Genomic DNA, 57,671 nt, shown 5'->3' with positions numbered 1-57,671 from the left:
AGTGAATAAGCAGCAGAGAGTTATTTAAAAACAAATGATTATCTGATTCTACTTAGATGCTCAACGTGATGGGAGTCACTCATGGAAATGGAAAAAGAGTTAAAAAAACTTTCGTACACCGGGGTTGTTATGGCAATCCTGCTAACGATGGCCCCGAATGATGTTTTCGCCATGCACATCATGGAAGGTTTTTTACCGCCGATGTGGGCGCTGGCCTGGTGGGTGCTGTTCCTGCCGTGCTTGTTTATGGGGTTGGTGCGCTTAAAGCAGATTGTCTCCGAAGACAGCAATCAAAAAGTGCTGCTGGCGCTGTGCGGGGCGTTTATTTTCGTGTTATCGGCGCTGAAAATCCCATCAGTGACCGGCAGTTGTTCACATCCGACCGGTGTCGGGCTGGCGGTTATTCTGTTCGGGCCGGTGGTGGTGGCGGTACTGGGGGCCATTGTGCTGCTGTTCCAGGCGTTATTACTGGCGCACGGCGGCTTGACGACTTTAGGCGCTAACGGCATGTCAATGGCGGTTATTGGGCCGGTAGTGGGTTACATGGTATGGAAACTGGCCTGTAAAGCGGGGTTGCGCCGTGATGTCGGGGTGTTCCTTTGCGCCATGCTGGCGGATTTAACCACTTACTTTGTCACCTCGGTGCAGCTTGGTTTGGCCTTCCCTGACCCGCAATTTGGTGTCAGCGGTTCGATTATCAAATTTATGGGTGTGTTCTGCATTACCCAGATCCCGATTGCCATTGCTGAAGGTTTATTGACGGTGATGATTTATGACCAATTAACCAAACGGCAGTTAATTCCCGCAGGGAGTCACTAACATGAAAAAGACACTTATTTTGCTGGCGATGGTTATCGCGCTGGTCATATTGCCATTCTTTATTGACCACGGCGGCGAATTCGGCGGCTCAGACGGTGAAGCTGAAGCCCTGATCCAGGTGACGGCTCCTGATTATCAGCCGTGGTTCACGCCGCTGTATGAACCGGCCAGTGGTGAAATCGAAAGTCTGCTGTTCACCTTACAAGGTTCCATTGGCGCGGCGGTGATCTTTTATATCTTGGGCTATTACCGGGGGAAACGCGGTGAGCATGCTGGGGATTGATAAACTAAGTTATCAAAGCCGCTGGCGACAGGCCGACCCAATGGGAAAACTGGTGCTATATGCCGTTTTCCTCTTGTTGGCAATGCTTAGCCCGCCGATGTATCAGGCGCTGTTATTGGTGTTTATCGCCGGGCTGACATGTTATCTGCTGCGAGTGGGGCCGCGCCGCTATTTGCGCTGGCTGGCAATACCACTTTCTTTCCTGTTGGTGGGATTGGTGACCATTGTGCTATCCCTCTCGCGCCAACCGGAGAGTTTGTGGTGGGGCGTGCAGATCGGTCATTGGTGGTTTGGGCTGGATAGAGTCGGTTTAACCACCGCCAATCAAACCCTGTGGCGCAGTTTGGCGGCATTGGCAGCCACCTTCTGGTTTGTGCTGAATACGCCTTTCCCGCAGCTTATTCAGATACTTAAGCGCTGTCATGTGCCGCGTTTGTTGACCGAGCAAATTCTGCTGACCTGGCGTTTTATCTTTATTCTGATTGAAGAGGCGGCCGCGATTCAACAGGCGCAGTCTTTGCGATTTGGTTATATCTCATTGCGTACCGGCTACCACTCGCTGGCAATGTTGGTTGGTATGCTATTTACCCGCGTGATGATTCGCTATCAGCAGATGGTCATCTCGCTGGATATGAAACTCTATCAGGGCGATTTCCACCTGTAAGGCAGAATGTAATGTTAGCCACCCGGCAGCTAGGTTTCAGCTATCAAGATGAGCAGGTATTGCATGACCTGACACTGGATTTCAGTCAGCATGCGGTCACCGGTGTCTTGGGGGCCAATGGTTGTGGTAAATCCACGTTATTTATGAATCTGACCGGTATTCTGCAACCCCAGCAAGGTGCGGTATTGTGGCAAGGCGAGCCGCTTAATTATAAGAAAGCTAGCTTACGTGAATTGCGCCAGCGAGTGACGACGGTATTTCAAGACCCAGAGCAGCAGATTTTTTATACTGATATTGACAGCGACATCGCGTTCAGCCTGCGTAATTTGGGCATGCCAGAAGATATTATTGCCCAGCGGGTTGACCGGGCATTGACCTTGGTTGATGCACAGGGATTTCGCCATAAATCTATCCAACATTTGAGTCATGGGCAGAAAAAACGGGTAGCCATTGCTGGTGCGTTGGTGATGGAGGCGGAGTATCTGTTGCTGGATGAACCCACCGCAGGGCTAGACCCGGCAGGGCGGCAGCACATGATTACTCTCATTGAGCGTATTGTTGCAGAGGGAAAACGGGTTATTCTCTCCAGCCATGATATTGATTTGATTTATAAGGTTTGTGATTACCTTTATGTCTTATCCCATGGCCACCTGATGATTGCCGGTGAAACCACCGAGGTATTCCTGCAACAAGATAAACTGCAAGCCGCTGGGCTGGTTCAGCCGTGGTTGATCAAAATGCACACTGAGCTGGGTTTGCCGCTGTGTAAAACGGAAGAGCAACTTTTTGCGCTGATGCGTCAGCGGGAAACGGAGGAAGTGCGATGAGTCGCCCAGTGATGAATTTATCGATAATGGTGCAAGGCACCGCCTCTGACGTCGGTAAAAGTGTATTAGTGGCAGGGTTATGCCGCATTTTTATGCAAGATGGCTATCGCTGTGCGCCGTTTAAATCGCAGAATATGGCGCTCAATTCGGGCATTACACCGCAAGGTGAAGAGATGGGGCGGGCGCAGATTTTTCAGGCCGAAGCCGCTGGAATAGCGCCGGATGTCCGCATGAACCCAGTGTTGCTCAAGCCCACCAGTGACCGCAAGGCACAAGTGGTTTTAATGGGTAAAGTGGCCTGCAATATGGATGCGGTGGAATATCATCAATACAAGCCGCAATTACAACAGCAAATCAGCGAGGTTTACCACAGTCTGGCGCGCGAATATGACGTCATGGTGCTGGAAGGGGCGGGCAGCCCGGCGGAAATTAATCTGCGCGACCGTGATATCGTCAATATGGGTATGGCTGAAATGGCCGATGCGCCAGTATTGCTGGTGGCCGATATTGATCGCGGCGGTGTTTTTGCGGCTATTTATGGCACTTTGGCCTTGCTGCATCCACATGAAAAAGCGCGAGTCAAAGGGGTGATAATCAATAAGTTTCGCGGTGATATCGCGCTGCTGACTTCCGGCCTGGAACAGATTGAAGCCCTGACAAATGTCCCGGTGTTGGGGGTGATGCCGTGGTTAGATATTGATTTGGAAGATGAAGATGGTGTCGCGCTACAAAAGGGTAAATATCAGGATACGGCAGAAAAGGCACTGGATATTGCGGTAATCCGCTTGCCACATATCGCCAACTTTACCGATTTTAATGCACTGGCCGCTCAGCCCGATGTGCGCCTGCGCTATGTTTCGCAGCCATCGGCGCTAGGCCAGCCAGACCTGATTATCCTGCCCGGCAGCAAGAATACTCTGGGGGATTTGCAATGGTTGCACCACAGCGGGCTAGCGGCGGCGTTACTGGCGCAACATCAGCATAATGTGCCAGTGATAGGGATTTGCGGCGGTTATCAAATGCTCGGGAAACGCATTATTGACGGCGTGGAATCGGGTCTTGAGCAGATGGATGGCTTGGGGTTATTGGATGTAGAAACTGAGTTCGCGTCAGAGAAAGTGACCACGCGAGTGAGTGGCTATTGCCAAACTAACCTGCCGGGAATACTAGAAAATTGCGCTGATAACTCACTTGAAGGCTATGAAATCCACATGGGTGTTTCCTTGTTGGGCAGCGGCGCGATCCCTTTTGCGCGCTTAACCTTACGCAATGGGCAAGCCGAGCAGTGGGGGGATGGCGCGGTGAATTCTGAGGGCAGCGTCTTGGGCAGCTATATCCACGGGCTGTTTGACAGCCACCATTTTACCCGCGCGTTATTGGATAGCTTGCGCCAACGCAAAGGGCTGACCGCCTTCGACGGCGTAACAGTGAATTATGCTGAACATAAACAACAACAGTTCGATATTCTGGCATCAAGCATGCGGGAAAATATTGATATAGATAGAATTATTAAACTAATGGCAGCACATCAACAGGAGCGCGTGCAGTGATTTTAATTACCGGCGGAGCGCGCAGTGGCAAGAGTTCATTAGCCGAACGTTTGGCAGCGCAAGCTGCCGATCGCGTGTTTTACATTGCCACCTCGGTGGTGACGGATGCGGAAATGGCCGAGCGGGTTGCATTACATCGCGCCAGCCGCCCAGCACACTGGCGAACTTGGGAAGGTTATCAGGATTTGGGTGCGGTACTGGAGCAGCAGGTCGAACCCGGCGAAGCTGTGATGTTGGAATGCATTACCACACTTATCACCAATTTATTGTTTGAGCTGGCGGGCGATACGCCGCCGGAGCAGATGGATTTTGCGGCGCTTGAAGTGAATATTCAGCAGCAAATGACTGAGTTGCTGGCCGCTTGCACCCGTAGCCATGCACCCATTTATTTGGTCACCAATGAATTGGGCATGGGGATAGTGCCGGAAAACCGGCTGGCGCGGCATTTCCGCGACATCGCTGGCAGAGTCAACCAGCGCCTGGCCGCCGCCGCTGATGAGGTGTATTTAGTGGTGTCGGGCATCGAGGTAAAGATTAAATGAGCCTGCGTTTATTTCTCGCAACATTGCAGTTTATGACCCGCATTCCAGTGCCAGAGCGCTGGACTCAAGGGCTGGCGATGGATAACTATGAGCGCGGAATTATTGGTTTCCCCCTCATTGGCCTGATTGTCGGGGTGCTCGGCGCGATAGTTTTTAGCGTGCTGTCACCTTGGTGTGGCATACCACTGGCGGCTTTGGGGTATGTGTTGGCGCTGGCGCTCATTACCGGTGCTTTTCATCTCGACGGGCTGGCCGACACCTGTGATGGGGTGTTTTCTGCCCGCAAACGCGAACAAATGTTGGAGATCATGCGCGATAGCCGCCTCGGCACCAATGGCGGTTTGGCGCTGATATTTATCGTGGTGGCAAAAGTGCTGGTGGTCAGTGAGCTGGCCCTGCGCGATGCGCCTATGCTAATGATGCTCACCGCGGCTTCAGTGGCCGGGCGCACGGTGATTGTGCTGCTGATGTATCGCCAGCGCTATGCCCGTGAAGGCAACGGGTTGGGCAATATTTATATCGGCAAAGTGACGGGGAAACAAACGGCCGTCACATTGGTGGCTGGCGCGATATTAACCCTGTTACTCGGCAAAGGTGCGGCGCTATTAGCGCTGGTGATCAGCATGATGGTGGTGCTGTTATTGGCCGCTTATCTGCACCGCCGTTTAGGTGGGCAAACCGGTGACACGCTGGGCGCAGCGGCTGAAGTAGGCGAGTTGGTATTCTTACTGGCGCTGCTATGACATTGCCGATTTCTGGGAACTCTTAATGAGCCATTCTATGCGACTTTTTCTAGTGCGCCATGGGCAAACTGAAGCTAATTTACGCGGTGTTTTTTGCGGGCTGACCGATGTGCCGTTAACCCCATTGGGGGTAGAGCAGGCCGGTAATGTCGCGGGTTGGTTGGCGGAGGTGGAGTTTGCCCACGCTGCTAGCAGCCAATTGCTGCGCGCCCGCCATACCGCCGATATCGTGCTGGCGGGGCATTCACTCAATGCGGAAGTTGATAATAAATCAGTTGATAACAAATTAGTTGATAACAAATCAGTTGATAACAAATTAGTTGATGACCAATTAAATGAAATGAATTTCGGCGAATGGGAAATGCGCCATCATCATGATTTACAACATGAAGATCCTGATGCGTGGGCGGCATGGGTAGCTGACTGGCAACAGGCCAGCCCCACCGGTGGGGAGTCTTTTCCACAATTTTCAACCCGAATAGAAAGTGTGGTTCAGTCACTGCTTTCAACCAAAGATAACGAAAAAAATCAGTTAGTGGTGGCCCATCAAGGGGTCTTAAGCTTGATGCTGGCGCGCTTATTGGCTATGCCAGCGGTCGCCATGTGGCATTTTCATTTTGAGCAAGGGGCATACAGCGTGTTGGAAATCCATGATGGATTTGTCACTCTGCGTGCGTTCAACAGCCGGGCTGTTTGGCAGCCCGCAACACGAGGTTAAAGGCATGCAAACACTTTCATCCATTCTGCGCAGGATTGGGCCGTTGGATAGTAGGGCGATGAGCCGAGCAAAAGTGCGGCTAGATGGCCTGCTCAAACCCTGCGGCAGCTTAGGCCGTTTGGAGCAATTGGCTATCCAATTGGCAGGAATGCGCGGTTTATACGGCCATCAAGTTGATCGCAAGCAAATCATTGTCATGGCGGCCGACCATGGGGTTTTCGATGAGGGAGTGGCTATCTCACCGCGGGCCGTGACGATGATTCAGGCATTGAATATGGTGAAAGGCGTAACCGGTGTTTGCGTGTTGGCGACTAACGCGGGTGCGGAAGTGAAAATAGTGGATGTGGGCATCGATAGCGATACACTCCCCGGCGTGATCGATATGAAAGTGGCGCGTGGCAGTGGCAATATTGCACGTGAAGCGGCCATGACTCGCCAACAGGCCGAAGAGTTACTGGTTGCCAGCGCCACGTTAGCATTACAGCAGGCGGCGGACGGAGTGAAAGTGTTTGGCGTCGGTGAGCTGGGTATAGCGAATACCACCCCCGCAGCGGCGATGGTTAGTGTGTTTACCGACAGCGACCCACAATTAGTGGTAGGCATCGGCGCGAACTTCCCCAGCGAGCAATTACATCACAAAATCGCCGTAGTGCGGCGCGCGATTGAAACCAATCAACCGGACGCCAATGATGGTATTGATGTACTGGCGAAAGTGGGGGGGTTTGATCTGGTGGGCATGGCCGGGGTGATGTTAGGCGCGGCGGCGGCGGGTTTGCCGGTAGTGCTGGATGGTTTTCTCTCCTATGCTTCCGCATTGGCAGCTTGCCGTATCGAACCCAAAGTGCGTGATTACCTGATTCCGTCTCATTTGTCGGCCGAAAAAGGCGCGGTTATTGCTCTAAATCATTTGCAATTGGAACCTTATTTACAAATGGACATGCGGTTAGGCGAGGGCAGCGGCGCAGCGCTTGCTATGCATTTAGTGGATGCGGCCTGTGCGATGTATAACAATATGGGTTCGTTGGCGGAGAGTAATATCGAATTGCCCGCGCCCCCGTCGCCCTAAACATTGCAGGGGTGTTAGCTATATCTATCTGAAAATCCAATGGCTTTGAATCATTCGGGTGGTTTTTTAGTCATTGGGTAATCAGATAATGTTAGTATCAAAAACATAATGCAGGTTAAGCAGTAAAATAATTGGATATAATGCATGCAGAAGCTTCTTTTTTCCGGCCGTATCAATTTAAAAATGATTCGCTATTTTTTAGTCGTTTCAGAAGAATTGCACTTCGGAAAAGCCGCTGAACGCCTACATATCTCTCAGCCGCCACTCAGTTTACAAATTAAAGAATTAGAAGATGCCTTAGGATTCCCTTTGTTTATACGGGATAGCCGCAATGTTGTATTAACCCTTGCTGGCGAAATGATGCAGGCTGAAATGAAAGAAGTTTTCGAGAATATTGAAAATTCATTAAGCCGTGTCTCTTATATTGCTCGCCATGAACAAAGCCACCTTAATATCGGTATCATTGGTTCAGCTCTTTGGCATCAGCTATTAGAGAAGTTTAAGAACTTCAATACACTTAATCCTAATACCACGTGGTCTTTGCATGAATTCCCGCCGAGTAAGCAGTATGAAGCATTATTAAATAAGAAACTTGATATCGGATTTTGGCGCTGTGCTGATTTGGAACAGAATCCTGCGCTAGTCTATCAGCGGGTCGAAAAGCAACGCGTAGCGGTGGCGGTATCTCATGAGAGTGAACTGGCCGAGAGTGAAATACTTTCTCTAAAAGACTTATCGGGTCAGAACTTAATCTTTCTCACCTTTACTAACTCCGGTTACTCAAAAAAAATATATAATAGCTGCCTTAGTGCTGGCTGTAAGCCGCGGACTATTTACCAATTTGATGAGCCACAAACCCAATTGGCTTTTGTAAACAGCAATCTGGGTATCGCCTTAGTTCCTGAAAGCATGCAGGAAATTCCTTGGCCAAATATTAAATTTATCCCACTGAAAGAAAATCTCTCTGCCGATTTGTTTGCCGTTTATCATCCTGGCGCGATGACTCAGGCATTAGAGCAGCTGCTTGAGTTATTTTAAATGCGGGCTGAGTCAATATCACTTAGCCTTGACCAAAATAGCCATCGCGATAATGACTAAAACGGCTCCAACGGCTATCTCCTGCCAATTTATTACCTGTCCTAACATCACATTTGTCGCAATAACTGACAGCGGAATCAGATACACATAACCGGAGACTTTGGCTGGAGACAGCACAATACAGGCTTTTTGGAACAAAAAGAAACTTAATGCGGTAGCAAAAGTGGCAAGGTAAAAAACGCCACTCCAGGTTATTACGCTGATATTGCGCCATTCAATCTTAGGAAGTTGATAAACAACGATCGCCGTCAATAATAACGTGGCGCAAATTAAACTCCAGCCAGTCAAAACCAGTGCGGGTTCACCTCGATGTAATTTTTTCACCACGATAGGATTCAGTGCCATACCCAGGCAACCAAATAGAAATAGATAATCAGATGGAATTAATGACAATTGCAATAACTGGGACAAGTCGCCTTTAAAAATGATGAGTAATGCCCCCAAAATACCCATTAATAAAGCTGTAAATACTGACCATGTGGATCTTGCTTTCAGTAATACCCCGCTCATTATCATGCTCATTAAGGGCACCGTGGTGTATAACGCACTTGAATTTAATGCACTGGTCGTCTGAAGTGAAAATATCATACAAGCAAAATAGAGCAGCGGTGGCAGGCTAATGAGAGTATAGCGGCCTAAGTCGCGATAGTTAGGTCGCTTTAGTAAACCCTGGCTTACCAGCAAAACAATAAAAAGCAGGCTGGCGATGGCATATCTCAGCCAAGTAATAACCATGGGCGGTAATGCATTACTGATGGTTGCGCTGGCAATAAAGGAACCGCCGAGTAGCGCGGTAAATCCCAGCATTTGTAAATGTGCTTTAAGTATCCTGGTTGTCATGTCTATCCCTATTACCATCTTGTGATCGACGATAATTACGTGGAAACAGACACTGAACCATTACCTTTTAAGTATCGATAAGCAGGTTTTTAGTATTGGTTACGTCATAACCCACTACGATAGATTACCTATGTCTCTACAATATTTATTATTTAACATGCTTATTTGATAGACATTAAATGAAAATAATTAAGGGTTATTATTATGACAACAGTAAATTCAAATATTGATGCTGATTTCAGTGAATTACCATTTCAAGCTGTCGATGTTATTCAGAAAATAAAACCCGGATTTAAGCCCCGAATTGCATTTATTTTAGGTTCAGGACTCGGTGATTTAGTCGCCCAAATTAGCAATGAAACCACCATTAGCTACGCTGATATCCCCGGTTTCCCCGTAAGCTCAGTTCACGGTCATGCCGGTGAATTAGTTTTAGGCACCCTATTTGGTGTTCCTGTGATGTGCATGAAAGGCCGTGGCCACTTTTACGAAGGTAAAGGCATGAGTATCATGATCAACCCAGTGCGCACATTTAAACTCATGGGTTGCGAATTCCTTTTCTGTACTAATGCTGCCGGTTCATTACGGCCAGAAGTATTACCAGGTTCAGTGGTGATGCTGAAAGATCATATTAATACCATGCCGGGCACGCCACTGGTTGGGCCTAATGACGATCGTTTTGGTCCACGTTTCTTTAGTCTGGCGAATGCCTATGATAAAGATTTGCGCGCCGATATGGCTAATATTGCCCAACAACTTGATATTCCTCTGACCGAGGGGGTGTTTGTCTCTTATCCTGGCCCCTGTTTTGAAACGCCAGCTGAAATTCGCATGATGCAAATTATTGGCGGTGACGTAGTGGGCATGTCTGTGGTGCCAGAGGTTTTGTCTGCAGCACACTGTGGTTTGAAAGTGATTGCATTGACCGCGATTACTAACTTGGCTGAAGGCCTTTCCGATGTGGTTCTATCCCATGAACAAACCTTAAAATGTGCAAAATTAGCGTCAGTTAACTTCACCAAACTGATTGAAGCTTTCTTGAAAAGCAAAGCACAAAGCTGATCGACAAACTCTAACCCTTTCGTATTTGGTGTTACCGCTCATAACCGCGCAATTTCAAGTACGAAAGGATATCTCTGAAGAGGGAAGTCCCCTACAAACTCAATAAGCAAAAATAACTCCCTCGACACGTTAGTATCACGGAGAATAAAAATGATAATAAAAAAACGGCTTAAAGTTATGTTCTTTTTGCAGTTTTTCATCTGGGGAGCTTGGTTAGTGACACTGGGCGCTTACATGATGAATACGCTGAATTTTACCGGTTCACAAGTCGGTTTGGTCTATGGGGCCAAGGGAATTGCCTGTATTTTAATGCCGAGTATTATTGGTATCATTGCTGACCGTTGGATAAAAGCCAATATTCTCTATGCTTGTTGCCATCTATTGGGGGCAATTGCATTGCTGATTGCGGCGAATATCACAGACCCTAATTTTATGTTCTTTGTTATGCTGTTCAATGCGATGGTTTATATGCCGACGATTGCATTAGCTAACACCATTTCTTATATTTGTTTAGAAAAAGCCGGGTTGGATACAATTAAAGATTTCCCGCCAGTGCGCGTTTTTGGCACCATTGGTTTTATTTTTGCCATGTGGGCGATCAGTTTATCCGGGTTTGAATTGAGCAATATTCAGCTTTATATTGCTTCAGGTGCTGCATTGATATTAGCGATGTACGCTCTTTCGTTACCCAGCTGTCCAACCTCTAATATTAAAAGAGACCGCACGTGGGTTAATATTTTAGGGCTTGATGCTTTCGTATTATTTAAACAGAAGAAGATGGCCATTTTCTTCCTGTTTGCTATGTTGCTGGGTGCCTCATTACAAATTAGTCATACTTTCAGTAGTCCATTCCTGCATGATTTTGCAAAAAATCCGATTTATCACGACAGTCTGGTAGTTCAATACCCATCAATTTTATTATCGATGGCACAAATCGCCGAAGTATTTTTCATTCTCACCATTCCGTTCTTCTTATCTCGCTTTGGTATTAAGCGCGTGATGATGATCAGTATGATTGCCTGGACTCTACGTTTCACCTTGTTTGCCTATGGTGACCCGTCTGCCACTGGCATCTTTTTATTACTGTTATCCATGGTGGTATATGGTTGTGCCTTTGACTTCTTTAATATTTCTGGTGCAATTTATGTCGAGAAAGAAGTGGATCATAATATCAGAGGCAGCGCACAAGGCTTATTTATGACGATGGTCAATGGCGTCGGAGCTTATGTCGGCGCGATAGCCAGTGGGCATGTGGTTGATTATTTTACTGTCAATGGTGTAAAGGATTGGAATAGTATTTGGTTATCTTTTGCCGCGTATACTGTTGTTCTGGTGATTATTTTTGTTTTTGCTTTCCAATATAAGCATGACCCAGTTGAGTTTAAAGAACGGCAGTTATCACATTGATTATTATGATTTTAAGTGGCGTTCTAAAGTGGAGCGCCATTGCAAAAAAAACCGGATCACTTAAAACTGATCCGGTTGGTATTTAAAAAAGAGTTACTTGTTCTTATCCTGAATCCCGCGCGCGCCCAAATTATTATTATCCACCTGTGGCAAACCTACCTCGGCTGAAGAAGATAATAACCCAGTGGTGGCGTAGCTAAAGAGTTTCTTACGGGTATCAGTGATATCCAGATTACGCATAGTCAACTGACCAATACGGTCATCTGGTGAAAATACAGAATCGCCTTTTTCCATGGTCAAACGCTCTGGCTGATAAGTGAGATTTTCAGACACAGTATTCAAGATGGAATAGTCATTACCACGACGCAGTTCTAGTGTCACTTCACCGGTGATTTCGCTGGCAACCCAACGCTGGGCCGAGTCACGCAGCATCAGCGCTTGTGGATCAAACCAACGGCCTTGATACAGCAAACGGCCCAGAACACGGCCATTAGCATGGTATTGCTCAATGGTATCTTCGTTATGAATACCGGTCAGCAGGCGCTCATAAGCAATGTGCAGCAATGCCATTCCTGGGGCTTCGTAAATACCACGGCTTTTAGCTTCGATAATACGGTTTTCAATCTGATCGCTCATCCCCAAACCATGACGCCCACCAATACGATTGGCTTCCATCATCAGTTCTACACTGTCTTCAAACACCACACCATTTAGCGCAACCGGATACCCGCGCTCAAAACGGACAGACACTTCTTCCGCTTTCACCACGACATTTTCGTCCCAGAATTTTACGCCCATAATCGGATTAACGATTTTGACGCTAGAGTTCAGGTATTCCAGATCTTTGGCTTCGTGAGTCGCCCCCAACATGTTGGAGTCAGTGGAATAGGCTTTCTCGGTCGACATTTTGTAGTCGAAACCGGATTGAATCATAAATTCGGACATCTCATGGCGGCCACCTAATTCATCGATAAAATCGGTATCCAGCCAAGGTTTATAAATTTTTAGTTCAGCATTAGTCAACAGGCCGTAACGATAGAAACGCTCTATATCGTTACCTTTATAAGTGCTGCCATCACCCCAGATATTCACGCCATCTTCTTTCATGGCGGCAACCAGCATGGTGCCAGTGACAGCACGGCCCAGTGGGGTGGTGTTAAAGTAAGTTACACCCGCGGTGGTATTGTGGAAAGCGCCACATTGAATAGCGGCAATCCCTTCAGCAACCAGTTGTTTACGGCAATCAATCAGGCGAGCTTTCTCTGCACCGTACTCCATGGCTTTACGTGGAATAGCTTCGTAATCTTCTTCATCAGGCTGGCCCAGATTGGCAGTATAGGCGTAAGGAATCGCCCCTTTTTTCTGCATCCATAATAGGGCCGCGCTGGTATCCAAACCACCAGAAAAAGCAATACCAACACGCTGATTAATAGGAAGGTGTTTGAGAATAGTTGTCATCAATTAAATCCTGTATAAATTAGGTCTGTCTGGCAAAGGTTTCAATGCCTACATTGATATCGCAAAACTAGGGGTAGAGTCAAAGAGATTTTGCATATTTATGTGTGTTTTATTGCATAACTATTTCATTGGTGTTTTTGTGAAATGATGTTTCATATAAATTAATTTACTGTTCTGTTATAATGTGTATATCGACTTTTATCGAGTATATACCTTAAATAATTCGAGTATATTAAGTTGAAAATCTTTTGCGAAAATGCATGGTATAAAAAGCGGAAATCCTATCGAGTGCTGTTTTGGCGAGAGATAACGCCGCTGGCGATCCCACTGTTTATTGAGGGTCTGTGTGTGCTGCTGATGGGGGTGTTTAGCACTCTGTTAGTCAGTTGGTTGGGCAAAGAAGCCATGGCCGCAGTCGGGTTAGCCGACAGCTTCAATATGCTCATCGCCGCTTTTTTTGCCTCTGTAGCGCTTGGTACGTCGGTGGTGGTGTCATTCAGTTTGGGGCAACGTAAGCGCAAACAGGCACAAACCGCAGCGCGCGAATCCATCTCTCTGCTGGTCTTAATCTCGCTATTATTGGTGCTGCTGGTACATTTTGCCGGAGACACCATTATCAATCTGATGGCCAGTCAGGCTGATCCTGAAGTCAAAAAGATGGCGCTGACCTATCTGCATTTGACGGTGTGGAATTACCCGGCAATGGCGATAACTCTGGTGGGATGCGGCGCATTGCGCGGTGCCGGTAATACGCGGTTGCCGATGTTTATCAATATCGCCATGAATATTCTCAATATTGCTATCAGTAGCGTGCTGATTTATGGCGTGGGGCGTTGGCCGGGACTGGGCTTTGTCGGGGCGGGTATCGGCATCACGCTTTCCCGTTACTTAGGCGCTTTGGTGGTGGTGTTAGTGCTGATTTTCGGGGCAAATAATACGCTGCGGATCCCCTTTAAAGCCTATTTTATGCCCTTTACCTCAGCCATTATGTTTGAGGTTTTAAGTATTGGTATTCCTGCCAGTGTTGAGTCGGTGATGTTTAACATCGGCAAACTAATTACACAGCGTTTTGTCGCTGGAATGGGCACCGAAGTGATAGCGGGTAACTTTATCGCGTTTTCCATCGTCGGGCTGATTAACTTACCGGGTAATGCGCTGGGATATACCTCGACGATCATTATCGGGACTCGCTTGGGGAAAGGGCAGATCTTGCAGCCTATTCGTCAACTCAAACATATCTTTTGGTTATCGACTCTTGGGGTGTGTTTTATTGCCCTGCTGTCGATCCCCAGTGCCGGATTTCTGGCGTCGTTATATACCCATGAACCGGGGGTTATCGCGGTCGTTAAGCACCTAATTTGGATTAATGCGCTATTTATGCCGATTTGGGCGGCGGCTTGGGTGCTGCCCTCAGGGCTGAAAGGGGCGAAAGATGCCAGTTACACCATGTGGGTGGCACTCGCCGGAATGTGGGGATGCCGTATTGTCGCTGGTTATATTCTGGGGGTGACATTAGGGTTTGGTGTTACCGGCGTTTGGATGGGGATGTTCCTTGATTGGATAGTGCGCGGCGTGTTGTTTTATCGCCGCATGTCCACTGGCCGTTGGTTATGGCGTTATCGGCCAAAGGCTTGATTATGATGGCAGTCATGGCGGCTTATTAGCCGCTATCGATTATGTCTGCAATAAACCACTCTGCATTCTTCTGTTTGATTTCCCTCTTTAAGTGACGATCGTCACTAATATTTGAACTTCATCACGAAAACAACAAAACAAAATAAAACAACAAAAAGCAACTTTGTGGCTTTTAATGTTGACCTATCTTAATTTTAAAGAATATTGGTTTAAATTGTTGAGAGTTTTACTTTCTTGATGAAGTTAATAGCTATTAGGTTAATGGGGCTAATAAGTGATGTTATGTTGTTTAATGTTGCTTTGAATTGTTATTTCTGTGATTGTGAATTGCAGTTAAAAACATAATAACACTTTATAACATTTCTTATCTTTTGAGGCCCGACATGAAAAATGTAGCAATACTCGGAAGCAGCGGGGGAAATCTGTTCAATCTCGGTGGTGCATACCCCGAAAGACTTCTACAAGAAATCTATACTCAACTTCACTCTGTGGGGTTAGGTGTCAGTGCGGTGCAATTTATTGCAGCGGAAGAATCAATGGATGTGGCAAAACCGACCACCGCCGCTGCTGTGTATTCAATTACCGCAGAGGACAGCGATAAACCTCAGATTAGCTTTCAGGGAAAATTGTCAGAGGTGAATGACGCGGTAAAATCCTCGGATGCAGCCATTGCGGCCCAAATCCGAGCTGGTGCTATCGACGGCATCATCATTATGAGTGCTGATCCTGATCGCAGTAATAAAGAAGCTATTCTGGCGGCGATAGAAAAGAAAATCCCAATTGTCGGCACTGGCGGCACCTCAATGGCGATTATCACTTCCAAAGGTGCCAATGTGATTGCCACCTCCGGCACCACTGGCACCAATAGCCGTACCCGGGCCATCTCTTTTACTGCCTCTTTGTGCAAATACTGGCAGATAAAATATACCCCAGTATTGGGCAGCGCCGATGCCAATATGCCGGGTAGCGATAAAAGTCTGTTAAAAAGAATCAATATTCGCAGCATCATGATCCCGGCTTTACCCGGTTTTATCGCCATGGCTATTGTGTTGGCGCTCAGCCATATCCCAGGGCTGCAATCACTGAATGCTATCTTTGAATTGTTGCTCAAGGGACTGCCGGTGATTGTCGCGGTTATTGCGGCCAAACAGGTTTCCGAGCTAGATGAAGTGTCGATTGTGGCGGGTGTGGTTGCCGGTGTGCTATCAGTTGAAGGCGGGTTAATTGGCGGTATTCTGGGCGGGATCGGCGCGGGTATTATGGTGCGCTATCTGTTCGGGCTGTGTCTGAAATGGCAATTCCCAATGACCACTACCAACATTGTGGCGGGCGGTTTGTCCGGTTTATTCTCCGGTTTGGTGATGTATTACCTGCTTAGCCCACTGGCCTTAGCTGCGGGCGACTATATTAAATTAGCTATCGAAGCCACCCTGGCTTTCAGCCCAATTTTAGCGGGATTACTGGCAGGTTTGGTTATTTGGCCGGCTATTCTGGGGGGAGTTTATCACGCAGTAATATTGCCACTGGTCTTGCTGGAAATGGAAAAATCCGGTGTCAGTTTCCTTGGTGCCGTGGATATGGTCGGGCTGGTGATGGTTGCGGCCGGTATTAACCTGGCAAACGTCATTGCACCACGAGAAAAAAGTGAAGCTGCGGTTGCCGCCCCAGGATTATTAATTAACTTGGGTTTCGGGACGTTCGTCGAATCAGCTTATCCGTTTATGTTCTCTAATAAAGTCGTCTTCGCTGGCGCGATATTCTCAGCCGGTGTCGGCGGAATGTTACTGGGATTCTTAAATATTAAAGGTGTGGCTTATGTCCCTGCTTTCGCCTCACCATTCTTATCAAATAACGCTTTTTATATGGCGATAGTTATGACGGTAACACTGGTGTTGACCTGCGTTATCACTCTGTTAGCTAATAAATTTGTAGCAATTAAAAAGGCTGTACCCGAATCACCAACACCAGGGATTTCGGCTAAAAGTTAACAATTAAAAAAGCAGTTTTATATAAATCAAGTAGAGGTAAATATGTTCAACGCTGATATGAGTAAAAAACGTTCCGTCGCTATGGATAAAGTACGCAACGCAATTGCGTTACATGGCGGTCAAACTATTCTGAGTACCGGAATAACCGGAGATGATGCTCGCTTAGCGAAAGCAGTATGCGATTCAGGTGTTAAATTATTAGAACCGAATCACCCGGCATTAGCATTGGCGCGTGGCCATAATGGTGTGACGAATATGCATGCTGCCGAGCGTATCCGCCATGAAATAACTATCGGGCAAATGGCGGAAGCGGTGCAGGGGGTGCGCAATGTGGTGGCGGACGATATTTTCATTACTGTCGGAATTGCCGGAGGCTTTACTGAAACAGTGCCCACTCCGGTGACTGAGCAGGATATTTTATTGATAGCTCAATCTGGTGCTGATGGTTTACATACCCATAAATCCAGTTTTGAAGATTTAAAAGAATTGGTCGATTTAGCCCATAAATATGGCCTGACAGTGGATGCTTATATTGGTCACCCGAGTGATTTGCATACCTTCGGTATTGCGGCTGAAACCCCGGCGGATGTTGCTGAAGTGGCGAAAAAGATGGAGGAATTAGGTGTTGATATGATTGGTTTAATGACCGGCATGAGCTATGAAGGTGTTGGCGCTGGCGATATTCCTGATGTTATCAAACAGCGCCTGTTGGCATTGGTCGGCGCGGTTTCTGTCCCGACGTTAGCCGAGGGCGGTATTAACTTGGAAAATGCCAAAGCATTTAAAGATACCGGCGTTAATATTCTGGTGGTGGGTACCGCGATTGATAATGTGGTCTGCAATGCGGCCAAAAATGTGGTAACGCAGTTTATTACTCACTGATGGTAGGATATTAGCCAGGTGGGAGAATGTATTAGCAATAATATTTTCTCCCTTTTTATTGGAGTTAAAATATGTATAGGTTATTGGCTCTTGATCTTGATGGCACTTTACTCAATCAGGAAAACCAAATATCAGCTGAGAATATCCGTGCAATAAAGCATGTTATTCATCATCAGGGCACGGTGGTTTTATGTTCAGCCCGGCCGGTTAAGGCTATCGCAGCTGTTATTCATAATACTGAGTTAGAACCTCTGATTCGCTACTTTATTTCGTTTAATGGCGCATGGATATATGACGCAGTTGAGAGGAAAGATATTTGTTTTACACCGTTGAGCTGCGGGGCGGTGCAAAATGCAATAACCATGCTGGCAGAAAATGAATTCCCACATCATTTTTTTACCCGCGATAATATTATATCCAGCTCAGCGAATGTCAGTGATTACACGCGCTATGAATCTCAACTCTTTGCTATGAAATTGGTGTCTATTGAACCTAAGGATATTACTCAGCGAGATGATATTGTTAAAATCTCTATTGTCGGTTCGGCTGATTTTATTAATAGTGTTGCCGATAAAATAGATGAAGATTTTCACCACCAATATTCACTCAGTAAAACCAGTCACCATTATTATGAAATAATGAAACAGGGCATCACTAAGGGTGAAGCATTGCATTACTTATCTCAGCACTTAAATATTAGCTCAAAATTTGTGGTCAGTATTGGCGATCAGGAGAATGATGTCAGTATGTTTCAGTTTTCTGCTGTCGGCGTGGCCATGGGCAATGCCAGTGATTTTGTCAAATCTTGCGCAGATAGAGTCAGTCAGGATAATAACCAGCACGGGGTTGCTTTTGCCATTAATCAACTCTGGCCACTGTGACTGAATCGCCTTTTTTTTCATGAAATTATTGCGTAGAATGACACGAAATATATTGCACAGCTTCGGGCCTTTATTCTTATGAATCAGATCAAACGTAAACAGTTTATTTTGGAAAAGCTGGATAGTCTTGGTGAGGTTTCTGTTATTGGTTTGTCCGAGGAATTGGGTGTGACGTCTGAAACGATCCGCAGAGATCTTTCCTATTTGGAAAAGAGTGGCGAAGTGACTAAAGTCCACGGCGGTGCGATAAAGGTTCAGAATATACAAGAGGGCAGTTTTGCCCAAAGAATGGATTTAAATCGCCAGGAAAAAATGTTAATTGGCCAATATGCCGCCTCACTGGTGACTGAAAACGATAGCTTATTTATTGATTCGTGTACTACCACACTTATTTTCGCTTCATTCTTACCATTAGTAAAATTCACCGTTTTTACCAATTCATCCTTAATTGCCGATCAAATAAAAAGTAAAAATAATATGGCTGCCGTGCATGTCTTAGGCGGCGAATATAATCATACTTATAAAGCGAATTTAGGTATTCAGACAATTGAACAAATGAATGACATTCATACTGATTTCACCTTTGTTGGGGTGGGCGGAATAGACAGTGACTTTGGTGTGATGGTGAAAAATCTGGATGAAGGGCGTATAGCTAAGAAAATGCTGGCAATGGGCCGACAGAAAGTGATTTTATGTGATACCAGTAAGTTTGGTCAAAGCGGGTTAATGAAAATAAGTGATATCAACGATATTGATATTATTGTCACCGACAAAAAGAAAAATATGCATAAGCAAGCAATTGAAGCACTTTATTCCGATAAAATTATCTACGCCAATTAATTCTATTTAAAACACCCACCGAATAGTGGGTGTTTTATACCCGTTATACTTCAAGCCGCATGTGTGTTAGCTGCTCCCATTCGCTTGCCGCCTTCCTGCAACGCGAATTATTTAGGGTATAGACTTATCACTTCAACATTTTGCAGCGCGCATTGCGCTACGAATGCCCGGCTTGAAGCCGTATTGCTGAGCTTGCCACACAATAATTAACCCCAGGAATAATAACCCTAGCACCGCCCATGGGAAACTGGCTGTACCGGCGCTTTGTAGCAGCAAGCCACCGACTATCCCACCGCCCGCAATCGCCAGATTCCACGCCACCACAATCATTGACTGCGCCACATCAGCATCTTGCCCTGCGGCGTCCGCCGACGCAGTTTGCAATAAGGTGGGTGCGCCGCCAAAACTCAGCCCCCACAACACCATGCTGCCGTAAATAGCGGCGGGCGTTCCTCCTTCAATAGCCAATATCAATGCCGCCAAAACAAAGGTGCCAATGCTCAGTAATACCGCGCCACGCAACCAGCGATCCACCACTAACCCGGTCAGCCAAATTCCCGCCAGCGCACTGATCCCAAAGACTAACAGCACTTTATCGACCTGATTTCCTAACCCTGCGGGAGCGATAAAAGGCGCAATATAGGTATAAAGAATATTGTGAGCCAGCATCCACAGGACGATAACCGACAAAACGGGGCGCACGCCGGGGGTGATGAAGACTTTGCGCACGGGTTGCTGCTGTTTGGCCGATTGCCCCGGATAATCAGGTACTTTCACGATAACCCAGGCAATCAGCAGCAAAGTTAATCCTGACATAATGGCGAATGCGCTGCGCCAACTGAGGACTGTGCCCAACCAGGCTCCCAACGGCACACCCAGCGCCAATGCCAGCGGTGTGCCGGTCATGGCAACCGCCATTGCGCGCCCTTGTTGATGAGGTTGCACCATGCGGCGAGCGTAACCGGCAATCAGTCCCCAGGCCAGTCCTGCCGCGGCACCGGCCATAAACCGGGCCAGCAAGGTTAAGCTGAACCACGGCGAAATAGTCGTCAGTGTATTGAATAAGAAAAACCCGACAATAGCGCTGAGTAAGGCTTTACGCCGCCCCCAACTGCGGGTCAGCGCAATCAATGGGATGGCCGCCACTAACGAACCCAGAGCATAAAGAGTGACCCATTGGCCCGCCAATGCTTGTGAAACGCCCAATTCCTGGCTGATTTGTGGCAATAATCCGGCGGGCAATGTCTCGGTCATGATGGCAATAAAGCCGGTCATCGCCAGTGCCAATAAGGCCGCGAGAGGAAAGGGTGCTGTTTTCATTATTGGCCTCCAACACCATGCTCTCCAACACCATAGACAGCATCACGCAGGTCGTTAACAAACTGTCCGGACATCCCTTCGTAGAGAGTATTGGTCAAAGCGACGACGCTTATTCCTTGAATCTTATCAACAAACCATGAGTGGCCATACGCGCCGCCCCAGCTCCATGTACCGACGGACTCGGGGGAGTTGGCCTCGAGTGGCGAGCGCAGGACGGAAAAACCTAAGCCAAAGCCCAATCCGGGGGAATCCGGTAAGGTCATACCGCGAGTTTGATCCTGGCCCATCTCATCAACCCATTCAGCCGGAAGTAAGGGCGAACCGCCCTGACGCAGGGTTTCCAACAGGCGCAATAGATCGCTGGCACTGCCCACCATCCCGGCACCGCCAGAAGGAAAAGCATCGCGATTGAGCGCGCGAGCAGGGGAAAATTCAATACCTACGGTATCTGGAAACACCACGGCAATTTCCCCTTCCTGCAAGGGGTGGGGCGCAGGAATGTCATTGACATAAGGTGTCGCTAACCAGCTGACATCATGGGCAAAAAAGTCAGTATCATCCATCTGTAGCGGCCCGGTGACCAACGCCCGCACGGCTTTATCTAATGGCTGACCATAAACTTGCTCAATCACTGCGCCTAAAACATCAATTGCCAATGAATAAGCCCATGCGGTTCCCGGCGCATAATACAGCGGCACCTGCGCCAATCGACGTAAATTTTCACTCAGTGTGATGGTTGATTGGTCCATGCCATCGGAGATGCCCGCGCGCGCATAAGGCCCATTTCCATCCGCTTCAACAAAACGATAGCCCAAACCGGCGGTATGGCTGAGTAATTGGCGCACCGTAATTTGGGGTAATTCCCCGTCAGCCAGTCGTGGTTGAAAGTCAGGTAACCAGCGGCGAATATCGCCATCAAGGTCGAGTTTACCTTGTGCGACTAACACCATGGCGGCGGTGGAAACAATCGGTTTGCTGATGGACGCGAATCGAAACAGAGTGTTGGTCGCCATGGGATGTTCGTTTTCGCGGTTCGCCCAACCCGCTGCTCGGTTGAAATGGGTTTCGCCATTAAGCGCCACCATGACCACAGCACCGACCAAGCGCTGTTCGGCGAGCGCCTTGTCAATCACGGCATTAATTCTGATTGCCAGCAGTTCTGGCTGTGTTGGCGCTAACGAATTGGCAAACATAGTAATTCCTTAATCTGAATGAATGATGACTTAACTCTGGATTGCAATCTAACAATAGATAGCTACGCAATCCGGATAAAGTGGGGTAGATTTCCAGTGTTAAAGGACAAGAGTGTCCGCAATAGGAGATGTGATGGATAACTTGAGCAGTCTGGCGGTGTTTGTCCAAGTGGCCGAGACCCGCAGCTTTGTGGTGGCAGGGCGTGTCTTGGGCGTTTCTGCTTCAGCGGTCGGTAAAAGTATTGCCCGGCTTGAAGCTCGGTTGGGGGTAAGGCTGTTTCACCGCAGCACTCGCAGTATTGCACTGACTTCTGAAGGCGCACTTTTTCTTGAGCGCAGTCGGCGAATTTTAGCCGAGGTCGAGGCCGCTGAGCTGGAAATGTCGCAATTAGCTGATAAGCCACGCGGTAAATTGCGGGTCAGTTTTCCCTTGGTAAGCACCTTGCTGTTGCCGGTATTGGCTGATTTTATGTTGGCTTATCCCGATATTGCACTGGATCTGGATTTCAGTGACCGGATTGTTGATGTAGTCGAAGAGGGGTTTGATGCGGTGATCCGCACCGGTGAACTGACAGATTCCCGTCTATCTGCCCGTAAGTTGGGGCAGTCCAACGTGCTGCTAGTGGCTTCACCCGCCTATCTGGAACAGTATGGGGAGCCGATGCACCCGAGTGAGCTGGCTAACCATATCTGCCTGCACTACCGCTATCCCAACAGTGGCAAATTGGAAACCTGGCCGTTGCCCAATGAGCCGGATTTGCAAATCCCCATTTCGATGGTGTGCAATAACATTGAAACCAGAATGTGTTTTGCTCTGCGCGGCTTGGGGATTGCTTGCCTGCCGGACTTTTCTATGGGAAATACACTGGCGGAAGGTAAGTTGCGCACCTTGCTGAACGGCTATATGAAACGCACCGTCAGCTTGCATGTCGTGTGGCCCTCCGGGCGTTATATCACGCCTAAGTTACGGGTATTTATCGATTTTCTTAGTGAAAGAGTGTTTGCGGGTCAGTAGCAGTTTAGCGCGCGGATTGAAAAGTTTTCTCGGTTTCATCAGTCGAATGATTAAGCATTTTCTACCCATTGCCGATAATAATAGAGAGACAAGTTTCTCTATCTTAGAAAAAAGGTACCGGGGAAAGTATGGATAATTTTCAAAAAGAGATTGAAGAGAGAACGAATCTCACCTCCTCTAACAGATTTGAGTTGTTGCTGTTTCGTTTGGGGGAATCTCAGGAGGAACAGCAGTCTGAACTGTACGGTATTAACGTATTCAAATTACGTGAAATAGTCCCGATGCCAAGTTTAACCAAAGCGGCGGGCATGGCTTCACCCATGATGGGCATGGCGAATATTCGTGGGGAAATCATTCCTGTGATTGACCTCCCGGCTATCGTCGGCTGTGTACCCAAAACTGGGTTGAACATTTTACTGGTGACGGAATATGCCCGCAGTACCCAGGCATTTGCGGTGGAATCTGTTGATGATATTGTCCGCTTGGAATGGAGCCAGGTGCTGGCGGCCGACGCGGGGGTCAACAGCCGCAATATCACCAGCATCGCGCGTCTCGACAATGATAAAGCCAGTAACCGGCTGGCGCTGGTATTAGATGTTGAACAGATTTTATATGACATTATTCCGGCCAACCGCAATGTTCAAATTGATAGCGAGAAGACCAAAACTTTCGATTTGAAACCGGGCGCGGTGGCCATAGTTGCTGAAGATTCTAAAGTCGCCCGCTCCATGCTGGAACAGGCGCTAAAAATGATGGATATTCCCGCAGAAATGCATATCACCGGCCTGGAAGCGTGGAATAAAATCAAGAAGATAGCGGAAGAGGCAAGGGCCGAAGGCCGCCCAATTTCGGATAAAATCTCATTTGTGCTAACCGATTTAGAAATGCCGGAGATGGATGGCTTTACACTGACGTTGAATATCAAACGGGATGAGTTCCTGAAGAATATCCCGGTCATTATCCATTCTTCGTTATCGGGCAGCGCGAATGAAGACCATGTCCGCAAAGTAGGGGCCGATGCCTATGTAGCGAAATTCGAAGCTAACGAATTGGAAGCCGCTATCCACAAGGCGTTGGATGCCAAAAAAGCCTTGAATCAGTAATATGAGCATTATCCTCGATGGCCTTTCTCTGCTGGTGAGTTCAGTAGGGCGGGGCTGTTGAGCATTTATTGGTGGCTAACATGCTATTTTTTCACCCCATAAAGCTTTTTTAGCCGCATCAAGAAATTCATCCCCAGCAGTCGCGCGTGCCAGCATGTTGGCAATTTGATCGTGCGGTGTTGTCGTGACGGTATTGAGCGCTGAAATAGAAAACGCCCCGGAATTCAAAAGAATTCCAGGGCGCTAAAATTTGGCTCCTCTGACTGGACTCGAACCAGTGACATACGGATTAACAGTCCGCCGTTCTACCGACTGAACTACAGAGGAATCGTGTGAACGAGGCGAATAATAGCGGGGGTGGTGCCGTTTGTCAAAGTAGAAAAACATTAAAAATGCGCGTTTGCTGAGAGAATGAGCTTATTGGCTTGTTTTTCAGCAAACTTGTGCATTTTCTAGTCTTTTATTGAATTTTGATTCAGATTCATTGGTCAGTGTTACGGTGTCACTTTTACTAACTGACTGTTTTTTACTTGGTTACCAGCATCATCAAAATATATATAGTCCAAGGTGAGTTCACCGCTGAGTGATGTGGGGGGATGCTCAAATTGATATTGCCGCTGGGTGAATGGAGTCATCATCATGTTCATCTCCTGCGCGATGATATGGCTTTTCTGGCGGTCTTTTAGCTGAATCTGACCGAATGAAACGTGATATGGCGTGGGGTTATGAGCAGTGAGAGCATATTTTTGATTTTGTTTTTGCAGGGTAAAACTGACCTTTTTCATTGCTTCATCGGGTTTAGGTGTTAATCCATTGGGACGATAGAAAATCTTCATCTGGGTGTTCATTGCTATCGCCACTTGAGCATAAGCCTCAGCATTGCGGTTTGATTTTGGTGGGATTTCATACAAATTAAGCCAGTACACGGATTCCCGATCCGTGGGCAGATTGTCACCTTTATTAATGAGTCGCAGCCCTTGTGCGGCTCCGGGCTGCATTTTAAATACCGCAGGTAACACCATAAAGGGCGCTTTAGCTTGATCTGGTGTGCTGTCCACATCCCCATCATCTATCCAAGTTTGTACCACGACTGGGTAATCATTGGTATTCGCCAGCATCAGCGTGCGTTCGCGTGACTCTGGCTGATAAATGACTCGGGTTGAGGCTGCAACCAGGCCCGCGATAGCCGGTTGATTAACACTGAATATAAGCAAAAATAGACAAAAGTATCTCATTGTATTTTCACCAAAACATAGGCGGTGGCATCCACTTTACCGGCTGTCGGAGTGCCGTTAGGCAGTTTTTTTAATGTCGCGGTAAAGTGATGTAGATAATTGTTGAATCCCGCAGCGTTACTGCCATTGGCACTGGCTCCTGTGAGAATCGGGTACCAACCGGCACTGGTCGTGGCGGCACAATTGCTGATACACCCGCCCCAGCCGACAAAATTCATGGCATTTCCGTTGCTGTCACTGAGACTGATCCCAACGCCAGTGGCAATACGGCTATCAGTGCCATAATGATCGGAGAGTAAGTAACTGACCCCGCCAGCAGAATTGACCAACCCTAACCCTTGCGCTATCAAATACCCCGGTAATGATGTTTGGATACCCAGCGCTGTTTGTCCACGATTAATACCCGATTCTGTGCCGGATTGGCATTCGATATCGACGGTGATTTCTGTGCTACGTGTTTGATTATCATTGAGTTCATTGACGGTGATAATGGGGAAAACCACATAAGGCGTAACATTGCGCACCACACAGGTATTTTTACGTGTCAGGATAGAAACCGGCGAGGTATTCATACCAAATGCCATATAGCGACCTGTTCCCCAAGTCTGATAATTAGTCGCTGAATCATATCCGGTTTCCGGCACTGGCATGCCGGGGCCTTTGAATACCACATAACCATTAGGCTGATTACAGGTGTAGCTGCCGGAATAGTTGTCTGCCGCAGGTCCAGGGCACCCCCAACTGGAAGGGCCTGGAGTGCGATCCACCGAACCCACCTTTTTCAACTCTGCACGTATTTGACTGAAATGCTTGCCTTTAATCTGAATTTTATTACCCACTACATCGTATTTTTTTAGCGGGACTTGCTGCCAGATTCGGTTGAACTCGATGCCACTCTCGACGTGAATCAGTTTTAATGCGGTATAAGGGAAAAAGGTCTGAAAATAGTTGTCGCCCATATTGGTGTAGCCACCGACATTGCTGTCGCCATTAGTGGCAAACACTTCAAATAAACTGTCTTTATCGGCCACATCACACTCATAGATAACAGCTTCAGGGTCTGACCAGAAGCGGGCAGGGACTAGGCTGATGATGCTGGAAGCCAAAATTGAATCAACGGGTTGAATGTAATTGCTGGTTATATTGACGCTGCCGAGTTGCAATGAAGCGCCGTAGTTATCGCCGCCGATATTGGCACCTTTCCAGACGCATTGAGCATAGCCGGGCATCGCGAAACTCAATAAAACGAGTGAGAAAAATAATCGCAAGCGACGAGAGAAAAGGGGCTTATCTCGGTAGAGATGAGTGCGGTGGCGTATCATAGGATTCATACTGTTTCTCTGCTTCAATGCTGGGTAACGACACACAAGGCATCGAGTTTATACAGCTGTTTATCATTGTTCGGCGTGCCTAAATCGTAATCTAACAGGCAACTTTCATTGACGGCATCTCCCCATACCAATAACAGCGTCCCACTGGCATGTTCAGCGCGTAAATAGGCCTGACTGGCTTGGCCTACCATCCCGATCTCCACATGTTGAGGGGCATCGCCGTCCTTGTTATCAGCGGTGCCTATGGTGCTGTAAACCACCGCCCCCATAGGCACTTGGCTACCATCAGACAATTTGACCGTCACTAAGAGGGGGTATCCGCTGAGGGTACGGAACTTAACTTTCACCGCTGAACCCGCGTAGGGAGCAATTTGCCGCTCGCCATCCTGAAGTTCAGTATTGAAATCCATCCCATCGGGATCGAGGGTGATGGTATTGTAGCGATACGGCGTCAAGGTTGGGACCAAGGCATAACCGAAACGGTCAATTTTCGCCCCTTGTCCATACATCACTTTGGCCCCACTGGCACCTTTGGCCTCTATCAGCGCAAAAGTATCACTCAGATATGGCCCCAACGTGACACCGCCGCTGTGGAAGGCCACCGCACCTCGCGCACTGGTGGAACCTTGCCAATAACCAGGGCTGCGTGATGCACTGCTGCTTAAGCTAGTACTTGGCAAACGTTTTTGTAAACTGCCACTAAAGGTGTTTTCTTTGGTTTGTTCACTGCGCGCGAAGTCCATACTGTAACTGGAAGACTGATCGTCACCCATCACACCGGCGAGGGAGGTTTGATAACTCGCACCACTGACCCGGCTGTTAACCGCTCCAGCGGAGATATAAGGTGCTTGTGGGCTGCCCCCTAATGGGAATGAAATGGACATTTGCACCACAGTCTCATTAGTCGCGAGCTGATTCGCTCCGTTGGCTGCTGGCATACCGCTGCCGGGGTCGACAAAGTAAATTTCATTGTTGCCGCCACCGGTTTTTTGCTGTGAAACCGCAAGGTTAAAGCTGGTATTGCGCCATAGGGTATTGGCATAACCCAGTTGCAACTGGGTATCCCGCTTGCGCGAATTACGATAATCCTGCGAAGAGGCGGTTAAATACAGCGAACCGTAATTGTTGAGATTCTGGTTAAGTGATATCTCAGCCCGGCTGCGCTGTTGGTAAGTCCCTGAGCTCCATGCTTTGCCATGACTTGCCGCCCGTATGCCCAAAACATCACTTAAATCACGATAACCTTCAGTGGAATAGCGGTAGCCTGCGACGGATAATGTGGTGTTGGTCGCTTCAAAGGTACGGCTGAAAGAAGCACGCGCCATCCAGCCATTCTGTTTTGTATTGCGGGATGAATCGCTATTATCGGGTGAATTGATATTACCGGGGAGGTTGGCATGTGAATAGGTCGCATCCAACCCCAAGGCCCCAATATAGTGAGTGAAAACGCCTCCCAGCATAACGGCCTGATATCCAGAGGCTATGCGCACCCCAGTATTGGCCGTAATAGCATTACTGACCCCCTGTTGGTAAGTCAGTTCGCTGAATACCTCATGGCTACCAAGATCACGAACCTGGCCGACTGCAAAGTTGTAGCGGGAATATCCGGGGCGTAATGATTCGGGTACAGAGGAGAAAGGCACTTGGAAGGTACTGATACTGCCATCGGCTTCCTGAATCTCAACAGTGAGGTCGCCACCAAAATTGGTGGCAGATAAGTCATTGAATTCAAAAGGGCCGGGTGAAACGGTGCTTTGGTAAATTGACCGATTATTTTGATATACCGTGACTTTTGCATTAGTCCTGGCAATCCCTCTGACAACAGGAGCATAGCCCCGTTGCGACTCCGGCAACATGCGGTCATCCGTGCTTAGGGCTATGCCGCTAAACCCGAGACTGGAGAAAAATTGGCCTGAGCTGAATGTCTCACCCAAGGTTATTTCACTGCCAATAGTGGGCAGGGCGCGTTGGCTGTACAACCGGTTAGATGTCCAGCCTGCTCCACGAATATCGTCGTAGCGCAAAGAACCTTGCTGACGAAAGCGCCACATCCCAGCATTGATACCACTGTTCAAACTCAAATAGCTTGAATTGGTGCTGCGTTTAATTCCCTCTTTGTTATAGCTCACATGATATTGGTTTAAGTTGTAATTGCTGAAACCAATAGTTTCTCCCGCCGTAAGATTACGGGGGTCAACATAGCCGCGCGGGACATGCTTAACAAACAGTTGCGGAACCGATAAATCAAAACGCAATTTGGCATAATCGAAGTGATAGTCACTGGCTGGCAGCAGGGATTTAAAATCCAGGCAGTTATCTTCCGGATTGGCATTTTCTAGCGCATTTTCATTAACGCCAGCTTGTAGCAGTTGTGACACTGATAAGCAGGGAACAACAGCATCACCTTTGGTGATAAACATCAGCTCGATACGATCAACAAATTTGCTGTTCATATAGATATCAACCTGGTATTTGCCTGCTTCATAACTGTCTTTTTTATTAAAGCGGGAGATGGAACCCAAGCCGAGGGTTGAGCCGCGCAATAGCGCATCTTCAAACACATATTCGTCTTGTTTGCTCTCATCTGCCGCTGACACGGAATGACTGACTAACAGACTCTGTGTGAGCAAATAGGATAGCCAAGGAGCAAACCTCACGGGTTATCTCTGTCGTCAGGCGCGTTCAGGGTCATTATCACAGCAGCATTACAAATGGTAGTCGTAGGAGATGCTGGTGCCATAATCATTAACCATGTTCAGCGTCAACAATTCGCCTTTTTTGGCTTTCACCCCAGAAGGAAAAGCCAGGTCAGTGGTTGAGTTAGGAGCAAACATCTCATTGGTAGCAAATGAAATAGTTTTCCCATCACTGACCAGTTTGGCATCGCGCAGGCTGATATAATAAGCTGTGGGATTATCTATCTTGATTTTGTCGCTGCTGGTACTTTCCACACTGACACGAATCTTTTCACCTAAGGTGTCGACATTTTCTTTTAATGCTGCTGGGCGATAAAAGACTTTCAACCGGTTATTAACGATCAAAACAAGCTTGTTCTCAGATTGTGTATTTTCTTTTTTTAAGGCGGGAATTTGTAAGAAATTCAGATAGAAAACCGATTCGCGATCTTTAGGTAAATTATGCTCGATATATGACAAACGGACTACTTGCCCACTTTGTGCTTCCATACGGAATATTTGTGGCGTCAATGCAAAAGGGACATCACTTTTTGATGGCGAAGACTGATTATTTCCGTCATCCATCCATAATTGGACCAAATTGGGGTGGTTATCTTTATTACTGAGCTGTAACACTTTCTCCCGTGTACCCTCAGGATAAATGATTCGTGTCCCTGTCATGACAACACTGGCTTGCGTCCATAAGGGTACGCCGCTAAGCAGCAACAACGAGCAGGCGATAATTTTGTGGGCAATCAGTGTCATAGTGCTTACTTATCCTTATTTTTTCTAGTTTGTATCGGCTCCGTTACCGGTTGGCCAACATATTCATGAAGTCGTTCGGATTTCACGAATAGTCAGGGGTAGGTGATCGCATATTGAGCTGAAGCGATAACGCTCCCAGCAGTCGCGCGACCTTCTTCCGTAATATATTGAGCAGCTAAATCCTGTGATGCGGATGTCGCGCCAGTGACCAGCGTAATTCCAGGAACTGAAACACTGCCTCCAGACATACGGATTGGTGCGCCATTAGTGTCAAGTAACTGAATAGCGACGTTTTTTGCTGTCCCAACATTGCCCAAATTACCTGCGGGTGTGACATTCATCCCTTGAAAAACGGAACTAATTTTGGTGTCTTGTATGGCGATGTTGCAGCCAGTAAGGTTGATAGTGAAATTAGTTTTACCGGCGATTGAGTTAACTTGATTCAAGTTACTGGTCGAGACGGTTGGTAACAGAACAACGGGGGTGTTGGCTGTGCCATTGATATCAACCATACAAGTTTGTTCGGCAACTTCTCCCTGAAACTTGATAGTGTTATTTGAAGTCGCAGCTAACGCTATGCTCGGTAGGGTGAGTAGCGCCAACGCTATTAGTGTTTTTCCCATGAGATTCCCACTTAAATTTATGATGTTTCTCCCCATCATTCTTCAAGCTGCATGTGTGTTGACGGCAACTCGAATTATTTAGGGTATATTTTTTTGTAAACGGCGATCTTTATCATTCAACAAAATAAGCGATTATTACGTTGAAGATGATCCTCCATTATGTGTATTCACTACCCGGTTTTGGGGCCGGTGGTAGTGTAAGGGGAAAGCCTGAGCGACAGAATGAGAGGCGTCCTTGTTTTATATGTGAAATTTCCCACAAAACCTGTAGGAACTTGTCCTTTTAAAATGAGGTTGAATTATAATTTTCACTTATTACAATGAGTTATGATGGATTCTTATATAAAGTTATATTTTCGTCATTAAATATAAATAATCAGAAATTAAAAAAGCCCGTCAAAATTCTGACGAGCTTTCAGTAATAACATCATTTTAATTTCTATTTTATGGCGACGGGCTGTCTATCTCAGAGTATGAAGCTATCAAATTTACCAATAATTGGTTCATCTCAGCCAATAGCGCCAGATAGCCAGTACCATGAGCCAAAGCAGCATGTCTATCTTGTTCGTGCAGTAAGGATTCGAATTTAATACAACTATCTACCAGTATCTGGGCATCAATTAATTGTACACCACCCTTAATCCGATGAACCAAACTCGCCATTTCTTTATAAATATCAGCAGAAACTGTGTTGTCATCATCAACAGTGAGGCGCGTATACAGTTGTGTCAGCACCCCGGTATCGTGCATATTGCTTTCCAGTAAAAATTGTAATAATTGCAACTCCACTTCAGCATTGCCTCCCGATAGGGATTTTAGTTTATCCTGCGCTGCTACTAGAGGAGATTGTTGTTTAGTAACAACAAGATATTCGCTCTCACCTGAATTTATCTCTTCCTGCTGACCGCGATTCTGCACTGTAACATCATTAATCACAGTGTGATGATGTCCCGTATCCACATAACTGCCAATAATCTCCTGACGCAGCAAAGTGGTGCGCAGCGTATCGATAGTCACGGGTTTAACCATGCAGTCATTCATCCCTGCATCATTGCAACGGGTGGCACTTTCTTCCCGCGCATCAGCGGTGCAACCAATGATGATCATATCTTTCATCGTCGCACTATTACGGATGTGGGTGGCCAGTTCGTAACCATTCATCAGCGGCATATTGTAATCCGTGATGACAGCATCAAAACTATAATGCTGCAATATTTGCCAAGCTTCAGCGCCATTTTCGGCACTCATGACTTGCTCGATACCAATAAAGGCTAATTGTTGCTGTAGCAATTGGCGGTTAGCGGGTAAATCATCCACCACCAAAATACGCAAGTTTTTCAACTGATTAAGTTGATTTTCATCTACGTCAATAATGATTGAATCTGGTGGCAAATCACTGATTGTGGCAATTTCCAGCGGCAATGTAATAAACAGACTGGTTCCTTTGCCAAGCTGACTTTCTAATGTTATTTCCCCACCCATTTTGTGAATCAATTGATGACAGATCCACAGCCCCAGACCGGAGCCACCGAAACGCGGTGATTTACCCTCGTTAGCTTGGCTGAATGGCTGGAATAATGTGGCCTGTGCCGCAGGGGAAATGCCAATACCGGTATCTGTAATATCGATATTCATTACGCCATGTTTCTCGTCAATGGCCTCCCAGGTGATATCCACTGACACACCGCCCTGTTCGGTAAACTTCAGGGCATTACCCAATAGATTGCCCATCACCTGCCGTACCCGCAGCATGTCAACCATCACCAAATCAGGGATATGGTCATCCAGCCAGCCAGAGAATCTTAGATTGCGTTCATCGGCGATAGGCTGATAAATCGTGAACATCCGCTCTATTTCCTGACGGAAATCCACCACAGTAGGGTGAACACTCAACTGCCCGGCTTCGATTTTGGCGGAGTCGATGATGTCATCCAGCAGTAGCATCAGTGATTGAGCTGATTTGGAAACTGTCACCAGCGTGTTTTTATCCACCGGCTGGTCACTGCGTATTTCCAGCTCCAATAACCCCATAATGGCGTACATTGGTGTGCGCAGTTCATGGCTAATCGTCGCCAGGAACGTACTCTTAGTGCGGTTAGCACTTTCGGCTTCGACACGGGCGGCTTCCAGTTCGCGCTCAACAGTTTTGCGTTGGCTGATATCCAGCCAGCCGCCCAGCAGACTGCGTTCCGCATTATCCAGTGGAATAATCCACAGGAAAATATCACGCAATTCATTGTTGATCTCAAGAGACAAATCCACCATTTGGGGCTGTCTGTCTCGTAAGACATAACGACAATATTTATCTATCTCACGATCAAGTGGGCTGGTCATTGGCCAGTGGGCTTGCTCAGTCTTCTGATTGAGCATGTCGTTCAGCTTATCTTGATGTGCAGCGGCAAAGTGACTGTTATAAACCGCTAATTCACCTTTTTTAGTGCGAATAAAAACAGCGAGTGGCAGGGCATTAATAATGGATTCTTGTTGCCGTAAACGAGCCTGTAACAACTTGGCCTGGCGGCGTTTATTGAACACCAGATAACAAAGATACAAGCCGAAGACCAACAGCAGACCGGAGCTTATTTTTAGCGCCAACATTAGCCATTCATTCTCCAATGAATGCTCATCAAAGGAGGTCGGTTTAGGTTTGAATGTACTCCACTCACTGATCAGATTGTCTAACTCTTCCGGAGGAATTGACTCAATGACTTTATCAATGATGGCTTTTAATTCAGGTAATTTCGGGCTGATGGCAAATGCCATCATCAAAGGTTCTTCTCCGGTGACGGCCACCGTTTTAATATTGGGAGTGAAGTTCTGTGCCGACAGGTAGTTAGCGGTCATCATATTCTTGATAATCGCATCGACTTTTCCTTGTTGTAACCAACGCACTAATGTCATGGTATCAGGCGCGTCTACAAAGGTGATTTTTTGGGCTAAAAGAGGGTTGCTAATAATTCCACCGGAAGTGCTGCCCGCTTGTATACCGACCCGTTTGCCCGCTAAATCCGCTACGTTGTTGATATCAATGCGATCTTCTCGCGTCAAGATGCCCCACAAAGATTGGGCGACAGGCAAGGAGTAAAGGTTGTTGCCGTATTGCCCATTACGGACTGCCACAATGGGCAGCATATCTATTTTCCCAGCAATAAAATCACGCATCGACTCACCGGTATCTTTGCTATAAACCGGTTTAAATTTAATCCCGGTTCGGCGTGAAATAATATCAATGAGATCTATAGAAAAACCGGCCATTTCGCCTGTTTGGCGATCACGAAAAATCAGCGGAGCCAGATCCAATGGCGCCACATAACTCACCACCGGATGATGTTGAATCCAGGCAACTTCTTGTTCTGTCAAAAGTAATTTGGCATCAATATTGTAATGATGCTTACTGCCAAACCAGCGCTGTTGAATATCACCCGTGGCCCGGCTGGGCAGTAATTCCAGAATCTGATTAATGTAATCGATCAGTTTTTGATTTTTTTCCAGCGCCAGAAAGGTGTAAGGGGCGGGGTGATAAGGGGCAAAATTACGAATTTGCAATGTCAGCAGTTGCAATTGGTCAATCAAATAGTTGGCTGATGTGGCGTTGGAGACAAACACATCGGCATTACCATAGGCTACAGCCAGTAATCCTTGCAATTGATTCGGATAAGCAACGATTTTATCGGCATGATAATTAAACAAAAACTCCGGTGAGAGTGGCTCATTATTCACGATGGCCACCGTTTCCGGATGGGTGCGTTTGGTGGGATCCCAATTTTTGCTGCGAACCTCCACATGCCGGTTAGTAAAGAAAGCATGGGAAGCAATCAGCCCTGGTTGAGCGGGCATCGGGGTGCCAGCCATTAAATCAACCTGACCATTTTCTAATGCATTCAATACCAAGCCATAATCACAATAACCAATCATCTGAAAAGAGAGTTGGCTGGCATCACTGATGATTTTTAGATAATCCGCAACAATACCTTCAATAGAAGTATCATCGCGATTCACGACAAAGGGTGTATTAGCATCAATAACCACCCCCACTTTCACAGTACGCCGGCTTGATTGGCGCGCGTCAGTGGACGGGGGCAGCAGTAAGTCTTCACTGTAACTGTTCGCGATACTGTGTATTGTCAATGGTTGACCAGTATCACATCCCTGACGGCTTGTCATTGGGGCTGCATAAAGTTGCCCACTTAGTAATAGCAAACAGCACAGTAAAATGCGTAAAGAGAACAAACGATATAAAGATAACGCGGTACGCGGTAAATTAGACCAGTCTGAGCTAGACCAAATTATGGGTATGCGCATAATCCGCCAGTTCAATTACAGAACTTAGTCCTAGTTTAGTTAGGATACGTGTTTTATAGGTACTGACAGTCTTGTTACTGATAAACATCTCATCGGCAATCTGTTTATTAGAGAGACCATTGACCAGGTAACGTAAAACATTAATCTCGCGTTCTGACAACAAGCGAGCCCGATTGACAGGATCATGACTTGAGGGTTGCCCAGCTAATTGGGTCAAAGTCTCAGATGGGAAGAAAGAATACCCACGTAATACGTTCTGTGCAGCAAAAAGAATTTCACTAATATCTTTATTTTTACTAATGAAGCCATTCGCGCCGGCTTGTAATGCTCGCACAGCAAAAACCTGCTCATTTTTAGCGGACAAAAATAATGACTTACCGGTAAAACCACGTTGCTGTAGTTTTTTCAGCAATGAAAAACCATCAAAGTTCGGCAGTTCAATATCGATAATAACCAGATCAACAGGATTATTTTTTAATGTTTCTAGGGCTTCACTGCCGTCAACTGACTCGTAAATAGTTGAAAACTCATTGCTTTGTGACAGTAAAGCACGAATAGCGACACGAATTGCTGGGTGGTCATCAACTATCATTACTGATTTTGTCATGTTATCTCCGTAAACCGTTATATCTTGGGATTCGCAGAGTTAATTCACTGCTGCTCGTTAGCACCGATCGACTTTAAATGATTACCCAAGATGAGATAAACAAGAACTGCTACTGCCGATGCTCAAACTATTATTATACCCGCCATACTACAAACTGTATGTGCGTTAGCTACCTTTAATCACCCAAATCATTGACTCATCAGAGTTCTCTTGCTTGCCGCTTTCCTGCCACACGAATTATTTAGCGTATATGTAAGGTACTATTTCGGTGATTTTAATCTCTAATTATAGATTATCAAGAAAAGATTCTTACTCATGTAGCGGCTGCTTAACCAAATTCATACCATCAGCTTTATTCTGCTTAGTGAATTGATTATAAAAGAGTTGGGATTTTTTTTATTAAAATTCGAATTAATCATTCAAAAAAAGAGAAAAAATAGTCAAATAATCATTCTAACTGTAAAAATATCCGATTTTTCATTACTGCATGTAGGAAACTTCCATGATATGTCGTTTATCCTATTCCAGTATAAATATCAGATAGATAGCAAATTATTTTATAATGGATTAATCAGGGCGAGGGAATGAAAAATTCATAATGGTGCTTTAAGAATCTCGCTATTACGATAAATGGTGAGATCAAAACCAAAGCAAAAAGCCCGCTTAGTTTCCTAAGCGGGCTTCTCTAATATGGCTCCTCTGACTGGACTCGAACCAGTGACATACGGATTAACAGTCCGCCGTTCTACCGACTGAACTACAGAGGAATCGTGTGAACGGGGCGAATAATAGCGGGGTATGAGGTACATGTCAAAGGGGAAACAGTAAATTTGGATTGTTTGCTTACAGTTTGTGCAACTTGTTGAGATTTTTAGCTTTTAGCTCAATGTTTACCCACAAAAAAACGATTTGATAACCAGTAAAATGGCGGGCAGTGGTGTGATCAGACTGCCCGCCGGGGCATTTATTGTGGGGCATCCGTTAAGACAAACATACCATACGGATGAATTTGCAGGTAATAGCTGTCGCCGGGAGCGGGTTGTAATTGTGTGGCATTCACTTGCAACAATAATGATTGGCCTTGCCAATCGACCAGAACTTCATATTGTGGCCCCATATAAGCCACTTTATTGATAGTGCAGAGCTGGCTTGGGTCACCTTGTTGGCTCAACGTAATGGCCTCAGGCCTTACTCCCACGGTAGCTTGCTGATATCCATCAGCAAATCCCTGTGGACGCGGAATGTGATAACCAAAAATTTCGACGCTATCACTGTTGATCCGTGCTGGGAAGACGTTGGCATCCCCCATAAAACTGGCCATAAAGTGAGAAGCTGGGTGGCGGTATAATGTCTGCGGTGCGCCAATTTGCATGATTTTGCCTTTATTCATGACCAATACGGTATCAGAAACGGCAAAAGCCTCGCTTTGGTCGTGTGTGACATACAGCGAAGTAATATTGAACTGCTGCTGTAATTCACGAATTTTATCGCGCATGCTGCGGCGCAGGTTGGCATCCAGGTTACTGAGCGGCTCATCAAACAGCAGCACTTTGGGCTTCAGGATAAGCGCCCTTGCCAGCGCCACGCGCTGTTGTTGCCCCCCCGATATTTGATCAACAAAACGGTCAGCAAACCCCTCTAAATCAACCAGTGCCAGCGCTTCTTTCACCCGGTCGCGAATTTCATTTTTTGGGCGACCCAACATTTTTAGACCATAACCAATGTTTTCGCCGAGCGACATATGCGGAAACAGGGCATAGGACTGAAATACCATACAGATATCGCGTTGCTGGATAGATCTATCCGTTACATCTTCACCGTCGATAAAGATTTGTCCGCCAGTGGGTTTTTCCAGCCCAGCCACCAAGCGTAATACGGTGGTTTTGCCACAACCGGATGGCCCCAATAGGGTGACCATTTCGCCTTTTGGAATAGCCAGATTTAAATCATCGATAACGGTATTGGTGCCAAAACGCTTGGTGATATGTTTGAGTTCGACAAAATGTTTCTTATCAGACCCATGATTTTTATCAGATTCATAGTTTTCGTTAGTCATCATATTAAACCTTATCAGTGCGCCGTTATTCAGCATTACTGGCTTTCGAGCGGGCAATACGCGCTTCGCCAACCAGATAATCAAACAGGAAGATGATGGCGAGCATCACCACAATCAGAATGGAGCCATAAGCAATTGCGATGCCGTATTCACCATCTTCCACCCGATTAAGGATGTAGGAGGTGGCGACTCGCGTGTCCGGCGTCACCAGGAAAACAATGGCACTGACGGTGGTCATCGCCCGCACAAAGCTATAAATCAGCGCTGATAAAATCGCCGGGCGCAGCAATGGCAGCAAAATATAAATCACAGTACGCAGCGAACCCGCTCGTAAGCTGAGCGAAGCTTCATCCAGCGATTTATCCAGTTGTCCAAGACCCGCAATCCCGGCACGTATCCCGACGGGCACATTTCGCATCACCATCGAGATAATGACGATGGCCGCAGTGCCGGTCAGATACACTGGCGCACTGTTAAAGGCCAGAATATAGGAGACCCCAGCAACAGTACCCGGCACGGCGAAACATAGCATCGTGCTGAATTCGATGGTTTTTTTGCCACGGAATTGCTGGCGTACCACGATATAGGCAATGAGCAGCCCCAGAGCGGCGGTGATAGGGGCGGCAATACCGGCATAGAGCAGCGTATCGAGCAACGAAGGCCATGCGCCATCACTGAAACCTTGCCCAAATAGCTGGTTAAAGTTATTCAGTGTCAGGGTGTAATCAACCCCCCAGTTGACGGTGAAACTGCCGTAGAAAATGCTGCCGTACAGCAACACGTTAAAGGCAATCCACACATACAGCATGGCCGTTGTGCCCCATACCAGTGAAACCGGCAAGGGCTGGACATCGCCACGCGAGGACTTACCGGAGATGGTGACGTAGGAGCGCTTGCCTATCCACATATACTGGATACAGAAGATAAACAGCGAGAACATTAGCAGAATGACACCCAGGGTCGAGGCCGCCGGATAATCAAGTTGAGCGCCGGTAATATAGAAGTAAATTTGCGTGGCGAGCACGTCAAAGTTCCCCCCCAAGACCAGCGGGTTACTGAAATCAGCCAGTGATTGCACGATGACTATTAAGAATGAGTTCGCCAATGCCGGTTTTAACAGCGGCAGAAACACTTGCCGAAAAGTCTGCCAGCGACTGGCGCGCAAGGTATAGGAAGCTTCTTCCAGTGACGGGTGAATTGTTTTAATCGCGCCGTCGAGGATCATAAATGACATCGGCGTAAAGGCCAAAACTTGCGCCAACCAAATACCGGTAAAACCATAGAGCCAGTTAGTGTTTGTCAGCCCGAACCAAGTGACCATTAACTCGGTCACGTAACCGGAACGGCCCATCATTAAGGTGACACCCAACCCAACCACAAATGGCGGGGTGACAATCGGCAAAATTGAGAAAATTCGCCCCAACAATGCTGAGCGTTTAGCAATTCTCGTGGTGTATATGGCTAAAACCATGCCAAAGAAAGTACAGCCAATACCCACTGCCACCGACAGCACGAACGAATTCCAGATCACTTGCAGGATATGCGCTTGCCCGAGGATGGCCATAAATTGCCATGGCGCAAAAGCCCCGCTTTCATCGGTAAACATCGGAATGAAGATAGCGATACTGGGATACAGAATAAAAACAGTGATCAACGCGATAATGGTGACCAGCGATCCGAGGACAAAACGATCGCCTCCCAGCCATTCAAGGCGAGCTAGCGCTAACGTAATGACCGCGCCTAATGCGATAAACAACCCGATAGTTGCAAAACCCAGTCCGCGCTCAACCCAGGCTGAGGTGATCACCACGAATAAGGCGCAAAATAGGGCGAATCCAGCATCAAATAGGTGGCGGGCACGATGTTCGCGCCCTTGTGGGGAAAGCGGTCGGAAAAGCAGCACTAATGGCAAGGCAAACCATACAATACTGATATTTAAGCTGGACCAGCCATAGGCGGCAAGTAGCTCAGAACGGCTGGCATCAAGTAGGCCATAATCCAAACTGAACGCAGGTAGTAAGGCAAAAGCAGCCACGGAGAAAGCCAACCAATAGAAAATGGTATCCCGTGTCTGCGGGAGCCGCAGAACATGTGAGTGAGTCATGGTGTTCCCCAGATCTAACCTTCATCCTTGGCGTTGCAGCAGTGTTCGCTACAACGCCAATGGCTCGGTTATAGAAAAAGCGCTAAGTTATTTTATGGTTCGCTGATTTTGTAGGCTGTTACTTGCCCATCTTGACGTCATTGACCCACTTGGTGATCAACTTCTTACGCATTTCGGTAGCACCGTAAGTGTCCATGTCGTAATTAATCAATTTCAAGTCATCGAGCTTGAGTGAGTTAGGGGAGGTCGCTGCGGTGGTGTTGGTCAGAATTTGGTAAGACTGGCCTTTCTGCCATGCCAATTCTTGCGCATCTTTTGACAATACCCAGTCAACGAATAACTTGGCGTTATCCAGGTTACGTGCGCCTTTCAGAATACTGACGCCGCCAATTTCATAGCCAGAACCTTCGCAAGGTGAAATCAGTTTCAGCGGTGCGCCTTTTTCTTTTTCCAGCGAGTAATCGTGCAAGAAGCCAATGCCAATGGTGGTTTCACCACGTGCAGCATTACGGGCAGGGGCGATGCCCGATTTCGTGTATTGCGACACGTTGGCATTGAGTTTTTTCAGGTAATCGAATGCGGCATCTTCACCCCACAATTGTGAGAAAGTGGCCAGCGCGGTGTAGGCGGTACCCGAGCTTTGCGGATCGGCAATCTGGATTTCACCTTTGTAAATTGGGTTGGTCAGGTCTTTCCAGCACTTAGGTTCTGGCAGACCTTTTTCTTTCAGGCGGTCGGTATTCACACCCAACCCTAAAATGCCGATATATACCGCAGAGGAATAGTTACCTTTGCGTTTTGCCGGATCGCGGAATTGCGGCATGATTTGCGCCAGATTAGGGGAGGCGTAGGGATAGAGTAAATCCATTTCACCGGCCTGAGACTGCGGATCCAGAGTGCCGCCATACCAAACATCAGCCTGTGGGTTCTTTTTCTCTGCATCGACTTTGGCCAGTGTGCTGCCGGAACCATTGCGAATAAAGCTGGTTTTGACATCGTATTTTTCGCCGAACGCTTTGGCTTCTTCTTCACACATCGCGTTGGTGGCGCTGCAATAAATCACCAAACGGCCTTCCGCTTTGGCGACAGTGGTAAAAGCACTCAGTGCGAGGCCCGCGGCTATCAGTGCTGAGAGAGAGGTAAGTTTCATAACATTATCCTTTTTATATTCTTATGCGCCCGTTGTGCGGGGCAAGCAGAGTTGTAGTTATAAATATGACAGTTATAAAGATGACAATTGTAGAGGTATGACTTACTTTACTTAACGTACTTTTATTGACTTAACGAACTGTTTTTAATCGATTAATACCGGCCATCAACAGCGGCATCAATAACAACCCAACGCCAGCCGATGCCAGTGTTAGCAGGGCAAAAAAGCCTTGCCAGCCATAATGTTGTAATACTTGCGCCAGCGGCCACCCCGCCAGTGCTGCCCCGAGATAAGCAAATAACCCGAGAAACCCAGTGACCGTACCGGCAGCATCTTTATGGGTATATTCGGTGGCTGCCAGGCCAATGAGCATCTGTGGCCCAAAAACAAAAAAACCGATACTGAAAAATGTCACCGACAGCAGTGGATAGTTATCTACCGGTGCCAGCCACAGGGCCGTCATGGTCAGAAACAGCCCCAGTGCGAATAACAAAATCATTGGTGCGCGCTGACCGCGAAATAACAAATCTGATCCCCAACCAGCGAACCACGCGCCAAATAACCCACCTAACTCAAACAGCGATAAAGTGGCGTTGGCACTGAGTAAATTGACGCCATGGCTCTCCGCCAACCAAATATTGCCCCAATCATTGAGTGCGATGCGGATCAGGTAGACCAGCACATAAGAAACCCCTAATAACCAGATGGTGCGGTTGCGCAAAATAGCATCGCGAAAAATACGTCCCATCGGCATGGGGGGGCTTTGCTGCTCCTGCCACTGATCTTGTGGGTCACGCCGCCATTGGCCGATGGTCGGCAAACCTTGCTGTTGTGGCTTGTCGCACAATTGCCAACACAACCAAATACCTAATACGATGCCGATGGCCCCTGGCACTAACAGTGCGGACTGCCAACCATAGTGCGAGGCCAGAAAGGCCGATAGCAAAGGTACGGCGGCACCGCCAATACTGATTGAGGTATTCCAGCAGCCCCACCAAGTCCCGCGTTCGTTGCGGGAATACCATGTGCTCAGTAATTTGGCACAAGGCGGCCAGCCCCAGCCCTGAAAGAAACCATTTAAAGTCCAGACCACCAACAAGGCGGGCAGGGAGTGGCACAGGGTAAACACCACATTCAGTATCCCGGTCATCATCAAACCGATGCCCATAATCCAGCGCGCTTGGGTGCGGTCACTGACAATGCCGGACACAAATTTTGAGCCGCCATAGGCCAAATAAAACAGGGTGCCCAGCAAGCCGATGTCCCCTTTATCTAACCCCAGCTCCAGTTGCATCACTGGCATGGCGTAATTAACACTTTTGCGGGTCAGATAAAAGGCGGCATAGCCCATCACCATGGCGGCCATCAGGCGCGGTCGCCAGTAGCGGTATCGCGCATTCACCTGTTCCGGCGTCAAAGGCTCAGGGGATATAGTCTTTGACGACAATGACGGTGCTGACATGGACTCCTCCGGTAATTGTGTTGAGTGTAAGGAAGGAAAAAGTAAAAGAGATGAGACAAGGTTGTAGATGGTTAGGAATAATGCTTAGTTATGAGGGTGTTTGATTCAGTTCTGTGGGCAGGTTCACAGAGTCGCTGGTGCGGACATGGGTCGGCAGATTGACCACCACTCGGGTTCCTAAACGGCGTTGCAATAACCAGTCGCCGCCCAGAGCGCGCACGCGCTCTTCAATACCGCGTAAACCTAATCCACCACCTTGCGGTTGCACTGGAATTCCCGTGCCGTCATCACGGACTTCCAGTGTGATGATATTGTCGGACAGGCGCAGGCTAACCTGAATATTGCTGGCATTAGCGTGTTTATTAATGTTGTTGAGCAGTTCTTGCACCAGCCGGTAAAGCGTAAACACCACCACGTCTTCGCCGGGTGTCGCGGGCAGCGCATAATCCAACTGGAAATGAATACCTTGCTCGGCGAAAGCGAATTCTTCTGCCAGATGGTGCAGGGCTTGATCCAGTGGCATTTCATCCAACACCGGTGGGCGCAATTGGCGTAGCAGTTGGCGGGTGGTTTGGTGAATACGTTGCGATAAGCTGCTGATTTGATTAGCCGCAGATTGTGCCGCCGGGGAGGGCGCACTGCGGTTGACCAGCATCGCCTGAATTTGAATGGCGGTGATGTTCTGGCCTATTTCGTCGTGCAGCTCGCGAGCAATTTCTTTGCGCACATCTTCCTCGGTGCGTACTAACCGTTTCATCAGTTTGCGGCGGGTTTGCAGTTCTTGCTCCAACTGATTGCGGTAACGGTGCAGATGTTGCGCCAACTGTTGTTGGCGGCTGATGGCGATCCCCAGCGTCAGCCCTAACAGTGCTTGAGTGGAGAGAAATAATTCCAGTTCCGCCAAATCATGAAATGCTCCACTGGCCTGACGGGTCACGGTTATCATCAGGCTACCTAACACCGCCGCCAACACCCCGCCTTGCCAGCCGAATTTGTAAGCCATAAACACATTGGGCAGAAAGACAAAAATCAGTAGCAATCGCTCCATATTGGGGGCAATAGCAATTTGCACACAAACCCCAATGGCAAAAATTAGCGAGCACCAAATCAGCAGCGAGGTGCGCAGCGGTGGGTCTGGCATCTGTTGCGAAAACAAGTTTCGGATATGCTGCTGCTTTAAATATTCATAGATGAGATAGGTGAATGGCACTAACAGAATGCCGCCAGTAAAGGTGGCGAGCAGCGTCTGGGTTAACGGCAATGGCAGCCAGAAGCCCAGCACCAACCCGTGTAGCAGGCTGTTACCGGTGACGGCGGCAAGCAACAATAACAGCCGCTGCCAATAAAGCGTGTAATGGTGCCAAAAACGTTGGGTCAGCTCAGCGGGCAGCAAACTGAGGAACGGTGACAGCATAATCAACACGGTAGGTTGCAATTGTTCACTGTGCAGCCACCACAATGCGGCGCACTCTGTCAGTAACAAGACTGACCAATAGCGGCGCGGCAGCAATATCATCAAGGCCAGCCGCAGACCTTGCGGCAGTAATAAAACGGCGTGTAAACCATCGTCACTCAGATAAAAACTAATCGTCCACAGCGCCAGCCAACTCAGTGAGAAGAAAATAGCCAGAAACAGCGATAGCCCCACTGAGCGCAATTGCCACATGTCAGTTCCCTGCCAGTAATTGATGTTGCAGCGCAAAGTGCACCAGTTCGACCGTGGTTTCGCAATTCAGTTTGCCCAGAATATTGGCCCGATGAACATGGACGGTTTTGTGGCTGAGTGATAGTTGCTCAGCAATGGATTTGACACTAATTCCATTGATTAATAACTGGAAAATCTCTTTCTCGCGCGGTGTTAACACCGCCAGTTGTTGCGGCTGCTGCGGCATATGACGCAAGGCGCGCAGGGCATCAGCACATAAATAGAGGCCACCGCCATTGACGGTGCGTAGCGCCTGAACCAATTCGTCCGGGCCACAGCGTTTAGTTAAATAGCCGCTGGCACCAGCATCCATGGCACTTTGCACAAAGGCGGTGGTGTCATAAATACTCAAAATAATGGCACGAAAATGTGGCATTTTCTGGCGCAGGCGCTTGAGCAGACTTAACCCGCTTTCGTCCGGCATTGAGATATCCATCACCGCGACCTGTACATCTGTCATGGGCAGATTGCTCCAGGCCTCTGCCGCCGAACCATATTCGCCAATAATGCGTATATCTCTCTCCAGCGATAACAATTGGGCAAAACCAGAGCGGACAACAATATGGTCATCTATCAACGCGACATTAATCATAATTTTTCATTATTGCGGAACATAGACGTGCATGATGCTCATCAATCATTAGGGTGGCAATAATTGTTATCAAAAATGTAAGAGGCTTAACATATGCGGGAAAAATCTGATGGAGAAATAAGCTATTCTCGGTGAAAAGCTCAGCGCCCCACAAGAGGATAAGGAGCGCGAAGAGGGCGTTCGGTAATGATTACACCGATTTTTTACTGCGATAGATACGCTGTGGTCGGCCCACTTTACCGTAAATAATTTCTGCTTGTAGGGCATGATTAGCGGCGCAGAATTCCAGATACCGGCGGGCGGTAGTGCGGCTTAACCCGAGCATTTTCGCGACATTTTCAGCGGTGTATTCATCGACATTATCACTAAATAATGTCTGAATTTTATCCAATGTCATTTGGTCGATACCCAATGGCAAGGTTACTTTTTGCTCGCCACGCGCATAGGTATTGTACATTTCATCAATTTGGCGCTGATTGACTTTGGTGCCATCTTGCAAGACTTGATGGCGATGACTGTAGCGAGCCAGAGATTGTTCGAGCCGCTCGTAGGCCACCGGCTTTATCAGATAATCGAAAACCCCATAGCGGATAGCTTCAGAGACCGTTTCGCTGTCGCTGGCCGCAGTGACAAAAATAATTCCACCAGAAAACCCCTGTAAGGTCAGCTCGCGTAATAAGGCCAAACCGCTGCCATCGGGCAGATAATTGTCTAACAAAATCAAATCAGGATGAAAGCGAGCCACCATGCTGCGGGCTTGCTGTAAATTGCCCGCCAACCAGACTTCATGGCAATGGCTGCTTTGCTTGATAAATTCTGCATGCATTTCTGCCAGTGGTGTTTCGTCTTCTACCACTAAAATATTAAGACATTCCATGGGGTCTCCCCGTCTTTGAAATTAATGTGTCTTCGGAATAAAGACGGTAAATAAGGTGCCGCGTGGCGGATTCTCTTCTATCGTAATGGTGCCGCCACTTTGCTGCACATAGGTGGCGACCAGATACAGGCCAATGCCGTGTTCATCTGAATTTTTAGAGCTGATACCCCGTTCGAACAGACTATCTTGAAATTGTGGGTCGATACCGCACCCGTGATCGGCGACTTCTAAAATCACATCATCACCTTCATCGGACAGATAAATTTCAATTTGTTTATCACCCTCAGCATTTTTGAGGCTAGCCTCAAAAGCATTATCCAGCAGATTCCCCATAATGGCAGCCAATTCATTTTCGCCAATAGTGGCGGGCAAATGATGTAACTGGCAGCCGGGGACAAAATTCAATGTCAGCCCTAACTCTTTGGCCCGGTGGTATTTGCCAAATAATAACGCGGCAATCTGTCGGTTATTAAATGCGGTGCGCAGCATATCAATCAGTGCTTGATGAGAAGAGGATTCGGTTTTTACCATTTCCAACGCCCGGTCAAACTCTTTCATCTGCAACAGCCCGCTCATGGTCGACATCCAATTGAGATGCTCATGGCGCACGGTGCGCAGATTTTCGACATATTGCTTAATCTGACTGAGTTGGGCACTGAGAGTATGAATATCATCCTGACTGCGAAAACTCACCACCCAGCCTTGAAATACCCCCTCTTCTGACCAGATACCCGCTCGGTTGGCAATGGCATTCAAGCCATTTAAGGTACACAGCTCATCCTGGCGATTATCACCACTTTGATCGAGGAAAAAGTGGTCAGGAGAAACCACTTCACTGACTTTGCGACCAATCAATTGCTGTGGCGTGGCGGAAATATGCAACATTTTACGCGCATTTTGATTGATTGCAGTGATCCTGCCCTCAGGATCAACCGCTAACAGTCCTTCAAATACTGCACCAAACAAGGCTTCTTGCTGGCGCAGCACGCGCGCTATTTCTTTCGGTTCCATCCCCATCATTTGGCGGCGGATATGGTGAGCAAACAGCCATGACAGCAGCAGCAATACACCCAACACGAGAATAAAAGAGTGGGTGAGTGGCAATAAATAAATTAATCGCCAGTGGTCTATTTTGCTGATCAGGTAACCCAGAGAAACCACGCCAATGATTTTTCCCTGCTCATCGCGGATGGGGGTTTTAGCCCGCATAGCTTCGCCGATAGATCCTTTACCGAAAATAATGTAGCTCTCGCCCCTTTCCAAGGCACCGGGTTTAGTCCATTGCATTGGGTAGCCAATCATTTGCGGATTAGGGTGATAAAGGCGAATGGACTGAGTATCCCCAATCACCAGATAATCAAGGTCCGAACTATTCCCCAGCCGGTCGACAATGTGGGCTAATTGGGCTTTATCGCGATGCTTAACCGCATTCACTACAGAATCCATTGAGGAGATTATTTTGGCCTGATTCATTGCAGTTTTACTGACTTGATCCAGCAAATATTGCTCAAAATTATGGCTGAGAAAGCGATCCAGCGCCCCGACTAACAGAATAGAGACAGTTAATAGCAGGAGAAATATGCGCAGTGGGAAAGCCATGTTTTGCAACCGGCTCCATATCCGGCTGCGCCATTTTAATTTGCCTGATGTGAAGAGATCGGCAGAGGGGATCGACACATTACTCACCTTAATTAACATATGGGCTATTGCACTGGCATTAACATAAGTTAATTCAGTCAATAATTAAATAGCTAAGAGAAATAAAATAATATATTAATAATTAAGAAAATTAAAACCATTAAATAACTTATATTTACTCTATTATATGTGAAATAGGTCAATTAACCGCGCTATTTTTATGTTTAGCATGTGCTCACAAATTAATTAAAATTAAAAACAAAGCCACATGGTGATATTTTATCTTGTTGTTTTTATGTGAATTTTTATTTAAATGATCAGTAATTGTTTATTTAATTGCTGATTTTTTGACTTGTTTTTTATTTGTTATATAAACGTTATGGCAGAGAGTGAGTTATGGATACGGTATTTAATCGAATTAATCGTTCAGACCATCAACAGATTGCAGAAATAACACGATTCTTGCGTGCGAATGATCTGAATATAGATACCACCGTTGAGGTGTTTATTACCGTAAGTCGTAATGAAACCCTGCTGGCCTGCGGTGGTATTGCAGGCAATATTATCAAATGTGTAGCAATCAGTGAGCAGGTGAGGGGCGAAGGGCTGGCGCTAACATTGGCAACAGAGCTGGTCAATCTGGCCTATGAGCGCCATCACAGCCATTTGTTTATTTATACCAAAACTAAAAATGAGAGCTTATTTAAAGCTTGTGGCTTTTATCCTATAGCCAGTGTCCCGGACATTGTGGTGTTGATGGAAAATAGCGACTGCCGTTTATCGCGCTATGCCAAACAATTAAGTCAACTACGCCAGCCGGGGCAGAAAATTGGCTCAATTGTCATGAATGCCAATCCATTTACGCGCGGGCATCAATATTTGGTGCGGCAAGCCGCCGCCAAGTGCGATTGGTTACATCTATTTTTGGTGAAAGAAGACAATTCGCGTTTTCCGTATGAAGACCGGCTGCAATTAGTGCTCGAGGGCACACAAGATATTGCCAACCTTACCGTACACCCCGGCTCGGAATATATGATTTCCCGCGCGACTTTCCCTTGTTATTTCATTAAAGACCAAGGTGTAGCGGATGATTGTTATACCGAAATCGATCTGAAAATATTCCGCCAATACCTGGCCCCGGCACTGGGTATCACTCATCGCTTTGTCGGCACGGAGCCATTTTGCACAGTCACCGCCAAATATAACCACGACATGAGCCTCTGGCTGGAAACACCGTCCTTGCCTTATCCGCCAATTTTGCTGGTGGAAATTGAGCGCCTTAAATATCACAACACCGCTATTTCCGCCTCATGGGTTCGCAAATTACTGGCGCAGGGAGACGGCGAAACTATTCGCAAATTAGTCCCCATCGCCACCTGCCATTACTTACAACGTCTGCTGGCTCAGCGCGCGCAAAAGGCAACTAGCCCAGAGAAAAGTGCAACGTTAGTAAAGAGTTAAGCCCCGCTTTAACGGATTAAAGATAGCTGACTAAAAGCAGCCGATTAAAGCAGGGCACCAAAATAGGGACTGACGGGTAAGTCAGAGACCACGAATTTGAAGACAAGTTAATCAGGTGAAAAATGAAAATTATTAGAGAGGCCGTCGCCGGAACATTGGAGTCGAGCGACGTTATGGTGCGTATCGCGCCATTAAATCCACCCGAAATAGATCTGCAAATACACAGCAGTGTAGACAAACAGTTTGGCGAAGCCATTCGCTACAGCGTATTGGCGTTGCTGGAACAATATCGGGTAACTGGGGTGCAACTGATCATTGACGACAAAGGCGCGCTGGATTGCGTTTTGCAAGCACGGCTGGAAACCGCGTTGCTGAGAGCCTGCGATGAAAAAATTCTGCCATGGAGAGCGCATTGATGAAACCCGAAATGAAAAACAGAATGCGCCGCAGCATGTTATTTGTGCCCGGTGCCAATGCCGCTATGGTCAGTAACGCCTTTATTTATCAGGCGGATGCTCTGATGTTTGACCTCGAAGACTCGGTTATTCTGCGCGAAAAAGATGCCGCTCGTCGTTTGGTCTATCACGCCTTGCAACATCCGCTTTATCAAGATGTAGAAACCATTGTGCGAGTCAATGCGTTGGATTCTGCTTATGGCCTGGCTGATTTAGACGCCGTGGTGCGCGGGGGCGCGGATATTGTGCGTTTGCCGAAAACGGATAGCGCGAAAGATGTCGAAGATATGGCGCACGAAATCAGCCGTATTGAGGCGGAATGTGGCCGTGAAGTGGGTAGCACCGGCCTGTTGGCGGCGATTGAATCGGCGCAGGGTATCACTCAGGCGCTGGCTATTGCACAGGCGTCGCCGCGCTTAATGGGCATTGCGCTGGGGGCCGAGGATTATGTCCGCAACTTGCGCACCGAGCGCTCTCCCGAAGGCCTTGAGCTGCTGTTTGCCCGCTGTTCAATTTTGCAGGCCGCCCGCGCCGTTGGGATTCAGGCCTTTGACACCGTGTATTCCGATGCCAATAACGAAGCCGGTTTTTTGCAGGAAGCAGCACTTATCAAGCAACTGGGTTTTGATGGCAAGTCCTTGATAAACCCTCGCCAAATCGAACTGTTACATAACCTCTATGCCCCGACTGAGAAAGAAGTCCGCCATGCCCAAGCGGTGGTCAATGCCGCAGCTGCGGCCGAAGCCGAAGGGCGCGGTGTGGTTTCCCTGAACGGCAAGATGGTGGACAGTCCGGTGATTGAACGGGCGCGGTTGGTTTTGCAACGTGCGGTCAGCGGCCTGCGTGAGGAATAAAAAATGAATAGGCAACAACGAGTTGAAAGCTTAAGTCACTGTCAGGATAACAGCCCGGCGTATCACTTATATCAAAACACCTCTAAAGCAAATTTACAGGCGCAGAAGCCGCGCAATATCAAAATTTGTGATTCATTGGAAAATGTCATTCGCCGCAGTGGGTTGCAAGATGGCATGACCATTTCCTTCCACCATGCATTCCGTGCTGGTGATTTGACCTTAAATCTGGTGATGAATGCCATTGCCGCCATGGGGTTCAAAAACTTGCGTTTGGCTTCCAGTTCCCTGAGCGAGTGTCATTCGCCGCTGGTTGAGCATATCCGTAATGGTGTGGTTAGCGAAATCTATACCTCCGGCATGCGCGGGCCGCTGGCGGAGGAAATCTCCCGTGGGTTATTAGCTAAACCGGTGCAAGTTCATTCCCACGGTGGTCGCGTGAATTTGATTGAGTCCGGCGAGCTGAGCATTGATGTCGCCTTTATTGGGGTGCCGGCCTGCGATGAGTTCGGTAATACCAATGGTTTTAGTGGCAATGCCTGTTGTGGTTCCTTGGGTTATGCCCGTGTTGATGCCGAATATGCCGATTGCGTGGTGCTGCTGACTGAAGCGCTGGTGGCTTATCCTCATCACCCGGCGAGTATTACCCAAGATCAAGTAGATTTGATTGTTCAGGTCGAACAAGTGGGGGATGTCGACAAGATTGGCGCAGATAGCACCAGAATGACCTCCAATCCGCGCGAGTTACTGATTGCTCGCCGTGCAGCGGAAGTGATCGCCGGTTCGGGTTATTTTGTTGAGGGTTTCTCTTTGCAGACCGGAACTGGCGGGGCATCACTGGCGGTGACGCGCTTCCTCGAAGACAAAATGTTACGCCGCAATATCACTGCCGGCTTTGCACTCGGCGGCATCACTTCAACTATGGTGGATTTGCACGAAAAAGGGCTGATTACCAAGCTGCTGGATGTGCAAAGTTTTGATAAACAAGCGGCTTCTTCGCTGGCCCGTAACCCACGTCATATCGAAATCAGTGCCAACCAATATGCCAATTTCAGCTCGAAAGGCGCGTCAGTCGACCGACTGGATGTGGTGGTGCTGAGCGCGCTGGAAATTGACACCGGTTTTAATGTCAATGTGCTGACCGGATCCGATGGCGTGTTGCGCGGGGCATCGGGCGGTCACTGTGATACGGCGGTTGCTGCCCGGCTGTCAATCATTGTCGCGCCATTGGTACGCGGGCGTATTCCGACTTTGGTCAAGGCAGTGACGACCTGCGTCACACCCGGCTCTAGTGTGGATATTTTAGTGACCGATCATGGTATTGCGGTGAATCCGGCACGGCCAGAATTGGCGGAGCGTTTGCAGCAAGCGGGGTTACCGGTAGTGACCATCGACTGGCTCTATCAGCGCGCGTTGATTTTGACTGGCGAACCGCAACCAATCAAATTCACTGACCGGGTAGTGGCGGTGGTGCGCTACCGCGACGGTTCGGTGATTGATGTTGTTCATCAGATACAGGAGTAGACGATGAATACACTTTCCCCTGCATTAGCCGCTAATCGGCCTATTAGCTTGCCGGAATTGCTGACCAGCCGTGAGTCCCGCCAGAGCCGACAACAGGCCTGGCTGGCCCGTCACTCAGTCACCTTGATTTCACTGACATTGGTGGCACCGGGAGCGGTCAAAGATAACCCATTGACGCGAAAGCTATTTGCACTAGCGTGGCAGGCGATCACGGCACTCGGCCAACAACAATGTTGGCCGATATTGCAGCAAGAGGTTTTCCCGCTGCCGACCGGTTGTGAGGGCTTGATAGCGGTTGATCTCCCCGCCGAGCAAGTCAAAGACGCCGCGCTATTACTCGAGTTAAAGCATCCGCAGGGCCGGTTATGGGATATCGATGTGCTGGATGTTTCGGGGCGAATTTTGTCGCGCCGTGATGTGGGCTTAGCTCCACGCCGCTGCTTGCTATGCCATCGCCCAGCCAATGTTTGCGCCCGAGCGCAGACACATACGCTTGACGAATTATTGGCCCAGATGGAGTTGATGCTCAATGCCACAACTGCAACGCACTGACAACATGGCGGTTTCGTCGCCGGTTGTTTGGACTGGCGGTGACTTTAGCGAAAAGTATGGCGCTTTGGCTTATCAGGCGATGTTAGCTGAAGTCAATCTGACACCTAAGCCCGGTTTAGTCGATCGTGTTAATTGTGGTGCCCATCAGGACATGACGCTGCAAGATTTTTATCACAGCGCTGATGCTATTGCGCCGTGGCTACCGCGTTTTATTGAGCACGGCATCCGCCACAGCCACTTGCACGGGCAGACGGCCCTGACCAACCTGCGGCCCTTAGGGTTGGCGTGTGAAAACAGCATGTTTTTAGCCACCGGAGGGGTCAATACCCATAAAGGCAGCGTTTTCTCTCTGGGGCTCATTTGCTGTGCGCTGGGGCGGTTGAAAGCGCGTGCGGCCCTGATAAGTGCGGAAACGCTATGTCAGGAGGTCGCCAGCTTATGCTGTGGGCTGACTGAGCGCGAACTGCGCCAATCAAATCCACAACAAACCGCCGGGCAGCGCCTGTTTTATCAACAGGGTTTGACGGGTGCGCGTGGTGAAGCGGAATCCGGCTTTGCAACCGTATTAACCCATGCTTTACCCGCGTACCGGCGCTTACTTGCGGACGGGGCGCAACCTGACCATGCCTTATTGCACACCTTGCTGATTTTGATGTCCGTTAATCGCGATACCAATGTGGTCTCTCGTGGCGGTATGGCGGGGCTGCAATGGCTGCAACAACAGGCGGAAGAGCTACTGGCCTCACTCTCAGCGGCAGGAGTGGGCGACCCGGTTAGCCAATTGAGGCTGCGAATGTTTGACGCCCAATGTATCGCCCGCAACCTTAGCCCTGGCGGCAGTGCTGACCTGCTGATCCTGACCTGGTTTCTGGCGCAATTCCCCCATCATCTCCCTCACAAAAATAATAACGTTGTTATTGAACCACTCACCGCTATTGGATCAGTAACCGCTACAGGAGTCTCTCTATGTTGAAGTCGCAAGAGAAATTATGGAAAGCGCTCGCGCCTTTTGTGGTGTTAGCCGTTCTGCTGTTGATACCTACCCCAGAAGGTATGCCACCTCAAGCCTGGCGCTATTTTGCGATTTTTGTCGCCATGATTGTCGGGATGATTTTAGAGCCGATTCCGGCCACCGCCATCAGCTTTATTGCGGTGACCATTTGCGTGCTGAGTGCTGACTGGGTGCTATTTAGTCCCGCTGAAGTGGCGGATGCCAGCTTTAATGGCGGTAAAGAATCATTGAAGTGGGGGCTGGCAGGGTTCTCCAGTACCACCGTCTGGTTGGTATTCGGGGCATTTATCTTTGCACTGGGCTATGAAGCCACCGGGTTGGGGCGGCGGATTGCCTTGTTCATGGTGAAGTTCATGGGCAAGCGCACACTGACACTAGGTTATGCCATTGTTATCATTGATATTCTATTAGCACCTTTTACCCCTTCGAATACGGCCCGAACCGGCGGTACGGTGTTCCCGGTGGTGAAAAACTTGCCGCCATTGTTTGACTCCTATCCGCATGACCCTTCGTCACGGCGGATCGGCGGCTATCTGATGTGGATGATGGTCATTGGTACCAGCATCAGCTCCTCCATGTTTGTCACTGGCGCAGCACCTAATGTGCTGGGTATTGAGTTTGTGAATAAAATTGCCGGTGTTCATATCGGCTGGATGCAGTGGTTCCTGGCATTCCTGCCCGTCGGCTTAATTTTACTGATCGTCGCACCGTGGCTCTCTTACGTGCTGTATAAGCCCGGTGTGACCAAAAGTGATGAAGTGGCGGCTTGGGCACAAACAGCGCTAAGTGAAATGGGGGCGCTGACCCGCAAAGAGATGACTCTGATTGGTTTGGTGCTGTTGAGTCTGTGTTTGTGGGTATTTGGCGGTAAATTTATTGATGCCACCGCCGTGGGTCTGCTGGCGGTATCTTTGATGCTGGCACTGCATGTGGTGTCGTGGAAGGACATCACCAAATACTCCAGCGCCTGGAATACCTTGGTCAATCTGGCAACATTGGTGGTAATGGCCAACGGCCTGACCCGCTCCGGCTTTATTGATTGGTTTGCCAACACCATGAGCACCCATCTTGATGGCTTCTCACCGAATATGACGGTAGTGGCATTGGTGCTGGTGTTCTATTTCTCTCATTACCTGTTCGCGAGTTTGTCTGCTCATACCGCCACCATGTTGCCGGTGATTCTGGCTGTTGGTAAAGGGTTGAGTGGGGTACCCATGGAGCATTTATCCATGCTGCTGGTGTTGTCTATCGGGATCATGGGGGTTCTGACCCCGTATGCTACTGGCCCTGGAGTCATTATCTACGGCTGCGGCTATGTGAAATCCAAAGATTACTGGCGACTGGGCGGGATCATGGGGGTGTTCTACATTACCATGTTGCTGCTGGTGGGCTGGCCAATTATGAGCTTATGGTATTGATTTAGAAGTATTTCTGTATGTCGGGCCAGTCAGCGGCCCGACATATTTATGATAGATAGCGAGTTGATGTGTTAGCCGGTGTAAACACCAAAGACTCTTGGCAACCACAGCGATATTGCCGGAATATAAGTCACTAGCATCAGCACCAACAGCAGTGCGCCATAGAACGGCAACATCGCTTTTACCACCTGCTCAATTTTCTGTTTACTCACTGCACTGGCAACAAACAGCACCGACCCCACCGGCGGTGTAATCAGGCCAATTCCCAAATTTATCAGCATGATCATCCCGAAGTGCACCGGGTCAATGCCCAATGAATTGGTCACCGGCATCAGCACGGGCGTCAGTATCAAAATCAGCGGGGCCATGTCCATCAAAGTGCCAATCAACAGCAACATGATATTGATACACATTAAAATGACGTATTTATTATCTGAAACCGAGGTAAAGAACTCAGTGATACGTTCGGGTAATTGCATATAGGTCATGATAGCGCCAAAGCTGGCGGCAAAGCCTATCAAAATCATCACTATAGTGACGGTTTTTACTGTGCGATACATCAGCTTGGGTAACTCTGACCATTTGTAATCACGATAGATAAACATGGTGACGAAAAACGACCACAAACAGGCAATAGCGGCGGATTCAGTGGCAGTAAACACGCCAGAAAGGATCCCGCCCATGATGATGACCACCGTCATCAGCCCCCATAATGTGTCGACAAAGATTTTAAGCGCCTGACGGAACGGCACCCGCTCACCTTTGGGGTAACCCCGCTTATAAGCAAAGCCGACACACATTAACATCAGCGTAAAACTGAGTAGCAGACCCGGCAAGATCCCAGCAATAAACAGCGCCGCGATCGAGACAGTACCGCCGGTGGCTAATGAATAAATCACTGAGTTATGGCTAGGCGGTGTCAATATTGCCTGAACCGAACCACTGGCAGTAACCGCCGCCGCAAAGTCACGAGGGTAACCTTTTTTGTCCATTTCCGGGATCATCACCGAGCCAATAGAGGCGGTATCCGCCACTGAAGACCCTGAAATAGCACCGAAAAAAGTCGAGGCGACGATATTCACCAGTGACAGACCGCCACGGATAAACCCGACGAAGATATAGGCGAAATTCACCAGCCGCCGCGCAATTCCTCCCTCAGCCATAATGGCACCGGCCAGAATAAAGAAGGGAATAGCCAATAATGAGAATTTATTGACGCCGCTGGTAATTTGAATCATTACCGCTTCCAGCGGTAAATCAATCCAAAATGCGCCAGCAATGGCACTCAAGCCGACGGCATAAGCCACCGGCACACCAATAGCCAACAAAATTGCCAAGGTAAAAACTAAAATAAATGCGTCCATAAGGCAAAGTTCCCCAAATTATGAATTGCCAATCATGACTACCGGGCGGTGGGTCTGCGAGCCAAAGAACAAGCGCTCGATAATAAACAACAGGGTAATTGCCGAGCCTACCGGCAGAGGAACATAAGTTTGCCCGGCAGTCAGTAATGGGAACTCCGCCACGGGCTGTGACCAAAGTTCGCTACACAAAATAAAGCTGTAAACCAGAATAAACAGGCTGATTAATATCATCAGCAAATCCACCAATATTAGGCAGATTTTTTTACCCGCTTCAGAGAGCCGGTCAGTAACCATGCTGACAGCAATATGTGAACCCGAACGGTAACTGGCCGCCGCGCCCACAAAGGTAAATGTCACCATGCATAAAATAGCCACGGGTTCGGGCCAGGATAAACCATCGTTTAGGACATAACGGGTGAATATCCCAATGGGAATAACTGCAACCATAATAATTAATGCAATACCCGCCACCCAAACTGACAGGCGATATAAAGCATCCATCGTTGATAGATAAGAGCGAGCCATAGCGGAGACCTCAGATTACCCCTCGTCTTTGGCATTGCAGCGGTGTTAGTGGCGCTTGTTCACCCGAATCACAATCTTTGTGTCAGTTCATCAGGAATGATTTACTTGCCGTCTTGCTGCAACACCAATGACTTTAGGTATATATCGATGGTATTAAAATAATTAATACCGCCAAAAGAATATTATTGGACCGCGCTAATTTGCTGGATTAAGTCCTGATAATCTTTACCAAATTCATCACGTACCGGCTGAGTGGCTTGATAATAATAGTCATGATCGATTTCATGATATTTCACACCGCCAGCTTTCATTTTGTCATGAGATTGCTGTACATAGGCTTGCCATAATACCCGCTGTTCTACCTGCGCTTCTTTTGCTAGTTTTAGAATGGTTTGCTGATCTTCAGGAGATAATTTATCCCACTTAACTTTCGAATAAAGGAACAATTCTGGAATAATAAAATGGCCGCTCAAAGTATAGTTTTTAACCACTGGCAGGTAGTTATGCGCGACAAAAGTTGGCTCGTTATTTTCGGTGCCATCAATAACCCCGGTTTGCATCCCGCTGAACACTTCACTGACACCCATACTGAGTGAGTTGGCTCCCATGGCTTTTAGTGTTGCCAGTGCAATAGGGCTGCCCTGCACTCGGATTTTCATGCCTTTGAGATCTTCTGGTTTAATGACCGGCTGTTTGGTTATGAGATTACGGGTGCCCGCATCCATCCAACCGAGGAAGACTAATTTTGAGTTTTTATTGTTAGTGATTTTATCGCCAATTTCCTGGCCAATCTTTCCATCAAGCACTTTATGCAAGTGATCTTCATCGCGGAACATATAGGGCAGAGTAAAGACACTGATCTCCGGTAAAATAGAGGCAACAGGGGTCATGGAAACACGAATAATATCAATGGCCCCCATTTGAGCCTGCTCTATCATTTGCTTTTCATCACCCAATACCCCGCCGGGGAAAGTTTTAATTTCCAATCGCCCGTCAGTCACGGTCTTCAGTTTGTCACCCATATTTTTAACTGCGACTACATTGGGATAATCTTTAGGATGAACATCGGCAGCTTTAATTTGCTGGGCGGCGGCTATTTGGCTAAATAAAATAGCAGCAATAGCCAGACAGAGTGTTGGTAGCGGCTTAGGGAATTTCATTCAGTGGTCTCCAGAAGTCATTAAAAGAGTAGATAAAAAGAGATTATTTCTAATAATTGAATATTTATATAAAAGGGCTATTCCTTTATCCCCAAGGTGATAAACCTAGCGGGTTACATTTGCTTTTAAATTGACCAGTGTCACAGAAAAAGAAACGTAAGGAACTGCGTTTCAATAATTGTGAAGTGTCATTTCATATGATCTTGTAATCAACCGACCGTGTGGTGATAGACATGAATTATCGGGTTATAAATGAGGTGCAACTTGAAGTAGAGAACGTTTTAGTTTAAATA

50 protein-coding genes and 2 tRNA genes (1 of these 52 only partly in view) are annotated in these 57,671 nt (G+C 47.7%); 27 read left to right on the top strand and 25 right to left on the bottom strand.

From position 1 onward, the window contains the following. From OVO64_RS10600 to OVO64_RS10550, 11 genes are all read left to right on the top strand, one after another. Window positions 1-28, top strand: the 3' portion of a protein-coding gene (locus tag OVO64_RS10600; protein WP_038634083.1) for a cobalt-factor II C(20)-methyltransferase. Its footprint begins 683 nt before the window's first position; only the last 28 of its 711 coding nucleotides appear in the window; its start codon lies beyond the left edge, outside the window; the stop codon is at window positions 26-28. A 53-nt stretch (window positions 29-81) separates the two neighbouring features. Further along, on the top strand, window positions 82-819 hold the full coding sequence (gene cbiM / locus OVO64_RS10595) for a cobalt ECF transporter S component CbiM (protein ID WP_038634080.1): 738 nt from the start codon (window positions 82-84) through the stop codon (window positions 817-819). Window position 820: 1 nt separating this feature from the next. Further along, window positions 821-1,102 carry an energy-coupling factor ABC transporter substrate-binding protein gene (locus tag OVO64_RS10590; RefSeq protein ID WP_038634077.1) on the top strand — a complete coding sequence of 94 codons (282 nt, stop codon included), beginning with the start codon at window positions 821-823 and terminating at the stop codon, window positions 1,100-1,102. Continuing rightward, window positions 1,089-1,766 carry an energy-coupling factor ABC transporter transmembrane protein gene (locus OVO64_RS10585; protein ID WP_050291655.1) on the top strand — a complete coding sequence of 226 codons (678 nt, stop codon included), beginning with the start codon at window positions 1,089-1,091 and terminating at the stop codon, window positions 1,764-1,766. Before OVO64_RS10590 ends, OVO64_RS10585 begins: the two co-directional genes overlap by 14 nt. A gap of 11 nt (window positions 1,767-1,777) precedes the next feature. Then, entirely contained in the window at window positions 1,778-2,593 is an 816-nt protein-coding gene (locus OVO64_RS10580) for an ATP-binding cassette domain-containing protein (RefSeq protein ID WP_038634072.1), read from the top strand. Between the two features lie 11 nt (window positions 2,594-2,604). Next, complete coding sequence (locus OVO64_RS10575) at window positions 2,605-4,143, top strand: cobyric acid synthase (RefSeq protein ID WP_038639613.1); 1,539 nt, start codon at window positions 2,605-2,607, stop codon at window positions 4,141-4,143. Further along, on the top strand, window positions 4,140-4,685 hold the full coding sequence (gene cobU / locus OVO64_RS10570) for a bifunctional adenosylcobinamide kinase/adenosylcobinamide-phosphate guanylyltransferase (RefSeq protein ID WP_038634069.1): 546 nt from the start codon (window positions 4,140-4,142) through the stop codon (window positions 4,683-4,685). Before OVO64_RS10575 ends, cobU begins: the two co-directional genes overlap by 4 nt. After that, on the top strand, window positions 4,682-5,428 hold the full coding sequence (gene cobS, locus OVO64_RS10565) for an adenosylcobinamide-GDP ribazoletransferase (protein WP_038634066.1): 747 nt from the start codon (window positions 4,682-4,684) through the stop codon (window positions 5,426-5,428). The genes cobU and cobS overlap by 4 nt, the downstream gene beginning before the upstream one ends. A 37-nt stretch (window positions 5,429-5,465) precedes the next feature. After that, complete coding sequence (locus OVO64_RS10560; RefSeq protein WP_267248759.1) at window positions 5,466-6,146, top strand: adenosylcobalamin/alpha-ribazole phosphatase; 681 nt, start codon at window positions 5,466-5,468, stop codon at window positions 6,144-6,146. Between the two features lie 4 nt (window positions 6,147-6,150). Continuing rightward, entirely contained in the window at window positions 6,151-7,212 is a 1,062-nt protein-coding gene (gene cobT, locus OVO64_RS10555) for a nicotinate-nucleotide--dimethylbenzimidazole phosphoribosyltransferase (protein WP_038634060.1), read from the top strand. A 144-nt stretch (window positions 7,213-7,356) separates the two neighbouring features. Next, complete coding sequence (locus OVO64_RS10550) at window positions 7,357-8,250, top strand: LysR family transcriptional regulator (RefSeq protein ID WP_145509770.1); 894 nt, start codon at window positions 7,357-7,359, stop codon at window positions 8,248-8,250. A gap of 18 nt (window positions 8,251-8,268) precedes the next feature. Here OVO64_RS10550 and OVO64_RS10545 read toward each other — a convergent pair whose 3' ends face one another. Further along, on the bottom strand, window positions 8,269-9,117 hold the full coding sequence (locus OVO64_RS10545; protein WP_038634053.1) for a DMT family transporter: 849 nt from the start codon (window positions 9,115-9,117) through the stop codon (window positions 8,269-8,271). A 237-nt stretch (window positions 9,118-9,354) separates the two neighbouring features. On the opposite strand from OVO64_RS10545, the gene xapA reads away from it, so the two are divergent. Together xapA and OVO64_RS10535 are read left to right on the top strand one after the other, a co-directional pair. Continuing rightward, window positions 9,355-10,212 carry a xanthosine phosphorylase gene (gene xapA / locus OVO64_RS10540; RefSeq protein ID WP_038634050.1) on the top strand — a complete coding sequence of 286 codons (858 nt, stop codon included), beginning with the start codon at window positions 9,355-9,357 and terminating at the stop codon, window positions 10,210-10,212. 150 nt (window positions 10,213-10,362) lie between these two features. After that, complete coding sequence (locus OVO64_RS10535) at window positions 10,363-11,619, top strand: nucleoside permease (protein ID WP_050291661.1); 1,257 nt, start codon at window positions 10,363-10,365, stop codon at window positions 11,617-11,619. Window positions 11,620-11,712: 93 nt separating this feature from the next. Here the strand turns inward: OVO64_RS10535 and argG are convergent, their stop codons facing one another. After that, the gene (argG, locus tag OVO64_RS10530; protein WP_038634044.1) at window positions 11,713-13,077 is read right to left on the bottom strand and encodes an argininosuccinate synthase; all 1,365 of its coding nucleotides are present in this window, start codon (window positions 13,075-13,077) and stop codon (window positions 11,713-11,715) included. Between the two features lie 237 nt (window positions 13,078-13,314). Here argG and OVO64_RS10525 point away from each other — a divergent pair, with 237 nt between their 5' ends. The 5 genes from OVO64_RS10525 (at window position 13,315) to OVO64_RS10505 (ending at window position 19,303) form a co-directional block, all read left to right on the top strand. Then, entirely contained in the window at window positions 13,315-14,712 is a 1,398-nt protein-coding gene (locus tag OVO64_RS10525) for an EmmdR/YeeO family multidrug/toxin efflux MATE transporter (RefSeq protein ID WP_050291662.1), read from the top strand. 383 nt (window positions 14,713-15,095) lie between these two features. Next, the gene (locus OVO64_RS10520) at window positions 15,096-16,700 is read left to right on the top strand and encodes a PTS sugar transporter (protein ID WP_038634034.1); all 1,605 of its coding nucleotides are present in this window, start codon (window positions 15,096-15,098) and stop codon (window positions 16,698-16,700) included. Window positions 16,701-16,742: 42 nt separating this feature from the next. Beyond that, window positions 16,743-17,582, top strand: a complete 840-nt coding sequence (locus tag OVO64_RS10515) for a histidine biosynthesis protein (protein WP_038634032.1) — start codon at window positions 16,743-16,745, stop codon at window positions 17,580-17,582. A gap of 71 nt (window positions 17,583-17,653) precedes the next feature. Continuing rightward, window positions 17,654-18,463: a Cof-type HAD-IIB family hydrolase gene (locus tag OVO64_RS10510; protein WP_038634029.1), complete on the top strand. Its 810-nt coding sequence runs from the start codon at window positions 17,654-17,656 to the stop codon at window positions 18,461-18,463. Between the two features lie 78 nt (window positions 18,464-18,541). Then, on the top strand, window positions 18,542-19,303 hold the full coding sequence (locus OVO64_RS10505) for a DeoR/GlpR family DNA-binding transcription regulator (protein WP_038634026.1): 762 nt from the start codon (window positions 18,542-18,544) through the stop codon (window positions 19,301-19,303). Between the two features lie 132 nt (window positions 19,304-19,435). On the opposite strand, the gene OVO64_RS10500 is transcribed toward OVO64_RS10505, so the two are convergent. Continuing rightward, a complete protein-coding gene (locus OVO64_RS10500; RefSeq protein ID WP_145585883.1) occupies window positions 19,436-20,623 on the bottom strand; it encodes an MFS transporter in 1,188 nt (395 codons plus the stop codon). Further along, complete coding sequence (locus OVO64_RS10495; protein ID WP_267248758.1) at window positions 20,623-21,816, bottom strand: serine hydrolase domain-containing protein; 1,194 nt, start codon at window positions 21,814-21,816, stop codon at window positions 20,623-20,625. The genes OVO64_RS10500 and OVO64_RS10495 overlap by 1 nt, the downstream gene beginning before the upstream one ends. 133 nt (window positions 21,817-21,949) lie before the next feature. On the opposite strand from OVO64_RS10495, the gene OVO64_RS10490 reads away from it, so the two are divergent. Both OVO64_RS10490 and OVO64_RS10485 read left to right on the top strand, forming a co-directional pair. Further along, on the top strand, window positions 21,950-22,831 hold the full coding sequence (locus tag OVO64_RS10490) for a LysR family transcriptional regulator (protein ID WP_038634018.1): 882 nt from the start codon (window positions 21,950-21,952) through the stop codon (window positions 22,829-22,831). A gap of 128 nt (window positions 22,832-22,959) precedes the next feature. Beyond that, window positions 22,960-23,934 carry a chemotaxis protein gene (locus OVO64_RS10485; RefSeq protein ID WP_038634015.1) on the top strand — a complete coding sequence of 325 codons (975 nt, stop codon included), beginning with the start codon at window positions 22,960-22,962 and terminating at the stop codon, window positions 23,932-23,934. 75 nt (window positions 23,935-24,009) lie between these two features. Here the strand turns inward: OVO64_RS10485 and OVO64_RS10480 are convergent, their stop codons facing one another. From OVO64_RS10480 to dpiB, 18 genes are all read right to left on the bottom strand, one after another. Then, window positions 24,010-24,162 (bottom strand): hypothetical protein, encoded by a 153-nt coding sequence (locus tag OVO64_RS10480; RefSeq protein ID WP_155409525.1) that lies wholly within the window; start codon window positions 24,160-24,162, stop codon window positions 24,010-24,012. Window positions 24,163-24,185: 23 nt separating this feature from the next. Further along, window positions 24,186-24,261 (bottom strand) — tRNA-Asn (locus tag OVO64_RS10475). Between the two features lie 167 nt (window positions 24,262-24,428). Then, complete coding sequence (locus OVO64_RS10470) at window positions 24,429-25,169, bottom strand: molecular chaperone (RefSeq protein ID WP_038634012.1); 741 nt, start codon at window positions 25,167-25,169, stop codon at window positions 24,429-24,431. Beyond that, window positions 25,166-26,500, bottom strand: coding sequence for a fimbrial protein (locus OVO64_RS10465; protein WP_038634009.1), 1,335 nt, complete (start codon window positions 26,498-26,500; stop codon window positions 25,166-25,168). Before OVO64_RS10465 ends, OVO64_RS10470 begins: the two co-directional genes overlap by 4 nt. A gap of 14 nt (window positions 26,501-26,514) precedes the next feature. Continuing rightward, window positions 26,515-29,157, bottom strand: coding sequence for a fimbria/pilus outer membrane usher protein (locus OVO64_RS10460; RefSeq protein ID WP_038634006.1), 2,643 nt, complete (start codon window positions 29,155-29,157; stop codon window positions 26,515-26,517). A 48-nt stretch (window positions 29,158-29,205) separates the two neighbouring features. After that, window positions 29,206-29,940: a molecular chaperone gene (locus OVO64_RS10455; protein WP_038634004.1), complete on the bottom strand. Its 735-nt coding sequence runs from the start codon at window positions 29,938-29,940 to the stop codon at window positions 29,206-29,208. 92 nt (window positions 29,941-30,032) lie between these two features. Next, window positions 30,033-30,563, bottom strand: coding sequence for a fimbrial protein (locus tag OVO64_RS10450; RefSeq protein ID WP_038639610.1), 531 nt, complete (start codon window positions 30,561-30,563; stop codon window positions 30,033-30,035). Window positions 30,564-31,007: 444 nt separating this feature from the next. Further along, window positions 31,008-34,727, bottom strand: a complete 3,720-nt coding sequence (locus tag OVO64_RS10445; protein ID WP_186377427.1) for an ATP-binding protein — start codon at window positions 34,725-34,727, stop codon at window positions 31,008-31,010. 112 nt (window positions 34,728-34,839) lie between these two features. After that, window positions 34,840-35,472, bottom strand: a complete 633-nt coding sequence (locus tag OVO64_RS10440; protein ID WP_004391176.1) for a response regulator transcription factor — start codon at window positions 35,470-35,472, stop codon at window positions 34,840-34,842. Window positions 35,473-36,163: 691 nt separating this feature from the next. Next, window positions 36,164-36,239: transfer RNA gene (locus OVO64_RS10435), tRNA-Asn, on the bottom strand. Window positions 36,240-36,436: 197 nt separating this feature from the next. Continuing rightward, on the bottom strand, window positions 36,437-37,528 hold the full coding sequence (fbpC, locus tag OVO64_RS10430; RefSeq protein ID WP_038633945.1) for a ferric ABC transporter ATP-binding protein: 1,092 nt from the start codon (window positions 37,526-37,528) through the stop codon (window positions 36,437-36,439). Between the two features lie 25 nt (window positions 37,529-37,553). Next, window positions 37,554-39,632, bottom strand: a complete 2,079-nt coding sequence (locus OVO64_RS10425; protein ID WP_038633943.1) for an ABC transporter permease — start codon at window positions 39,630-39,632, stop codon at window positions 37,554-37,556. Window positions 39,633-39,750: 118 nt separating this feature from the next. Further along, the gene (locus OVO64_RS10420) at window positions 39,751-40,782 is read right to left on the bottom strand and encodes an ABC transporter substrate-binding protein (RefSeq protein WP_038633940.1); all 1,032 of its coding nucleotides are present in this window, start codon (window positions 40,780-40,782) and stop codon (window positions 39,751-39,753) included. Between the two features lie 130 nt (window positions 40,783-40,912). Next, complete coding sequence (uhpC, locus tag OVO64_RS10415; RefSeq protein ID WP_038633937.1) at window positions 40,913-42,244, bottom strand: MFS transporter family glucose-6-phosphate receptor UhpC; 1,332 nt, start codon at window positions 42,242-42,244, stop codon at window positions 40,913-40,915. An 88-nt stretch (window positions 42,245-42,332) separates the two neighbouring features. Beyond that, on the bottom strand, window positions 42,333-43,910 hold the full coding sequence (locus OVO64_RS10410; RefSeq protein ID WP_038633934.1) for an MASE1 domain-containing protein: 1,578 nt from the start codon (window positions 43,908-43,910) through the stop codon (window positions 42,333-42,335). A 1-nt stretch (window position 43,911) separates the two neighbouring features. Continuing rightward, on the bottom strand, window positions 43,912-44,541 hold the full coding sequence (locus tag OVO64_RS10405; RefSeq protein ID WP_038633932.1) for a response regulator: 630 nt from the start codon (window positions 44,539-44,541) through the stop codon (window positions 43,912-43,914). Between the two features lie 190 nt (window positions 44,542-44,731). Beyond that, entirely contained in the window at window positions 44,732-45,418 is a 687-nt protein-coding gene (dpiA, locus tag OVO64_RS10400; RefSeq protein WP_038633929.1) for a two-component response regulator DpiA, read from the bottom strand. 21 nt (window positions 45,419-45,439) lie between these two features. Continuing rightward, window positions 45,440-47,116 (bottom strand): sensor histidine kinase DpiB, encoded by a 1,677-nt coding sequence (gene dpiB / locus OVO64_RS10395; protein WP_267248757.1) that lies wholly within the window; start codon window positions 47,114-47,116, stop codon window positions 45,440-45,442. 336 nt (window positions 47,117-47,452) lie between these two features. On the opposite strand from dpiB, the gene citC reads away from it, so the two are divergent. The 7 genes from citC to OVO64_RS10360 all read left to right on the top strand — a co-directional run bounded on the left by citC (window position 47,453) and on the right by OVO64_RS10360 (window position 54,329). Beyond that, on the top strand, window positions 47,453-48,517 hold the full coding sequence (gene citC, locus OVO64_RS10390; RefSeq protein ID WP_038633923.1) for a [citrate (pro-3S)-lyase] ligase: 1,065 nt from the start codon (window positions 47,453-47,455) through the stop codon (window positions 48,515-48,517). A 122-nt stretch (window positions 48,518-48,639) separates the two neighbouring features. Next, window positions 48,640-48,933 carry a citrate lyase acyl carrier protein gene (gene citD / locus OVO64_RS10385; protein WP_025377851.1) on the top strand — a complete coding sequence of 98 codons (294 nt, stop codon included), beginning with the start codon at window positions 48,640-48,642 and terminating at the stop codon, window positions 48,931-48,933. Next, a complete protein-coding gene (locus OVO64_RS10380; protein WP_038633917.1) occupies window positions 48,933-49,826 on the top strand; it encodes an aldolase/citrate lyase family protein in 894 nt (297 codons plus the stop codon). Before citD ends, OVO64_RS10380 begins: the two co-directional genes overlap by 1 nt. Window positions 49,827-49,829: 3 nt before the next feature. Beyond that, window positions 49,830-51,347 carry a citrate lyase subunit alpha gene (gene citF / locus OVO64_RS10375; protein WP_267248756.1) on the top strand — a complete coding sequence of 506 codons (1,518 nt, stop codon included), beginning with the start codon at window positions 49,830-49,832 and terminating at the stop codon, window positions 51,345-51,347. Between the two features lie 3 nt (window positions 51,348-51,350). Continuing rightward, window positions 51,351-51,899, top strand: coding sequence for a citrate lyase holo-[acyl-carrier protein] synthase (gene citX / locus OVO64_RS10370; RefSeq protein ID WP_267248755.1), 549 nt, complete (start codon window positions 51,351-51,353; stop codon window positions 51,897-51,899). Next, on the top strand, window positions 51,877-52,872 hold the full coding sequence (citG, locus tag OVO64_RS10365; RefSeq protein WP_416371389.1) for a triphosphoribosyl-dephospho-CoA synthase CitG: 996 nt from the start codon (window positions 51,877-51,879) through the stop codon (window positions 52,870-52,872). The genes citX and citG overlap by 23 nt, the downstream gene beginning before the upstream one ends. Further along, on the top strand, window positions 52,866-54,329 hold the full coding sequence (locus OVO64_RS10360; RefSeq protein ID WP_032820095.1) for an anion permease: 1,464 nt from the start codon (window positions 52,866-52,868) through the stop codon (window positions 54,327-54,329). Before citG ends, OVO64_RS10360 begins: the two co-directional genes overlap by 7 nt. A gap of 71 nt (window positions 54,330-54,400) precedes the next feature. On the opposite strand, the gene OVO64_RS10355 is transcribed toward OVO64_RS10360, so the two are convergent. From OVO64_RS10355 to OVO64_RS10345, 3 genes are all read right to left on the bottom strand, one after another. Then, window positions 54,401-55,693: a TRAP transporter large permease gene (locus OVO64_RS10355; RefSeq protein ID WP_267248754.1), complete on the bottom strand. Its 1,293-nt coding sequence runs from the start codon at window positions 55,691-55,693 to the stop codon at window positions 54,401-54,403. An 18-nt stretch (window positions 55,694-55,711) separates the two neighbouring features. Beyond that, window positions 55,712-56,218 carry a TRAP transporter small permease gene (locus OVO64_RS10350; protein WP_038633903.1) on the bottom strand — a complete coding sequence of 169 codons (507 nt, stop codon included), beginning with the start codon at window positions 56,216-56,218 and terminating at the stop codon, window positions 55,712-55,714. Window positions 56,219-56,400: 182 nt separating this feature from the next. Further along, entirely contained in the window at window positions 56,401-57,378 is a 978-nt protein-coding gene (locus OVO64_RS10345) for a TRAP transporter substrate-binding protein (RefSeq protein ID WP_038633900.1), read from the bottom strand. Window positions 57,379-57,671 lie beyond the last annotated feature (293 nt).

The sequence above is a fragment of the Yersinia sp. Marseille-Q5920 genome (assembly GCF_946902935.1).
Classification (GTDB): domain Bacteria; phylum Pseudomonadota; class Gammaproteobacteria; order Enterobacterales; family Enterobacteriaceae; genus Yersinia; species Yersinia rochesterensis.
This window is presented reverse-complemented; position numbering and strand designations above follow the sequence as displayed.

Coding starts and splice junctions, on each gene's coding strand:
- cbiM (WP_038634080.1), top strand. CDS start 82: ATGGAAATGGAAAAAGAGTTAAAAAAACTTTCGTACACCGGGGTTGTT.
- OVO64_RS10590 (WP_038634077.1), top strand. CDS start 821: ATGAAAAAGACACTTATTTTGCTGGCGATGGTTATCGCGCTGGTCATA.
- OVO64_RS10585 (WP_050291655.1), top strand. CDS start 1,089: ATGCTGGGGATTGATAAACTAAGTTATCAAAGCCGCTGGCGACAGGCC.
- OVO64_RS10580 (WP_038634072.1), top strand. CDS start 1,778: ATGTTAGCCACCCGGCAGCTAGGTTTCAGCTATCAAGATGAGCAGGTA.
- OVO64_RS10575 (WP_038639613.1), top strand. CDS start 2,605: ATGAATTTATCGATAATGGTGCAAGGCACCGCCTCTGACGTCGGTAAA.
- cobS (WP_038634066.1), top strand. CDS start 4,682: ATGAGCCTGCGTTTATTTCTCGCAACATTGCAGTTTATGACCCGCATT.
- OVO64_RS10560 (WP_267248759.1), top strand. CDS start 5,466: ATGCGACTTTTTCTAGTGCGCCATGGGCAAACTGAAGCTAATTTACGC.
- cobT (WP_038634060.1), top strand. CDS start 6,151: ATGCAAACACTTTCATCCATTCTGCGCAGGATTGGGCCGTTGGATAGT.
- OVO64_RS10550 (WP_145509770.1), top strand. CDS start 7,357: ATGCAGAAGCTTCTTTTTTCCGGCCGTATCAATTTAAAAATGATTCGC.
- OVO64_RS10545 (WP_038634053.1), bottom strand. CDS start 9,117: ATGCTGGGATTTACCGCGCTACTCGGCGGTTCCTTTATTGCCAGCGCA.
- xapA (WP_038634050.1), top strand. CDS start 9,355: ATGACAACAGTAAATTCAAATATTGATGCTGATTTCAGTGAATTACCA.
- OVO64_RS10535 (WP_050291661.1), top strand. CDS start 10,363: ATGATAATAAAAAAACGGCTTAAAGTTATGTTCTTTTTGCAGTTTTTC.
- argG (WP_038634044.1), bottom strand. CDS start 13,077: ATGACAACTATTCTCAAACACCTTCCTATTAATCAGCGTGTTGGTATT.
- OVO64_RS10520 (WP_038634034.1), top strand. CDS start 15,096: ATGAAAAATGTAGCAATACTCGGAAGCAGCGGGGGAAATCTGTTCAAT.
- OVO64_RS10515 (WP_038634032.1), top strand. CDS start 16,743: ATGTTCAACGCTGATATGAGTAAAAAACGTTCCGTCGCTATGGATAAA.
- OVO64_RS10510 (WP_038634029.1), top strand. CDS start 17,654: ATGTATAGGTTATTGGCTCTTGATCTTGATGGCACTTTACTCAATCAG.
- OVO64_RS10505 (WP_038634026.1), top strand. CDS start 18,542: ATGAATCAGATCAAACGTAAACAGTTTATTTTGGAAAAGCTGGATAGT.
- OVO64_RS10500 (WP_145585883.1), bottom strand. CDS start 20,623: ATGAAAACAGCACCCTTTCCTCTCGCGGCCTTATTGGCACTGGCGATG.
- OVO64_RS10495 (WP_267248758.1), bottom strand. CDS start 21,816: ATGTTTGCCAATTCGTTAGCGCCAACACAGCCAGAACTGCTGGCAATC.
- OVO64_RS10490 (WP_038634018.1), top strand. CDS start 21,950: ATGGATAACTTGAGCAGTCTGGCGGTGTTTGTCCAAGTGGCCGAGACC.
- OVO64_RS10485 (WP_038634015.1), top strand. CDS start 22,960: ATGGATAATTTTCAAAAAGAGATTGAAGAGAGAACGAATCTCACCTCC.
- OVO64_RS10470 (WP_038634012.1), bottom strand. CDS start 25,169: ATGAGATACTTTTGTCTATTTTTGCTTATATTCAGTGTTAATCAACCG.
- OVO64_RS10465 (WP_038634009.1), bottom strand. CDS start 26,500: ATGAATCCTATGATACGCCACCGCACTCATCTCTACCGAGATAAGCCC.
- OVO64_RS10455 (WP_038634004.1), bottom strand. CDS start 29,940: ATGACACTGATTGCCCACAAAATTATCGCCTGCTCGTTGTTGCTGCTT.
- OVO64_RS10450 (WP_038639610.1), bottom strand. CDS start 30,563: ATGGGAAAAACACTAATAGCGTTGGCGCTACTCACCCTACCGAGCATA.
- OVO64_RS10445 (WP_186377427.1), bottom strand. CDS start 34,727: ATGACAAGCCGTCAGGGATGTGATACTGGTCAACCATTGACAATACAC.
- OVO64_RS10440 (WP_004391176.1), bottom strand. CDS start 35,472: ATGACAAAATCAGTAATGATAGTTGATGACCACCCAGCAATTCGTGTC.
- fbpC (WP_038633945.1), bottom strand. CDS start 37,528: ATGACTAACGAAAACTATGAATCTGATAAAAATCATGGGTCTGATAAG.
- OVO64_RS10425 (WP_038633943.1), bottom strand. CDS start 39,632: ATGACTCACTCACATGTTCTGCGGCTCCCGCAGACACGGGATACCATT.
- OVO64_RS10420 (WP_038633940.1), bottom strand. CDS start 40,782: ATGAAACTTACCTCTCTCTCAGCACTGATAGCCGCGGGCCTCGCACTG.
- uhpC (WP_038633937.1), bottom strand. CDS start 42,244: ATGTCAGCACCGTCATTGTCGTCAAAGACTATATCCCCTGAGCCTTTG.
- OVO64_RS10410 (WP_038633934.1), bottom strand. CDS start 43,910: ATGTGGCAATTGCGCTCAGTGGGGCTATCGCTGTTTCTGGCTATTTTC.
- OVO64_RS10405 (WP_038633932.1), bottom strand. CDS start 44,541: ATGATTAATGTCGCGTTGATAGATGACCATATTGTTGTCCGCTCTGGT.
- dpiA (WP_038633929.1), bottom strand. CDS start 45,418: ATGGAATGTCTTAATATTTTAGTGGTAGAAGACGAAACACCACTGGCA.
- dpiB (WP_267248757.1), bottom strand. CDS start 47,116: ATGTTAATTAAGGTGAGTAATGTGTCGATCCCCTCTGCCGATCTCTTC.
- citC (WP_038633923.1), top strand. CDS start 47,453: ATGGATACGGTATTTAATCGAATTAATCGTTCAGACCATCAACAGATT.
- citD (WP_025377851.1), top strand. CDS start 48,640: ATGAAAATTATTAGAGAGGCCGTCGCCGGAACATTGGAGTCGAGCGAC.
- OVO64_RS10380 (WP_038633917.1), top strand. CDS start 48,933: ATGAAACCCGAAATGAAAAACAGAATGCGCCGCAGCATGTTATTTGTG.
- citF (WP_267248756.1), top strand. CDS start 49,830: ATGAATAGGCAACAACGAGTTGAAAGCTTAAGTCACTGTCAGGATAAC.
- citX (WP_267248755.1), top strand. CDS start 51,351: ATGAATACACTTTCCCCTGCATTAGCCGCTAATCGGCCTATTAGCTTG.
- citG (WP_416371389.1), top strand. CDS start 51,877: ATGCCACAACTGCAACGCACTGACAACATGGCGGTTTCGTCGCCGGTT.
- OVO64_RS10360 (WP_032820095.1), top strand. CDS start 52,866: ATGTTGAAGTCGCAAGAGAAATTATGGAAAGCGCTCGCGCCTTTTGTG.
- OVO64_RS10355 (WP_267248754.1), bottom strand. CDS start 55,693: ATGGACGCATTTATTTTAGTTTTTACCTTGGCAATTTTGTTGGCTATT.
- OVO64_RS10350 (WP_038633903.1), bottom strand. CDS start 56,218: ATGGCTCGCTCTTATCTATCAACGATGGATGCTTTATATCGCCTGTCA.
- OVO64_RS10345 (WP_038633900.1), bottom strand. CDS start 57,378: ATGAAATTCCCTAAGCCGCTACCAACACTCTGTCTGGCTATTGCTGCT.